Raw genomic sequence first — 56685 nt, 5'->3', positions numbered from 1 at the left:
AAGCCGGGGTGGACGCGGTCATCACCGACAAGGTCACCGCGCACGAGGGCTTCAGGAACGGCGGTGGCCCGCCCGAGCCGGACGACGACGCGTGGATCATCTTCACGTCCGGATCCACCGGCAAGCCGAAGGGCGTCGCGGTGACGCACCGGTCGGCGGCGGCGTTCGTCGACGCGGAGGCGGGGCTGTTCCTTCGGGAGCGTCCGCTGGGCCCCGGCGACCGGGTGCTGGCCGGGCTCTCCGTGGCCTTCGACGCCTCCTGCGAGGAGATGTGGCTGGCCTGGCGGCATGGAGCCTGCCTGGTGCCCGCGCCCAGGGCCCTGGTGCGTACGGGCATGGACCTCGGCCCCTGGCTGGCGGACAGGGGCATCACGGTCGTCTCGACCGTTCCGACGCTGGCCGCGCTCTGGCCGGTCGAGCACCTCGCCGGGATCCGGCTGCTGATCTTCGGCGGGGAGGCGTGCCCGCCCGAGCTGGCCGAGCGGCTGGCCGTGCCGGAGCGGGAGGTGTGGAACACCTACGGGCCCACCGAGGCGACGGTGGTGGCGTCGGCGGCGCCGCTCACCGGCGAGCAGCCCGTACGCATCGGGCTGCCCCTCGACGGGTGGGACCTGGCCGTGGTCGGCGACTCGGGCGAGCCGGTGGCCATGGGGGAGACCGGCGAGCTGGTCATCGGCGGCGTCGGCCTGGCCCGTTACCTCGACCCGGAGAAGGACGCCGAGAAGTACGCGCCGCTGCCGTCGCTGGGCTGGGCACGCGCCTACCGCAGCGGTGACCTGGTCCGGGCCGACCCCGAGGGCCTGGTGTTCGTCGGCCGGGCCGACGACCAGGTGAAGCTGGGCGGGCGCCGGATCGAGCTGGGCGAGGTGGACGCCGCGTTACAGGCGCTGCCCGGCGTCACCGGCGCGGCCGCCGCCGTACGCACCGCCGGCGGCGGGCATCAGATTCTCGTCGGGTACGTCGTCACCGGCCCCGGCTTCGACGCCGGCGAAGCGCGCGAGCTGCTCGCCGACTCGCTGCCCGCCGCCCTGGTGCCGCGCCTGGCGCCGGTCGCCTCGCTCCCGACCAGGACCTCAGGCAAGATCGACCGCGACGCGCTGCCCTGGCCGCTGGCCGGGCAGACGCCGTCCACCGAGCTGACCCCCGCCGAGGCGCTGCTGGCCGGGCAGTGGACCGCCATCCTGGGGGTGGCGCCGGAAGGGCCCGACGACGACTTCTTCGCCAACGGAGGCACGAGCCTCGCGGCGGCCAGGCTGGTGTCCGTGCTGCGCCCCGACTACCCGGACGTGGCGGTGGGCGACGTGTACGCGCAGCCCACGCTGTCCGGGCTGGCCGGGCTCCTGGCCACCAGGGGCGAGCCCGAGCCCGCCCGGCCACCCGTGACGCCCATGCCGCGCCAGGCCTCGGTGATCCAGACGCTGCTCATGGTGCCGCTGCTCACCGCCGGCGCCATGCGCTGGGTCGTGCCGCTGGCCGCGCTCGGCAACGTGCTGGCGCCGCCGTGGGCCCCGGCGCTGTCCTGGTGGTGGGTGACGCTGGGCGCGCTGGCGTTCCTGACCCCCATGGGACGGATCGGCCTGTCGGCGGCGCTCGCCCGGCTGCTGCTGCGCGGCGTACGGCCGGGCAGCCACCCGCGCGGTGGCGCCGTCCATCTCAAGCTGTGGTTCGCCGAGCAGTTCGCGGCCAGGCTCGGCGTCCCCGACCTGGCCAGCGCGCCCTGGATGACCTGGTACGCCCGGCTGCTCGGCGCCCAGGTGGGCGCCGACGCCGATCTGCACTCGCCCCCGCCCGTCACGGGGCTGCTCAAGGTGGGCAGGGGCGCGTCGGTCGAGCAGGAGGTGGACCTCAGCGGCCACTGGTACGACGGTGACGTCCTGCACCTCGGCGAGATCCGGATCGGCGCCGGCGCCACCGTCGGCTCCCGCTCGACGCTGCTGCCGGGCGCGAAGATCGGGAAGAACGCGCAGGTGGCGCCCGGCTCGGCGGTCGCCGGCACGGTGCCGTCGGGCGAGCTCTGGGCCGGCGTGCCCGCGTTCCGGCAGGGCAAGTCACGCAAGCCGGGGGAGAGGGCCGTCCGCTCCGCCTGGTGGACGGCGCTGTACGGCGTGACAGCCTTCGCGCTCAGCCTGCTCCCGGTGGTCGCGGCCGGGGCCGCCCTCGCCGTCCTGGCCTGGTTCGCCGGCGGGACGCGCACGCTCGGCCAGGCGCTCACCGCCGCCCTGGCCGGCGTGCCGCTCGCGACGGTCGCCGGCATGGCCGTCTTCGCCCTGCTCACGCTGGTCAGCGTGCGGCTGCTCGGCCTGGGCCTGCACGCCGGGCAACATCCGGTGCACAGCCGCCAGGCCTGGCAGGCCTGGGCCACCGGGCGGCTGATGGCCTCGGCCCGCGTCTGGCTGTTCCCGCTGTACGCGAGCGTTCTGACCCCGGCGTGGCTGCGGGCGCTCGGCATGAAGGTGGGCCGGGGCGTCGAGCTGTCCACGGTGCTCGCGCTGCCCACGATGACGTCGGTCGGCGACGGCGCCTTCCTGGCCGACGACACGATGGTCGCCCCGTACGAGCTCGACGGCGGCTGGATGCGCATCGCGACGGCGCGGATCGGCAAGCGCGCCTTCCTCGGCAACTCGGGGATGACCGCCCCCGGGCGCAAGGTGCCCAAGGACGGTCTGGTCGGGGTGCTGTCGGCGACGCCGAAGAAGGCCAAGTCCGGCTCGTCGTACGTCGGCATGCCGCCCATGAAGCTGCGCCGCACCGCGGAGGAGGGCGACAGGAACCGCACCTACGACCCGCCCGCGCGGTACAAGGTGGCGCGGGCCGCCGTCGAGGCGTTCCGCGTGGTGCCCGCCATGTGCGCCCTCGCGCTCGCCGTCCTGGCCGCCGCCGCGTTCGCCGCCCTCGCCTCCCGGTACGGCCACGCCGCGGCGACCGCGCTGAGCGGCGTGGTCATGATGGCCGCGGGCGTGGTCGCGGCGGCGGTCGCGACGGCCGCCAAGTGGCTGCTGGTCGGCCGGATCAGGGCCGGCAGCCGGCCGTTGTGGAGCTCGTTCGTGTGGCGCAACGAGCTGGCGGACAACTTCGTCGAGGTGCTGGCGGCGCCCTGGTTCGCGCGGCCGTGGCTGGGAACCGCGCCGCTCAACGTGTGGCTGCGCTCGCTCGGGGCACGCATCGGACATGGGGTCACGTGTGACACGTACTGGCTGCCCGAGGCGGACCTGGTGACCCTGGGCGACGGCGCGTGCGTCAACCGGGGCTGCGTCCTGCAGACACATCTCTTCCACGACCGGGTCATGAGCATGGACACGGTGACGCTCGAGGCCGGCGCGACGCTGGGCCCGCACGGCGTGGTGCTGCCGGCCGCGCTCGTGGGCACCGACACCACGGTCGGCCCGGCCTCCCTGGTCATGCGGGGCGAGAACGTGCCCGGCCGTACCCGCTGGTTCGGCAACCCGATCTCGGCGTGGCGATGACACCGTACTTCCCCGGGCACGGCGACCACCGCTACGGCGTCTCGCACTACGACCTGAGGCTGGCCTACCGGATCCAGGCCAACCGGCTCGACGGCACCGCCCGGCTGACGGTGTCGGCCGCCGAGCCCCTCAGCGCGCTGGACCTGGACTTCGGCAGGCTCCGGGTCGCGGGCGTCACGGTCGGCGGCGTGACCGCCCGGTACGCGCACGGCGGGGGCAAGCTGCGCGTGACGCCGCCCACGCCGCTGCCGGCGGGGGAGCAGGCCGTCGTGGAGGTACGTTACTCGGGCAAGCCCGCACCGGTGCCGAGCCCCTGGGGCGGGCTGGGCTGGGAGGAGCTGAGCGACGGCGCGCTCGTCGCCGGCCAGCCGATCGGCGCGCCGTCCTGGTTCCCCTGCAACGACCGGCCGGGGGACAAGGCGTCGTACCGCATCTCCGTGACGACGGCGTCGCCGTACCAGGTGATCGCGAACGGCGTGCTCGTGGACAGGCGGCGCGGCGCCGGGAACACGACGTGGGTCTACGAGCAGGCCGAACCCATGGCGAGCTACCTGGCGAGCGTGCAGATCGGGCGCTACCAGGTCTTCGAGTACGGCGGCTCCCGGCTGGCCTGCCCGCCGCGGCTGGCCGCCCGCGTACGCCACGACTTCGCCCGGCAGGACCAGATGACGGCGCTGTTCGGCGACCTGTTCGGGCCCTATCCGTTCACCGGCTACACCGTCGTGGTGGCCGACGACGACCTGGAGATCCCGGTGGAGGCCCAGGGCATGTCGATCTTCGGCAGGAACCACGTCGACGGCGTGCGCGGCTGCGAGCGGCTGGTCGCGCACGAGCTGGCGCACCAGTGGTTCGGCAACAGCCTCACCGTGGCCTGCTGGAGCGACATCTGGCTGCAGGAGGGCTTCGCGGCCTACGCCGAGTGGCTCTGGTCCGAGGCGTCGGGCGGCCCACCCGCCGGCGACCACGCCCGCCGGTGGTGGCATCGTCTCAGCCTGCTCCCGCAGGACTTCGTCCTGGCCGACCCCGGCGAGCGGACGCTGTTCGACGACCGCGTCTACAAGCGTGGCGCGCTGACCCTGCACGCGTTGCGCGCGGCCATGGGCGACGAGGCGTTCTTCGCCGCCCTGCGCGCCTGGACCGCCGGGCACCGGCACGGGACCGTCACCACCCGGGAGTTCGCCGGGCACGTCCAGCGGTACACCTCGCGACCGGTCGGGCCGCTGCTGTCCGCCTGGCTGCACGACAAACCGCTGCCCGGCCTGGCCTGACCGCCTGCTTGGTGTGCCCCGGGCCGGCGGCAGGCGTTGTTCCTCCCCGGACGGTCATGCGTGCCCATCCGGTGCCGCTCGGCGGCTCCGGCCGCGCCCCGGCGCCCGGGCCCCGCTCGCGTCCGGTCCGGAGAGCTTCGTGACGTCGCCGGACCTGGAGGTGTCGTAGCCGCCCAGCGAGGAGATCCTGTCACGCAGGGCAGGCGTGCGTAGTGCGGCGATGAGATGGGCGGCCGAGTCGAGGGCGTGCCCGGCCAGCCCGATGTCGAAGTCCTCCCAGGCCAGGGGGATGAACTCGAGGTCCAGGTCGGCCGCGGCCGAGCGGACCGCGAGGCCGGCGTGGACGGTGCCGGTGGCCACGGCCAGGGCGACCTCGAGATGGGAGCCCACCTGCGGTCCGCGCAGGCCGTCCGGGTCGTGACCGGCGGCCAGGAGCAGCCGGTCCAGGAGGATCCGGGTTCCGGTGCCGGGGCGCCGGGTGGCGACGCGCCGCGCCGCGAGGTCGGCGATGCCGGTGATGCGGTCGGGGTTGCCCGGCGGCACGATCAGGCCCTGCTCGCGCCGCCAGAGGTGGATCAGGTGCGGTTCCAGGCCGCGGAGCATGCCGAGCACGAAGGGCGCGTTGTAGGCGCCGGTGTGGTGCAGCAGGTGGATCGCGGCGCCGTCGGCGTGGCCCTGGCGCACCGCGCTGAGCCCGGCGATGCTGCCCTCGCGCGTGACGATGCTCAGCCTTCCGTCCAGCGCGCCGGTGAGGAGGTCGAGGGCGGGATCGTCGCTGCCGGCGAGGGTGAGGACCGAGTCCACGTGCAGGAACCGCCGGGCGGCGAGCGCGGCGCCGGGGGTCACGCGGGCCCGGCGGCGGTCGGCCAGCTCCAGCACTCCGGCGTCGGCCAGCCGGCGCTGTGCCCGGCTGACGGTGGAGGCCGTGGTGTGCCACTGCCGGGCGAGATCGCGGATGCCCGGCAGCTCGTCCCCGGGGTGGAGGGTCCCCGCGATGATCCGGTGAGCGAGGTCGGTGCAGATTTCCCGGTATCGGGTCACGTTCCGGTAATTTACCGGCTGGTCTGCCGAGCCGCCGCGCCGCGATCCCCCAGCCCGGTCAGTCGTCGGTGTAGCCGTACGGGGGCGTGATCGGCCTGCCCTCGGCGAAGCGGCCGGGGGAGAAGGCGGAGACGTCCACCGTCTGCGGCTCGCCCAGGGCCAGCTCGGACAGCGCGCGGCCGACCGCCGGGCAGATCTTGAAGCCCATCCCGGAGAAGCCCGCCGCGACGATCAGGCCCTCGATCCCGGCCACCGGGCCCAGCATCGGCCGGGCATCGGGCGACATGTCGTAGATGCCGGTCACGCCGCGGGTGATGCCGGACTCGGCGAGGGCGGGGACGCGGCGCGCGGCTCGCCCGACCATCTCCACCACGTTCGCCTCACCGGGCACCTGGGGAAAGTCGTCGGGGTCGATCCCGGCACGCGGGCCGACGAAGTCGCCGAGCAGCAGGTTCCCGCCCGGCTCCGGGCGGAAGTACGTACGGGTGCCCGAGTCGATGCACGCCACCCGGGAAGCCGGCCCGTCCGGGCCGTCCCGCAGGACCGCCACCTCGTGGTACTCGGCCTCGATGGGCAGGTCCGCACCCACCGTCCCGAGCAGCGGACGGGTCCAGGCCCCGGTGGCGAGGATGACGAGATCGGCCGTGAGGTCGCCCTCGGCGGTGCGCACCCCGCGGACCCGGCCGCCGCCGTCGGCGAGGAGCGAGCGCACGGGGGTGTTGGGACGGTAGGCGACGCCCAGCTCCCGCGCCCGGGACAGGAAGTCGCCCGCCACGACGGCGCCGTCGCCGTAGCCGGCCCGGGGCTCGTACGCGGCGGCGACCACGTCGTCGAGCTGCCAGCGCGGCTCCAGCTCCAGCAGGTCGCCGGCCGTGATCACCTCTGCCTCGGCGCCGCACGCCTGCTGCATCTCGACGTTCTTGCGCAGCAGGTCGGCCTCGCCGGGCGAGACGATGCGGACGAACCCGCACTCGCGGAACACCGGTGGCCGGCCGACCCGTTCCGGCCACTCGCGGAAGAAGGCGAGGCTGTCCACCGCCAGGCGTACTTCCGGCTCGAACGTGTAGTGCATCCGGACGAGGGCCGACGAGCGGCTGCTCATGCCCTCGCCCGCGTGTCGCGCGTCGACGACGGTGACGGAACGCACCCCGCGTTCGGCAAGGTGGAACGCGGTAGACGCCCCCATGACGCCGGCACCGACGACGATGACCTCGGGCACTGCTCAAAACCTCCAGAGAGAGACGGATTATGCGAGGACCTTGGACAGGAACGCCTTCGTGCGCTCCTCCTTCGGGGCCACCAGGCATTCCCCCGGCGGGCCGGACTCGATGATGACGCCCCCGCCGAGCATGGCGACGGTGTCGGCGACCTCCTTGGCGAACCCGATCTCGTGCGTGGCCACGATCATGGTCATGCCCTGCCGGGCGAGGTCCTTCATGACGTCGAGCACCTCGCCGACCAGCTCGGGATCGAGCGCCGAGGTCGGCTCGTCGAACAGCATGACGTGCGGCTTCATCGCCAGGGCGCGCGCGATGGCCACCCGCTGCTGCTGCCCGCCCGAGAGCTGCGCCGGGTAGGCGTCGAGCTTGTCGCGCAGGCCGACCCGGGTCAGCAGCCGCTCGGCCTCCGCCTCGGCTCGCTCGCGCGACAGGCCGAGCACCCGCCTGGGGCCCAGCATCACGTTCTCCAGCGCGGTCATGTGCGGGAACAGGTTGAAGCGCTGGAACACCATGCCGATGCGGGCCCGCTGCCGGCACAGCTCCGCCTCCGTCATCTCGTGCAGCCGGCCGCCGGCCTCGCGCAGCCCGACCCGCCGGCCCTCCACCTCCAGCAGCCCCGAGTCCACCCGCTCCAGCGCGTTGACGCAGCGCAGCAGGGTGGACTTGCCGCTGCCTGAAGGGCCGAGCAGGACGAGCGTCTGCCGCGGGTGAACCGTGAGGTCGACGCCCCGCAGCACGTCGGCGGAGCCGAACCACTTCCACACCTGCTCCGCGCGGACCATCGGCTCGCCGTCCACGTGATCGGGCGCCGTCCCGTAGCCCGCCGGGGCCGTGGCCCGGGCCTTGGCCCGCGCGGCCGCGCGGCGGCGCGCCCGGCGTTCGTGCGCGGCGGACGGCTTGACGCCGAACCCGCGGCCGAAGTACCGCTCCACGTAGTGCTGGCCGATGCTCAGGATCGAGGTCAGCAGCAGGTACCACAGCGACGCCACGACCAACAGCGGCATGATCTTGAAGTTCTGCTGGTAGATCTGCTGGACGCTGGTCATCAGGTCCCGCCCGGAGATGACCGAGACCAGCGCGGTCATCTTGAGCATCGAGATGGCCTCGTTGCCGAGCGTCGGGATCAGCACCCGCATGGCCTGCGGCAGGATCACGAACCGCATTCTGCGGGCCGAGGACATGCCGAGCGACATGGCCGCCTCCCGCTGCCCGCCGTCGACCGAGATGATCGCCGCACGGACGAGCTCGGCGCAGTAGGCCGCCTCGTTCGTGGCCAGCGCCAGCACCGCCGCGGTGGCAGCGCCGATGAGCGAGCTCGTGGGCACCGAGCCGAAGACGACGCCGGTGAGCGGGATCCCGAGGAAGAGGTTCGGGTAGAGCGCGCCCAGGAATCCCCAGAAGATGATCTGGACCAGCAGGGGCGTGCCCCGGAAGAACCAGATGTAGCCCCAGGCGACGGCGGAGAGCACGCGATTGTCCGACAGGCGCATCACGGCGAGCAGCACGCCACCGGCGATGCCGATGCCCATGGCCACGAGGGTCAGCTCGACGGTGACCGCGAGCCCGTGCAGGATCGAGGGCGCGAACAGGTACTGCCTGATCGAGGCGACGTCGAGGTTGGGGTTGTGCCACAACGACCAGCCGAGGGCGAACAGGAGGTACGCGACGAGCGCCGCCGCGGCCCAGCGGCCGTACCGGCGGACCGGCACCACGGCAACGGGAGGCGGCCGCTTCCCGGTGGGGGCGGGGACTGTGTCAGCGGGTGCCAAGGAGGTCACAACACTTTCTCTTTCTCGCGGGACGGGCGCCCTAGTCGGTCCCCTGGTTGATCTCCGCCTTGGTCAGCGCGATGTTCTCCACACCGTACTTGGAGAGGATCTTCAGGTAGGTCCCGTCGTCCATCAGCGCCTGCAGCGCCTTCTGCAGCGCCGTCAGGAGCGCGGTGTCCGACTTGGGGACACCGATGCCTTCGATGCCGCCGCCGAACTCCTCGGTGATCGAGGGGGCGTCGACCAGCTCGAACGCGTTCCCGTTCTCGAAGGTCTTGACGGCGTACGCGGCGGCGGAGGTGGCCTGCACGCGGGCCACCGCCTTGCCGCTCTTGATGGCCAGGAAGGCCTCGCTGTCACCGGGGAACGCCAGGACCGTGACGCCGGCCTTGCCCTGCGACTCGAACCGCTTGCTCAGCTTGCCGATCGCGGCCTGCTCCGAGGTGGAGCTCTGCACCGCGACGGTCTTGCCGGACAGGTCGGTGACGTCCTTCATGCCCTGCGGGTTGCCCTTGGCGACCAGCAGGGAGTAGCCGTCCTTGGCGTAGTCGACGAAGCTCAGCGACTCGCGCCGCTTGGGGGTGTCGAAGATGCCCGCCATGACGATGTCGGCCTTGCCTGCCAGGACGGCGGGGATCATGCTGTCGAAGGCCGTCTGGTCGAAGGAGGCCTTGACGCCGAGCTTGGCGGCCAGCGCCTGGGAGAGGTCGTAGTCGATGCCCGTCGGCTGCCGGCCGCCGGCCGTCGTGTACATCTCCCAGGGCGGATAGGGGATGTTGCTGGCCACCCGGATGACGCCGGCCGACTTGATCCGTTCGGGCAGCAGGTCGTGCAGGGCGGAGTCGGCCGCCGGCGTCGCGGCGGCCGGGGCGGTGCTCCCCTGGCCGCCCGCCTCGGGGGCGGGCGGGTCGGCGGCCAGGGCGCATCCGCCCAGCGTGACGACCATCGCCACCACGCTCAGGAACGTCTTGCGTCGTGCTCTCATCAGTGTGCTCCAACCGGTATCAGGGACGACGCCAGGTCCCGCATGAGGACGGAGCTGTCGTCGGCGGACTCCACGTCCGCCAGGGCTGCCAGCAGCCGGGGGATCGACGCGGGCTCCAGCCGGCCGGCGGCCAGCCAGGAGAACTTGTCCCGCATCTCGTCAAGGGTCCAGCCGGGCTCGGGGTAGAGGACGTGGTCGACCCGGCCCGACGACAGCACGGTGCCGTCGGTCAGCGTGACGGTGACCACGGCGGAGTCGCTGCCCTCCGGGTCGTTGACCTCCGAGAGGTAGTAGCGGCGGGTGAGGTCGTCCGTCACCACCACGTCGATGCGCCGGCACAGCTCGGTGATCTCCGGCGAGCCCAGGCGCGCGTCCGCCACCTGCTCAGGCCCGACCCGGCCGTCCACCAGCATGGCCGCCACCGGCCAGGCCAGGTTGAACTGGGCTTCCTCGGTGGTCCTCGGCAGCCGCGTGCCCAGCCGCGCGGCGTCGGGGTAGGTCTCGATGACGACGCGGGCGACCGACTCGGCCGGCAGCGGGTGCTCCGTCCGCAGCTTCTCGACCGCGAGCAGCGCGGGGTGGGTCCAGGCGCAGCTGGAGTACCGCTTCCAGGTGATGCCGCGGGGCAGGTAGTAGTCGCTGCCCAGGTCCGCCACGTACGGGTCGAAGCGCTCCTGGTCGAGGCTGGGCTCGATCCCGGTGAAGCCGCGCCGGGCGAGATCCGCTGCCAGCAGGCCGGTGAGCGCGCCGAAGCCGACGCCGTGCTTGACCATGCCGGGGGTGTCGATGGCGCGCATCATCGGCAGGTCGGGGGAGTCGTACTCGGCGATGCCCAGCGCGTGGCGCGTGATGTCCTCGTCGAGCCCGTGAACGTGGCACGCGATCGCGGCGCAGGCCACCGCGCCCCACGACCCGCAGGCCCGGTAGGTGCGCTCCGCCGAGTGGACCGCGCTCTGGTCGTGGTTGACGCAGCGGCCGGCGCGGAAGGCGATCTCGTACCCGACGACGATCGCGGTGATCAGCTCGCGCCCGCTGAGTCGCAGCTCCTCGGCCAGGGCGAGCGCGGTGGGGACGACCTGGGCGCCGGGGTGGCCCCAGGTGTAGATGCCGCAGTCGTCGATGTCCACGGCGTTGGCCGCGACCGCGTTGGCGAAGGCGGCGCCGCCCGTGGCCAGCGGGCTCCCGCTGACGATCGACGTGGCGGTTCCGGCGGGCCACCAGGCACGCGCGAGGTCGTCGGCGACGCGCGCTGACGTGGACGCCCGGCCGGCGAGCATGGCCGCGAGCGTGTCGATCAGGCACATCACGGCCCGGTCGATCACCTCGCGGGGCAACTGTTCCCACGTGAGCTCGGTGATGAAGTCCGCCGCCGGGGAATCGCCGCGCATCCAGGCCGGGCCCGCGCTCCGGAGATCATCACGAAACGGCGCCGACATTTGTTACTCCAATGTTTCTGAAGGTATATCTTTGATGCGGGAAACAATTTCATTCGCCACAATGGCTTGTCAAGAAACGTCCTACCTTGTATTTGCGGAGAGCCGGAAGAGTGAAAATGCCTGTAGAAGCAAGTACCACCGCCCCGCCGGCTCCGGACGCCGCGAAGGAGGCGGCGAAGGAGGAGGCGGCGCTGGCTCTGCTCTGGAGCGCCGTCCACGCCCCCGGCGGCCAGGCGCCGTTCTGCCGCCGGTGCGGGGCGCACCGCTCGTTCCACCGGGTCTCGCGACGGCGCGCGTACGCGTGCGACAGTTGCGGCGCGCACGTCTACCCCGCCTCCACCACGCCGTTCGCCGGCTCTCCCGTGCCGCTCGCGGCCTGGCTCGACGCCGTCGTGATCATGCTGGACTCCCCGGGCAAGGCCCGCCCGAACCGGGTGGCGGGGGCGCTGGGCGTCGACTACCGGCGGGCCTGGCGGATGACGCGGCGCATCGACGAGGTGCTCCAGGCGGGCGGCGACGGCGCCGCCCTGCTGCGCAGGCTGGCAGGCCTGTGGAAGGAGCAGGGCCACACCCGGCCCGGCCGGGCCCCCGACCCGGGCAGCCCGGAGGACCGCATCAGGATCGCGGCGTGCCGGCTCATGGCCCAGCGCGGCATCGAGGCGACCCGCATCGCCGACATCGCCCGCGAGGCCGGGGTGTCGAACGCCAGCATCCACTATTACTTCAGGAGCAAGGACGAGGCGCTGCTGGCGGCCTTCCGCTGGGCGGGCGACCAGTTGCACGTGACCCTGCAGCGCCTGCTCGACGAGAACGTGAGCACCGTCGGCCAGCTTCGCCACCTGCTGGAGCTCAGTATCCCCGGCGACCAGGGCACCTTCGAGGAGTACCTGCTGTGGCTGGAGGTGTGGGCGCGGGTCAGGCGCCATTCGGCCTTCCTCGACGAGTGCGTCCGGATGTCGCGCAGGTGGGCGGACGCGGTGCTGAAGGTGTTCGCCGCGGGCGTGCGGGACGGGACGTTCACGCCGGTCGCGCCGCTCACCGAGGTGTGCGAGCGCTACGTCGCCATCGCCGAGAGCCTGGCCGTGCGCAACACCCTCGGCTACAGCGACATGTCGGCGGAGACGGCACGGCGGCTGCTCGCCCGGTTCACGGCCGAGCAACTCGGCGTGCCGGCCGGGCTGCTCGAACCCGGCCCGCGCTGAATCGACGTACTTGGCCCGACCGTCATTTTCTCGCCGGGAAATACCACTTCGCGCGCGGCGCATTACTTTCCTTGACACCGCCGCGCCGCCGTGCCGACAATCCTGCAATTGCCCGGAGGAGACGGAACGGAACTCGCATGCCTGATTCACGCCGCGGCGCGGCGGACGTCGTCGTGCTCGACGCCTCGGTGCTCACCATGGACCCGGCGCTGCCGCACGCGGCGGCGCTGGCGATCACCGGCGGCAGGATCAGCCACGTCGGAGGCCGGAACGAGGTGGCCGAGCTGATCGGCCCTGACACCGACGTGATCGAGGCGGGCGGGCGCGTCGCGTGCCCCGGATTCGTCGACATTCACACGCACACCGATCTCGACCTTTTCCGGGACCCGGCACACCTGCTTTTCAAGAATTACCTCATGCAGGGGATAACCACGGTTCTCGCCGGCAACTGCGGAATGGCGGAGATGGCGCCCGGAGAGCTCCTCGCCCGGCTGGACGCGCGGCCTCCCGCGGTCAATTTCGGCACGCTCGCCGGGCACGGGTACGTACGCGACGCCTGCGGGATCCCGGCCGGCCTCGAAGAGCTCTCCGACGAGCAGATCCAGGCCATGCGGGGCGTGCTCGGCAAGGCGATGGCGGACGGCGCGTTCGGCATGTCGACCGGGCTCGAGTACATCCCCGGCCTGTCCTCCCGCACGGCGGAGCTGATCGCCTGCGCCACGGTCGTGGCCGAGCACGGCGGCTGCTACGCCAGCCACATGCGCAGCGAGGGCGACCACCTGCTCGCCGCCGTCGAGGAGGCCATCAGGATCGGCCGCGACTCGGGCGCCCGCGTCCAGCTCTCCCACCTCAAGACGGACGGCGCGTGCAACTGGTGGAAGACCGAGGCGGTGATCGCCGCCATCGAGGCGGCCCGCGCGGACGGCATCGACGTGGCGGGGGACCAGTACCCGTACCAGTTCTTCGGCTGGAACCCCTCCATCTTCATCCCCGGCGAGCACCTGGCGGCAGGCAGGCCGACCCTGGTCGGCACCTACCTGCGCGACCCCGGCCGCCGCCGGCTGATCAAGGACGGCATCGTCGACCGCATCACCCGCTACCACGGCGGGGACGGCGAGCTGGTCGTGGTCTTCGACTGGACCGACGGGGCCGGACAGCGGTGGCAGGGGGTGACGCTGGCGGCGATCCTGACCGCGCGCGGCCGCACCCCGTCACCGGAGGCGCTCGCGGAGCTCATCCTGGAGATGCTGCCCGACGAGCGTGCCGACGCCGTCATGGGGAGCGACCTGAGCACGAGTGATGACGCCGTCCGCCGCTACCTCTCCCTGCCGTACCTGGCCGTCTGCACCGACGGGTTCAACCAGCCGTGGCTGGCTCCGTGCCATCCGCGCAGCTACGGCGCCTTTCCGAAGGTGCTGGGCGAGTACGTGCGCGACAAGCGGGCGCTGCCGCTGGAGAGCGCGCTCATGAAGATGACCTCCCTGCCCGCCTCGCTGATGGGGCTGGCGGACCGGGGAGTCCTGCGGGCCGGTCTGCGGGCCGACGTCGTGGTGTTCGACGAGGCGACCGTGGGGGAGAGGGCGACGTTCGGCGCGCCCGCCGCGCCGGCCGGCATCGATTTCGTGCTCGTCAACGGGGTGGTCGTGGTCGACCGCCGGGCGGGCGGCGACGGGTTCCGCCTGGAGGACGGCTCGCCGGGCGGCGGCCCCGGGATGGTGCTGCGCCGTCCGGTGCCGGACGGGCGCGGCTGACGCGGCTCGAACGTGCGGGTCGCGCTGGATGGGCGCGGCCGGCGCGGCTCGAACGTGCGGGTCGCGCTGGATGGGCGCGGCCGGCGCGGCTCGAACGTGCGGGTCGCGCTGGATGGACGTGGCCGGCGCGGCTCGAACGTGCGGGCCATGCCGGACGGGCGTGGCCGGCGCGGCTCGAACGTGCGGGCCATGCCGGACGGGCGTGGCCGGCGCGGCTTGCGCCTGCTCGCGGTGGCGATCGCCGGGACCGGCGGCCTCGACCGCTGCACCGCTACCCGTTGTGGCCGGCGAGATCCGACAGCAGCCGCATCCCCGGCCCGTCGACCGAGCGCGCGTCGGCGCTGAGGGCGACGACGGCGGCCCGCCGCTCGGGGATCACGGCCAGCAGCGAGCGGTAGCCGCCGGTGCCGCCGTTGTGGAACAGCACCCGCGGGCCTTCCTTGTCCTGCGCTCTGTCCATCGACAGCCACCCCGGATGAGCGGTCGAGATCTTGCTGAGGGGATGCCCGGTGGCCCTGGTCAGCGCGACGGCCTCGGCGATCTCCGCCGGGCCGTCCCCGAACGAGGCCCTGGCCAGCCGCAGCAGGTCGGGCACGGTGGAGTGCAGCCCGCCCGCCCCCGCCAGGGCCGCCAGCCGCCAGCCCGGACGGGGCCGGCCGAAGCGGGAGTGCCCGGGGGTGAGCCGCCCGGCGCGCTCGCCGTCGAGCGTCACCCGCGTGTCCGCCAGGCCGAGCGGGCGGCAGATCTCGCGCTGGACCAGCTCGTCGTAGTCCAGCCCCGCGTGCCGTGCCAGCGCCAGGCCGAGGAGCCCCGCGCCGAGGTTGGAGTAGCGGAACCGGCTTCCCGGAACGGACCTCAGCCGCGTCCGTTCCAGCCCGTTCAGCAGCATCTCCTCGGTGCAGCCGGCGTAGGGGTCGGAGGAGAACATGCCCTGCGGCATCAGCCCCTTCGGCAGCCTGGGCAGGCCGGAGGTGTGGCAGGCCAGGTGCCCGAGCTCGATCTGCCTGCCGTCCCGCAGCGGCACGGCGGCGCCGTCCGGCAGCAGCTCGCTTACGGGCTGGTCGAGGGCGACCTCGCCGCGCCCGGCCAGCCTGGCCAGCGTCAGCGCGGTGAACGTCTTGCTGATCGAGCCGATCTCGAACAGGGTGCGCGGGCCGGCCCCGTGCGTGGCGGTCTCCTCGCCGCGGATCGCGCCGACCGCGACGGCGCCCCGCCGCCGGGCGGCCAGCTGCTCGACCGTGCGGCGGACGAGGACGTCCAGGGGCGCGCCGGTGGCGCCGGTGTGATCGGTCACGGCGTCAATGTTGGTTGACATCGGCTCGGCCTGTCAATCTCGGTCCCGCACGTTTTTTGGACTTGCGGGTCCATTTTTGCCGCCGCATGATGAGTGGACCATGGAGTCCAGAACCGGTACAGGGGTGATCGATCATGGATGCCGTCGAGCGGCTGAGCACTACTGAGGATCTGCGTCGGCTGATGGCGCGCTACGTCCGCTACGCGGATCATCAGCGCTGGCAGGACCTGGCGAACCTGTTCACGCCGGACGGCACGTTCACCCCCCGCAAGCCGGACGGATCGGTCTGGATGCGGATGGAGGGCAGGGAGGGGATCGCCGCCACGGTGGGAGCCGGCGGCGGCCCCGGTGTGACCCTGGTCCACCACCTGTTCTCCGACGAGATCGACGTCGACTCCGCGACCGCCGCCCACGGCGTGTGGGCGATGGAGGACATCATCACCCGGCCCGAGGACGCCGACGTGTCCGAGGACATCCCCTTCCGAGGCATGCACGGCTTCGGCCACTACCACGCGCGGTTCGTCAGGACGAACGGCTCCTGGTACATCGCCGAGCTCACGCAGACCCGGATCCGCCTGGACTTCACTGTCTGAACCCCGCTGCGACGAACGAGAAGAGCCTTGACATGAGCAACGACGACAAGCCCCGCGCGCTGGAACCGTACAAGATCGATGTCTCCCAGGAGGCCCTGGACGACCTCAGGGACCGGCTGAAGAGGACCCGCTTCTTCGACGACCTGGACAACGAGGAGGAGTACTACGGGATCAGCACCGCCTACCTCAAGCCGCTCGCGGAGTACTGGGCGGACGGCTTCGACTGGCGTGCGCAGGAGCAGCGGCTGAACACCTACGACCAGTACAAGGTCGAGATCGACGGCACGCCCGTGCACTTCTACCACGTACGCGGCAAGGGCCCGGACCCGGTCCCGCTCACCATCCACTCCGGCTGGCCGTGGTCCAGCGGGTTCAGCCTCCCGCTCGTCGGCCCGCTGACGGACCCGGCCGCCCACGGCGGCGACCCGGCCGACTCCTTCGACGTCGTCATCCCCGACCTGCCAGGATTCGCCTGGTCCACCCCCGTCGGCAGGGGCGACCTGAACTACTGGAAGATCGCCGACATCATGCACAAGCTGATGACCGAGGTGCTCGGTTACGACAAGTACGCCGCCGCGGGTTCCGACTACGGCGCCCTGGTCACCAGCGCGCTCGGCCACAAGTACGCCGACAGCATCATCGGCCTGCACTACGGCCAGGACCTGCCGCCCGGCATGTTCGCCAACGAGCGGTTCTGGGACCTGACCGACGGCGCCAAGATCCCCGAGGACGCCACGCTGCGCGCGGGCCTGGAGAACTTCGTCAACACCTACGCCTCCCACGTCGCAGTCCACATGCTCGACGCCTCCACCCTCACCCACGGCCTGAACGACTCCCCCATCGGCATGCTCGCCTGGCTGCTGCGGCGCTGGAAGAAGTGGAGCGACAAGAGGGGCGACTTCGCGGCGAACTTCCCCCGCGACTTCATCCTCGCCGAGGCCACCGCCTTCTGGGTGAACCAGGCCATCGGCTCCTCCATCCGCATGTACCGCAACGCGGTGCGCTACCCGTGGGCGCCCTCCCACGACCGCCGGCCTGTCGTCGAGTCCCCGGCCGGCTTCACCTTCCTGCTCGGCGACGCCTACCCGCCCGGCGTCAACACCGTCGAGGAGCGCATCGCCGCCTTCGAGAACGGCCCCACGCGCGACGCCTTCAACGTGATCAACGTCAACGCCCACCTGAAGGGCGGCCACTTCGTCCACTACGAGAACCCCGAGGCCTTCGTCGGCGACATCCGGGTGACCTTCAGGAAACTGCGCTGAAGGGGCGGGCCCTCCGGGCCGGTGCGGACCGCTCGGACGGGTCCGGGCGGGCGGTCAGCGGGCGGCGAAGTCCTGCGTCCAGTAGATCTGCCCCCTGGCGTCCTTGACCGCGCCCACCCCGATGTGGGTGTAGGAGCAGTTCATGATGTTCTGCCGGTGGCCGTCGCTGTTCATCCAGGCGCGGACCACCTCGGCCGCGGACCGCTGACCCTTCGCGATGTTCTCCGCCCACGCCGAGCCGGAGAAGCCGGTCGCGCGGATGCGGTCGGTCATGTCGCGGCCGTCCTGGGAGTCGTGGTCGAAGTAGTTCTTCCTCGCCATGTCGGCCGAGTGCCCGGACGCCGCCCTGCGCAGCCTGGCGTCGTGGCTGAGCGGGTCGCAGCCGCCCTTGGCCCGTTCGGCGTTGGTCAGCCGGACGACCTGGTTCTCCAGTGCCGTGCCGACGGACGTCACCGGCTCCTTCGCCTTCCGCGTCGAGGGAGCGGGGGTGGGCGTGCGGGTCGGGGTGGGAGCGGGGGTGGCGCAGGTCAGCCGGACGGCCTTGGAGGTGGCGGTGCCGTTCCGGTAGTCGGTGGCGACCGCGTAGTAGGTGCCCGGCACGCAGGCCATCTTCAGGGTGATGCGGTCCTTCCTGGCCGAGCCGCTCTTGACCACCGGGTCTTCGCCGCGTACGGCGCGCTTGATCCGGATGCGCAGCAGCGCCGGCTGCACGCAGTCGCGGCGGGCGGCCGAGGCCTGGATGGTCAGCGCGGTGATGGCCGGGCTGACCACGCTGACGCGGCACTCGTCCGATTCGGGGGACGATTCGGGGGACGGTTCGGGGGACGACTCGGGCGCCGGCTCGCGGGTCGGCGCCGGCGTCGTTCCGCCTGACGGCGCGGTCACCTCGGGCGACGCCGCGGAGGGGCCACCCAGCGCGCCGCCGGTGGACGGGGCGCAGGCGGCGAGGCCGATCACGGCGGCGAGTAGCCCGAGGGGTTTACGCATGGGGGAGTCCTCCAGAACAGAACACGCTGGACCTCCCGCATCTTGCCATGAAGATGGACATTTCGCCCATATGGCGACAAGTGGGGGCGTGGCTGGGCCGGTGCCGAGGACGGGCCGGACCTGGCGTACCGGAGGCCGGTCAGTGCGGCGACGTCTCGGCGTAGGCGGTGGCGGAGGCAGTGAGGTGACGGAGCAGCTGTTGCAGGTCGGCCACGCCTTTGTCGTCGAGACCCGTCGCCTGGGTGATCGCGGCGGGGATGTGCCGGGTCTGCTCCCGCAGGACGCGGCCCTCGTCGGTGAGCGTGATCTCCACCGTGCGCTCGTCGTCGGGGCGGCGTCGCCGGCTGATCAGGCCGCGTGCCTCCAGGCGCTTCAGCAGCGGGGACACGGTGTTGTAGTCGAGCCGGAGCGCCTCGCCCAGCTCGCGGACCGTGCCGCGCCCGTGCTGCCACAGCAGCACCAGCACGAGGTACTGCGGGTAGGTCAGCCCGAGAGGGTCCAGCAGGGTGCGGTAGACGGCGGTGATGCTGCGCGAGGCTGCGTAGAGGTCGAAGCAGAGAAGGGGGGACAACGGGTCGGCGTTGCCCGAGCTCGCGGCGGGAGTCGCGGTTGCTGCCATGATGTCAGCCTATCGTCCGTGCTCTGTCTGCGATTTGGTCGCGCGCGAGGTGTGGGGGCGGCGGTGGCCCCCGACGATCACCGCCGCCCCCGGTCGCTCAGTCCTTCAGGAAGGCCAGCAGCGCCTGGTTGACCTCGGCGGCATGGGTCCACAGCAGGCCGTGCGGGGCGCCGTCGATCTCGACGTAGGTGGCGCCGGGCAGCCGGCGGTGGAAGGGGCGCGCGGTGGCGTCGATGGGCAGGATGCGGTCGGCCGTGCCGTGCACGATGAGCGCGGGCAGGTTCGAGTCCGCGATGGCGGTCACGTCGGCGCGGAAGTCGGTGGTCCAGGTCGGCACCGCGGCCGTCGAGGCGTACGCGGAGGCGCCCGCCGCCACGTTCCAGCTGGAGCGCAGCGCCGCCTCGCTGATGCGGGTGCCCAGGTTCTCGTCGGTGTTGTAGAAGTCTGCGTAGAAGGCGTCGAAGTAGGCGTACCGGTCGGCGGTCGCCGCGGCCAGGATGCCGTCGAAGACGGACTGGTCCACGCCGGTGGGGTTGTCGTCGGTCTTGAGCAGGAACGGCTGCAGCGCCCCGAGGAAGGCCGCCTTGGCCACGCGGGCCGTGCCGTAGGTGCCGATGTAGCGGGCGACCTCGCCGCTGCCCATCGAGAACCCGGCGAGCGTGACGTCACGCAGGTCGAGGGTGTGCAGCAGGATGTCCAGGTCGGCGGCGAAGGTGTCGTAGTCGTAGCCCTTGGTCGGCCGGCTGGACTGGCCGAAACCGCGGCGGTCGTAGGTGATGACCCGGTATCCCGCCTCCAGCAGGGCCGCGGTCTGCTTCTCCCAGGAGTGGCCGCTGAGCGGGTAGCCGTGGATCAGGACGACCGGCCGGCCGCTGCCGTGGTCCTCGTAGTAGAGCTCGATCGGGGTGGTGTTCTCGGTTCCGACCGTGATGTAGGCCATGGGGTTCCTCCGGGGAGTGGTGCGGATCGACATGCGTAACGTACACGATTACCTCGCGCACGATGTAGTCGTATGCGATGTGACCCTGCGCACACGGGAGGGGCCGACCGGGGCGGAGTGGCTCGCCGATTGAAGGTTCATGGCGAGGAAACGACGGAAATGGCGGGAAAGTCTACACCGAGGGTTCAACGATAGCGTTGAAGGTATGGACATCAAGGACACAGCCCGGCCGCTCGACGGCGCGGGCGTCTCGGCGTTCCTGCGCTCGCTTCCCGCCCGGCCCCTGCTGCTCGGCCTGGGCGAGGCCAGGCACTTCGTGGACGAGCTGGGGGAGTCGCGCAACGAGATCTTCCGGCACCTGGTCGAGCACGAGGGCTTCCGGTCGTTCGCCATCGAGAGCGACTGCCTCATGGGCCTCGTGGTGGACGACTACCTCACGACGGGCGCCGGCACGCTCGACGACGTCATGGAACGCGGCTTCAGCCACGGCTTCGGCGCCTTCGCGCCCAACCGCGAGCTCGTACGCTGGATGCGGGCCTACAACGAGGAGCACGACGAGAAGCTCCGGTTCTTCGGCTTCGACGGCCCGCTGGAGTACTGGGCGGCGAGCCCGCGCCAGGCGCTCATGGGCCTCCACGACCTCCTCGACGGCCCGCTCCCCGGCGCCGTCGTCACCAGGGAAGCCCTCGACACGCTGCTCGGCCCGGACGAGCGGTGGGCGAACGAGGCCACGGCCATGGACCCGGCCCAGTCGATCGGCCGGTCCGCCGAGGCCCAGCGGCTGCGACTGATCGCCGACGACCTGGCGGCGCTGCTCGACACGCAGGCGCCGCAACTGGGCGCGCGGGACGGGGAGCGGGCGGCACTGTACGCGCGCACCGCCACCGGCCTGCTCCGCTACCACTACTGGATGGCCGACGCGTCCCCGGCGCGGTGGACCCGGCTGTCGGCCCTGCGGGACGCGATGATGGCCGCCAACCTGCGTGCCGCCGCCGAGCACGGTCCCGCCCTGGTCTTCGCCAGCAACCTCCACCTGCAGCGGAACAAGACCTTCATGCAATTCGGCGACCAGCGGCTGGAGTGGTGGAGCGCGGGCGCGATCGCCGGGGCGCACCTGGGCGACCGGTACGCCTTCCTGGCCTCCGCCTTCGGCACGGTCGGCGACGACACCCCGCCCCCGGACACCGTCGAGGGCGTCCTGTCCACGCTCCCGTGGGACCGCTCCCTCATCGACGCCCGCCGCCTGGCCGAGGCCGTCACGGAGCCCGTCCCGCGGGTCTCGCGCGACTTCGCCTATTTCCCGCTGGACCCGGCCCAGCTCGGCCTGGTCGACGGCGTCGTCTTCCTCGACCGGGCCGTCAGGCTGAAGAAGCTGGGCTGACGCACGCGCGGGGTCCCTCGCCGGCGGGCCGGGCCACCGGCGCGCGAGGGGCGGGCTAGTGGCGCGCGACGGGCGGGCTAGCGGAGTCATGAAATATCCGGACTGTGGATCTCCTGCTCGTCGCATCCCAGGTCCTGATCGGGGCCGTGTTCGCCGTTGCCGCGTTCACCAAGCTGCGCAGCCGCGCGGACCTGCGCTCGTTCGCGTCCAGCCTGGTGATGGTGCCGGAACGGCTGCGCCGTACGGTGGCCGGCGCGGTCGCGATCGGCGAGGCGGCGACGGCGGCGCTCATGGTGATCCCGGAGATCGGGCTGGTCCTCGGCGGGATCATGCTCGGCGCGTTCAGCCTGGTGATCGCCGTCACCGTCCGGCGGGGCGTGCGGGTGTCGTGCCGCTGTTTCGGCCCGTCCGCGGTCCCGCTCGGCCGGCTGCACCTGGTGCGCAACGCCCTGCTGTTGCTGGTGGTGGCGCTGGGAGGGACGGCGCTGGCCTTCCCGGGCGGCCCGCCCGACGCGGCGGCGCTGGCGGTGGCGATACCGGCCGGGCTGGCGGGGGCGGTCGTCTTCGTCGCCTTCGACGACATCGCCGGCTTGTTCATGGACAGAACGGGGAGGGTGTGATGGCGTACCTGGTCGCCGCGGTCCTGCTGGCCGGGCTGCTGTGCATGGTGAACCTGCTGCTGACCGTCGGTCTGATCCGCCGGCTGCGCAGGCAGAGCCCGCCGCCGTCGATGATGGCGGAAGGGCTCGCGCCGGGCGCGAGGGTCCCGCGGTTCGCCGCCATGACCACGAGCGGCGAGCCGGTCTCCGACGAGCTCCTGGGCGCGCCCGCGCTGGTCGGCTTCTTCTCCCCGGGCTGCCAGCCCTGCAAGGAGCTGCTCCCGCTCTTCGCGGAGCGGGCACGCGGCACGTCGGACAGCGTGCTCGCCGTGGTCGCCGCCACCCCCGGCGAGGACGCCGGCGCCTACATCGATCGGCTCGCGCAGGTGGCCCGGGTCGTCACGGAGGTGCCCCAGGGCCCGGTTCAGACGGCGTTCAAGGTCAGCGCGTTCCCGACGGTCATCACGATCGACGCCGGGGGGACGGTCGCCGGCAGCGGCCACACCATGCCTGTCGAGGTCGAGGTCGAGGTCGAGGTCGAGGCGCGGTGAGCCGGATGCTTCTCGCGGCGGCGTGCGGGCTCGCCGCTCTGGCCCTGCTGGTCGTACGGCTGCGCGCGGCCTACGTGGTGATCCGCGTTCGCGGCAACAGCATGGCTCCGGCGCTGGCCCACGGGGACCGGCTCCTGTCCCGGCGCACGCACCTGGCGGCGCTGCGCAACGGGCAGATCGCCGTCGTCCTGAGCCCCCGCCCGAACGGCAGCAAGTTCCTGATCAAACGCGTCGCCGCCCTGCCGGGCGATCCGGTCCCGGAGGAGGTGCGGGAGGCCGTCGCCGACGACGTCGTCCCGGCCGGCAGGTTCGTGCTGATCGGCGACAACGCCGAGGCCAGCTTCGACTCCCGCGAGCACGGCTTCTTCCACGCCGACGACCTCCACGCCGTCACCATCAGGAAGCTGGGGCCGCAGCATGACCGTTGACGGGGCGCGCCTGTCCGCCTCCGCGCGCGAGGCGGCGGCGATCGGCTGGAGCAGCGCCGCCATTCCCGTGATCGGGTACGCGCTCACCCTGCTGGGCACGGCCACGGCGCCCATCGCGGCGGCCTGGCTGACCAAGCTGGTCATCGACGGCCTCACCGGGACGGCGTCCCTGGCCGAGCTGCTGGGCCTCGCGGCGGGGCTGGCCGGCACCGGTGTCGCCGCCGCGATCCTGCCGCACTGCTCGCGCTACCTCGGCAGCCAGATCGGCCGCGCCATGGTGGCCGTCACGACGGACCGGCTCTTCGCGGCCACGGCCCGATTCCCCGGGCTCCGGCCCTTCGAGGATCCGCCTTTCCTGGACCGGCTGCGCCTGGCCCAGGAGGGGACGTCCAGGGCCGACGGCATCGTCACCGAGGCGTTCGGCCTGGTCCGCTCCGCCGTCAGCGTGATCGGCTTCGTCGGGTCCGTGCTGGTGATCAGCCCGGCCATGGCGCTGATCGTGCTGTGCGCCGCCGTACCGGCGCTCGTCGCGCAGCTGAAGCTGTCCCGCCAGCGCACGACCATGATGTGGGAGATCGGCCCCGCGGAGCGTCGGCAGTTCTTCTACGGCACGCTGCTCAGCACGATCGAGGCGGCCAAGGAGATCAGGCTCTTCAACCTGGGCGGATTCCTGCGCCGCCGCCTCATGGCCGAGCTGTCGACGGCTCATGCGAGCAAGCGGCGGATGGACCGCAGGGAGCTGTCGGCGGAGGGGGCGCTCGCCCTGCTGTCCGCCGTGGTGACCGGGGGCGGGCTCGTCTGGGCCATCGCCGCGGCCCGGACCGGCACGCTCACCGTCGGGGACGTGTCGATGTTCACCGTCGCCGTCGTCGCGGTCCAGGGCGCGCTCGACACCCTGGTCAACGGCATTGCGATGACCCAGCACAACCTGCGGCTCTTCGGCCACTACGTGGCGGTGGTCAGGGCCGAGCCCGACCTCGCCCTGCCTGCCGACCCCGCGCCGCTGCCGCCGCTGCGCCGGGGGATCGAACTGCGCGACGTGTGGTTCCGCTACAGCGACGACCACCCCTGGATCCTGCGCGGCGTCGACCTGTTCATCCCGTACGGCGCCGCCGTGGCGCTGGTCGGGCTCAACGGCGCGGGCAAGAGCACGCTCGTCAAGCTGCTCTGCCGGTTCTACGACCCGAGCCGGGGGTCGATCCTCTGGGACGGAGCCGACCTGCGCGACGTCCGGCCGGAGGCGCTGCGCGAGCGGATCAGCGGCGTCTTCCAGGACCACATGGCCTACGACTTCTCCGCCCGCGACAACATCGGCGTGGGAGACGTCGGCGCCCGCGACGACCTGAGCCGGATCCGCGCCGCCGCGCGGCGGGCAGGCGTGGACGAGTTGCTGACGTCCCTGCCACGCGGCTACGACACGCTGCTCACCCGCATGTTCGCCAGCGAGCAGGACCGCGAGGACCCCTCGACCGGCGTCGTGCTCTCCGGCGGCCAGTGGCAGCGGACCGCCCTGGCCAGAGCCTTCCTGCGCGACGGGCGGGACCTGATGATCCTCGACGAGCCGAGCTCCGGCCTCGACCCCGAAGCCGAGGCCGACGTGCACGCCCGGATGCGCGACCACCGGGCGGGCCAGACCAGCCTGCTCATCTCCCACCGGCTGAACACGGTGCGGGACGCCGACCTGATCGTCGTCCTGAAGGACGGGGTCGTCGCCGAACGGGGCGGCCACGACGACCTCATGGCGGTGGACGGCGCCTACGCCCGCCTCTTCCGCCTCCAAGCCCGCGGCTATCACGGGACGCCCTCCCGTGAGAGCGCGCCAGGTGAACCCGAGGAGAGAAAGGAGGTGAAGACAGAATGCTGGACAAGCTCATCGACCGGTTGATCCCCACGGTCAAGGCTGACGCGGCGTGCACCCCGAGGTGCACGGTCGTCGGCCAGCCGTCCCCGGGGTGCTACAGGATGCGGTGCGTCAACGGCGACTGCTCCGTTCACACGGTCGTGGTGTGCGACTGATCCGACGGAGATCCGACGGAGAGAGGTGGGACAGGTGAAGACCATCACCGCACTGGCGGACCGGTTCGTCGCCTTCGTCGTACCGGCCGGCGACGCGCAGGCCGCGTGCACCGCACGTTGCATCCTCGATCACACGACCTGTACCGGCAGCATCTGTTGCGCGTACTTCAAGTGCTGGAGGAGCGACTGCACCGTCTACTGGCGGAAGCAGTGCGCCTAGGTAGGTAGAGGGAGCTTCCCCTGGCCAGGCGCCGGCCAGGGGATACCCCGCCGAGCGGCGTCAGAACGACGCGCCGCGGAGGATGTCCTGATGCCTGCGGCGCAGGTGGTCGGCGGGTTCGACGCCGAGTTCCGCGCTCAGGATGTCCCGCATGCGCCGGTAGGCGGCCAGCGCCTCCGCGCGGCGGCCGCGCGCGGCCAGGGCCCGCAGCAACATCTCCCACAGGGACTCGCGCAGAGGGTGCGCCTCGACGAGGCGCTCCAGCTCCGGGATGACGCCGTCATGCAGGCCGAGCTGCAGCCCGGCCGCCGCCCAGAGCTCGGACGCGGTGAGGTGCACCAGGTCCAGGCGGCGGCGCTCGCGGCGGACGGTTTCGACGTCGATCTCCGGCGCCAGCGGGCCGCGCCACAGGTCCAGCGCCTCCCGCAGCAGCCGGGCCGCCTCCGCCGGGCTGCCCGCGGTCAGCGCCTGCGATCCCCGGGTGAAGCGCTGCTCGAACGTCCTGATGTCCACCGCTCGATCCGGCACGACCAGGGTGTAACCGTTCCCCAGGGTGATCAGGTCGACACCGTGCGCGGCGAGCGGTGCCAGGGTGCGCCGCAGGCGGTAAACGTACGTCTGCAGGCTCGCTCTGGCCGTGGCGGGCAGCTCGTCCGGCCAGAGCTCCGTCATCAGCCGATCCACGCTGACCACTGCGCCCGGGCGCAGCATGAGCACGGCGAGGATCGCCTGCTGCTTCGCGGCCCGGACGTTGATCGCGCGGCCCCCGCCGTCGACCACCGTCATGTGCCCCAACAGTTGGAACATCGTTCACCTCCGATCGGCATTCTGATCGGGGCGAGTATGCCGCGGGTATGGCGGGCGGGCTCGGCGCGCGGCGGCATGGGATGCTCTGCGCACGGCGGCATGGGATGCTCTGCGCCATGCAGATTAGAACGGGCGTTTTCGACGACCTTGTCCCTGTTGTTGCCCTGCACGTGGACAGCTGGCGCTCGGCGTATGCGGGGATCATGCCCGGCAGCTTTCTGAACGGCCCCTTGGCCGAGGACCGGCTGACGCTGTGGCGCGAACGGCTGGCCTCGCCTGTGCCGGGATCAGAGCTGCTCGTCGCCCACGACGGCGATGGCGGGCTGCTCGGCTTCGCCTACCTGCTTCCGGCTCCCGGCGGGCGGATCCTGCTCGACAACCTCCACGTGCGGCCGGGGAGCACCGGATCGGGCGTCGGAACGCGACTGCTGCGGCGAGGGCTGGAGTGGGCGGCGGACGAGCACCCCGGCAGGGAGGTCTACCTGGAGGTGCTCAGCGCGAACACGCGCGCCGTCGCCTTCTACGAACGACACGGCGCGCGCCGCACGGACGAGCGCGTGTGCCGTTTCCCGCAGGGTTTCGAGCTGCCCGAGTTCGAGTACGCCTGGCCGATGAACTGATCGGCGCCGACTTGATCGCCTCCGGTCCCGCGAGGCCGAAGGCGGGGGTGCACATGACCGGGCCTTGAAGATCGCGCCGCTACGGTGGCAGCCATGTCTGAGACATCCCGACGCCGCAGCGTCCAATGGCAGGACGACACCGAGCACCTCAAGAACAGGCGCGACGCGGTACACCGGATCGCCAGCGAGGCACCCCGGCCGTCCGAGCCGGAGACGCCGCAGCAGGGCCACGCGAGCGACCCGAACGAAGGGTCCTGACCGGCCGGCCGTATCGCCGAAACTCCCCTTCCCCTCCGTGTCCGGCCGTCGCCCCCGACATGGGCCGCATCGTTGCGACGACCGGCCGATCCTGGCCCGAGGTCGCGCGGGAGCGGCACCATCGCACTCCCGTTCCGGAAGTCTCACCCGTCTGGAGACCGGCTCCGGCCCCACCTGCCCGCGCGAGGCGGGCGGTGCGGGCGCCTCACATTTCCGCGGGCTGCGCCGTCGAAGGACCGAGACCACAAGCGGCGCGGCCGGGTGAGCCGGTCGCGCCCAGATCCTTAACGGAGGATGCGATGACTTCCAGCGATTCCGAGGTCAGGGCGCTCCTGGACAGCCGGGTTCAGGCGGCCCAGGACAAGGACATCGACCGGCTCATGTCGCTCTACTCTCCCGACATCGTCTACTACGATGTCGTCCCCCCTCTGCAGTTCGTGGGGACCGAGGAGGTCCGCCGCAACTTCGTGCGGTGGTTCGACGAGTACGACGGCCCCATCAGCCTTGAGACCCACGACCTCACCATCGCGACGGACGCGGACGTGGCGTTCGTGAACATGCTCCACCTGGACAGCGGCACCCGCAAGAACGGGCTCCCGATCTCGATCTGGGTGCGATCGACCGTCTGCTGCCGGCGGTCGGGCGGCACGTGGACGATCACGCACGAGCACATCTCGGTGCCGATCAACCCGGAGAACATGCAGGCCTGGTTCCCGCCGGAGGCGTGAGCCGGGCTTCCGGCTAGGGGGCATCGCGGGCGTCGTCGAGGACGCGGGCCGCCTCCCGCTCGTACGAGCCGCGGGAGGTCAGCACCACCAGGCCGCCGAGCACCATGGGCACGATCAGCGCGTACATGGCGACGAGGAGGGACCCGGTGGCGTCGGAGGTCAGGCCGACGATGAGAGGGCCGAAGGCGGCGCCGACCGTCAGCAGGAACTGCAGGACGGCGAAGCCGACGCCCCTCGACCTGGCCCCCACGACGTCGGCGATGCAGGCCGTGCACGTGGGGATCGCGGTGGCGGAGACCGTGACGGCGAGCAGCAGCAGGGTCACCATCGCCACGGGGGAGCTCATCAGCAGGGCGACGCCGAGCAGGGACGAGCCGGCGGTGATGCCGGCGCCGCCGACGAGCAGCCGGCCGCCCCTGACCCGGCCGTGCAGCCGCTTGCCGAGGTGGGAGCCGAGCACGGTGCCGGTGAGCACGCCCACGATGGTGACGCCGCCGCTGATGCTGCTGGCGACGCCGGTCTCCATGCCGAAGCCGCGGACCATGAGGGACGGCAGCCAGAAGTAGACGCCGCCCAGGCCCAGGGTGAGGATCATCACGCCGAGGGCGACGCGGACCAGGGTCCGGGTGGCCAGGACCTGGCGGACCTGGGGCCAGAAGGGTGGCTTCGCGGTGCCGCCGTGAGCGGGGCCGGTCGCCGGCGGCGCCTCCATGGTGCCGGGCGGGGGCGCCTGCCGGGGTACGGCGGCGGCCATGATCTTGTCGAGCTGGCCGCGCTGCGGCTCGCGCAGCCGCCAGACGAGGACGGCGGTCAGCGCCCCGGGGATCGCCATCAGCAGGAAGGCGGCCCGCCAGCCGAAGGCCTGGCCGATGACGCCGCCCAGCAGGGTGCCCACGCCGCCGAGGTAGGTGGTCATCCGGGTCCAGCCGTACACCTGCATGCGGGTGGCGGCGGGGTAGAAGTCGGCGAGCAGGCTGCCTGTGGCGGGGTTGTCGATGTTCTCCGCGGCGGCGAGCAGGACCCGGAAGAGGTAGAAGACGGCGAACCCGGCCGCCAGGCCCGAGCCGAGCGTGGCCAGGGCCCAGCAGAGGACCACGATCGCGATGATCCTGGTACGGCTGTAGCGGTCGGCGAGGTAGCCGGCGGGCAGCGCCACGGCGGCGGCGGCCAGCGCCGCGGCGGTCGGGATGGATCCGGCCGCCGTGTCGCTGAAGCCCCATTCGGCCTGCACCAGGGGCAGGACGCCGGACATCAGGTTGGCTTCGATGCGATCGACCATGCCCACGATGAACAGCACGACGAACGGCCCCCACCCGAACGGGTTGGGATCGGTCGCGGTGATGCCGGCTTGCGGTGGTGATCCGAGTTTGCGGCGTTCGCGGGTGACGGCCTTCACCATGGACTTACTCCTCCGCGGGTCGGTGCTCCCGGTGGTGCAGCGGACGTGGGAACCCCCCAGAACTCCGTTCTAAAACGAAGTTCTAGGAAGAGTGTCGTACATCACACTGCGTTTCACCAGTGCCGGGCCGGGCCTTGTGAAACTTCCGCCGCAGAGGCCGTCGTACGTCACCATGGCTGGAGGGTGGTGGCGGCCTGCCCCGTGATCTCATGGTTGACATCGCTTCGCGTATCCCATGAAACTCTCCCGAAACAATACACGCGCGTACAGTAAACGTTTACAGGAGTGCCGATGCCCTTACCCCGATGGACCGCCGCCGGCGCCCTGGCCGTCCTGGCCGCGCTCATCCTGACGGCCCTGCCTGGTCAGACGGACGTACGGGCGGGCGGGACGCTCGCGGCCGGCTCGGCACCGTCGCCGGCCCTGGGCGAGGACATCGCCTACAACGTCTACCTCCCCGCCCGATACGACCGGGACAAGGCCCGCCATCCCGTGCTGTACCTCCTGCACGGCCGCGGCGACACCATGCAGGCGTGGACCCGCGTGAAGACGACCCTGGACGACATGATCCGCACCAGGCGGATCCCGCCGGTCATCGCCGTCATGCCGGACGCCCCCTGGAGCGAGCGCGGCAACTGGTACGTGGACTCGCGGCACACCGGCGGCGACCTCCCCGGCCGCCCGGTGGAGACGGCGCTGACCCGGGACCTGATCGCGCACGTGGACGCCACGTACCGGACGGCGCCGATCAGGCAGGCACGCCTCGTCGGCGGCTACTCGATGGGCGGCGCGGGAGCGCTGCGGTTCGCGCTCGCGCACCAGGACCTGTTCGGCGCCGCCGCCGTGCTCAGCCCCGCCGTCTACACGCCGCTGCCCCCGGCCGACTCCTCCGCCCGCGACTACGGCGCGTTCGGCAAGGACGGCGCGAAGTTCTCGGACGAGGTGTACCGGGAGCTCAACTATCCCGCCCTGCTCCCCGAACTGGACCCGGACCTGCCCGTCCGGCTGTTCGTGGCGGTCGGCGACGACGAGTACGCCAACCCCGACCCCGCCGACGCCCGCCACGACCTCGACTTCGAGTCCGCCGCCCTGTACAACGCCGTCAGGCGCTCTCCGGCGGTCTCCGCCCAGCTCCGCGTCCTGGACGGCGGCCACGACTGGACGGTCTGGTCGCCCGCCTTCGAGCAGGCCATGGCGGAGCTCGGCCCGGGCCTGAGCACCACGCCGCCGACGGGCCTGCCCGCCCCGCTGCACGGCACGCCCGCCACCGACTGGGCCGGCGGCGTCGCCGCCCACGCCGACGGCTCCCTGACCGTCGGGTACGCCGCGTCCGGCCCGGTGAACGGGCAGCCGCACGCCGGTCGCCTCGACGCGGTGGTGGCCCGTACCGGGACATGGACCAGGCAGCTCGGGACGGCGGCGGACGAGCGCCTGTACGGCCTCGCGCCCCTGCCCGACGGGGGCGTGCTCGCGGCCGGCTACACCAAGGGCGACCTGGACGGCCGGCACGCCGGGAACGCCACGGACGACGCGTTCGTGGCCAGGCTCGACGCCAACGGCGAGGTGCGCTGGCTCACCCAGTTCGGCGCGCCGGGCGCGGCCGACCGCCTGTACGGCCTGGCCGCCGCCCCCGACGGCGGCGCCTACGTCGCCGGCTACACCAAGGGCGCGCTCGACGGCCCCAACGCCGGGGACAAGGACGCCATCGCCGCCCGCCTCACGCCCGGCGGCGAGGTGGCGTGGATCCGGCAGTACGGCGGCCCCGGCGAGGACAAGGCCTCCGGCATCGCCGCCGGCGCCACCACCGTCTACCTGACCGGCAGCGCCACCGCCGCCCTGCCCGGCACGACCGTCCTCGGCGGCCTGGACGGCTGGATCGCCGCCTACTCCACGGACGGCGCCAGGACCTGGGCCGCCACCACGGGAGGGGCCGGCGACGACCGGCTGAACGCCGTCACGGTCACCACGGCGGGCCTGGCCGTCGCCACGGGCGTCTCGGCGGGGGACGCACTCACGGTCGCCTACACCGCCTCGGGCAGGCGGCGCTGGGAGCACACGCTCGCCACGCCGTCGGCCGACGAGGGTGCCGCCGTCACCCCGCTGCCCGGCGGCGAGGTCGCGGTCGCCGGCTACACGCGGGGCCGGGTCGGGGTGCAGGCGGGCGGCGCCGACGTGCTGACCCTGCGACTGGACGCCCGGGGCGAGCAGCGCGCCGCCACCCAGCTCGGGACGGCCCGCGACGACGCCGTCGATCCGTTCGCCGAGCCCAACCTGTACGCGGCCACGACGGCTTCGGGCCAGGTGGCGGTCTCGGGCCTGACGTACGGGGCGCCGGAGGGCGGCGACGCCCCCGGCAACGGCGACGTCTTCCTCGCCACCGTGCCGGGGTGACCCACTGATGCGGCGGGGGACGGAACAGGCCGGTCTCGGGCCGTGAGGCGCCGGCGGCGGGGCCGAGCGGGCAGGTCTCGGGCCGTGATGCGCTGATGCGGCGCGGGACCGGCGGCCGGCCGGGCGTCCTCAGCCCGCTTGCCGCCGGTTGGCGATGATGGCGTCCAGGTTGGCGCGGGTCGCCGCCAGCTCGTCGATGGCCGCGCCGATCCGCTCCCGCTGCTTCTCCAGCTCGCCGACCAGCTCGGGACAGTCGGGCACCAGCAGGCCGTCGTCGTCGACGATGCACGGCAGCACCTCGACGATCTGCATGGTGCTCAGCCCGGCCGCGAGCAGGATCCTGATCCGCCGCACCGCCGCCACGTCGGCGTCGCCGTAGACGCGGTAGCCGCTCTGCCGCCGTCGCGGGCGCAGCAGGCCCTGCTCCTCGTAGTACCGCAGCGCGCGCTCGCTGACGCCTGTCCGCCGCGCGAGTTCCCCGATCCGCATCCCGGCCCCAGAGTTGACTCTGACATCAACGTGAAGGTTTAGCTTAACCGGCATGACACCCGTTACCGTCCTGGGCCTCGGCCCCATGGGGCGCGCGCTGGCCGCCGCCTTCGCCGCCGCCGGCCACCCCACCACCGTGTGGAACCGCACGCCCGGCAAGGCCGGCGGCCTCGACGCCACCGTCGCCGAGACCGCCGCCCAGGCGATCGCCGCCGGCCCGCTCACCGTCGTGTCCGTCCTCGACTACCGGGCCGTACGGGCGGTGCTCGACGCCGGCGCCCTGAGGGGCCGCACCGTGGTCAACCTGACCGGCGGCTCGCCCCAGCAGGCTCGCGAGACGGCCACGTGGGCCGCCGGCCACGGCATCGGCTACCTCGACGGCCTGATCATGGGCGCGCCCGCGGCCGTCGGCGGCCCCGAGGCGACCCTGCTGTTCAGCGGGCCCGAAGACGTCTACCGGGCGCACCGGCCCACGCTCGCCGCGCTGGGCGAGAACGCGACGTACCTCGGCGCGGACCCGGGCCGGGCGGCCGGGTTCGACGCGGCCATGCTGGACGCGTTCTGGACGTCGCTGAGCGGGGTCGTGCACGCCTTCCGGCTCGCCGCCGCCGAGAACATCGCCCCTGCCGACGTCGCCGGCTACGTGAAGGTGGCGACCGGGCTGCTCCCGGACCTGATCGACGTGGTCGCCGAGCACGTCACCGCCGGCCACTACCCGGGCGAGGAGTCCACGATGCTCTCGGCGGCGGCGAGCATGGACCACGTCCTGCACGCCGTCCGCGCGAACGACCTCGACAACGGTGTGCTCAGCTCCGCGCGGGCCGCCGTGCAACGGGCGATCGACGCCGGTCACGGCGAGTCGGCCTTCACCCGCCTCGCCGCGCTCTAGGGTCCCTGGCGAGTCCCTCCCCGCGTTCCAGGAACCCCTGGCAGGTCCTCCCCGCGCCCGGTCGCGCGTCCGCGGCGGCCGGCGAGGTCACACGCCCGCCGCCTACTCCTTCCGGTGCAGGGATACGGCGAACGGTGCAAGCTCAGATGACGGTCGATGGATGACGCGCTCCCCGGGCGGCCGGGCCTAGCGTTTCCCGGCGAGCCGACTGACGAGCAATCGGGAGAGATCACCATGATCAAGAAAGTCGTCACCGCGATCGCCGGGCTGACCCTGACCGCCGGTCTGGTCGGGTCGGTCAGCGTGCCGGCCGGCGCCCAGGCGGGCGCCGCCACCGGAACCGCCACCGGCGACGCGGTGCAGGTGGCCGCGCCGAAGCCGCCGAAGGGCGCCAGGGCGGTGGTGCAGGTCAGCCCCAACCCCACCGCCAAGCGCGGCCAGGAGGTGACGATCACCGGCCACTGCGGGGGCGGCACGGGGCTCAAGGCCGTGATCGCGGGGATCGACAGGGAGCGCCCGGTGCTGGAGAACGTCCGCATCATCAGGGACGACCCGAAGGGCTTCCTGGCGAAGGGGACGCTCTCGTCCAGGATCGGGAACGGCGTCGGCCCCGTCTTCGTGGACTGCGGCGGCGAGGCCGGCGTGACCCTCCTGGTCACGCACGTCTGATAGTGATCCGAACGGCCACCGGGCCGGTGCGCCTCACCGGCCCGGTGGTACCCCCACCCCCTGGAAGAAAGGGCGTCCGCGCATGGCCGAAGCGCCGCCACGACGCGAACCCGCACCTGTCCGGCACCTGGCCAGGATCACCGACGTCGCGCTGGCCGTCGTCACCCTCGTCTTCTTCGTCGCGGTCGCCCTCGCCACCGGCATCCACAGCCGCTCGCAGGGGCTGTCGAACCTGACTCCCTGGCACGGGCCGATCCAGCTCGGCCTGTTCCTGGGGGTGCTCCTGCTGTTCAGGCGCCGCTGGCCGATGGCCGTGCTGCTGCTGTCGGTCTGCGGGATGTTCGCCTACCACCTCGTCGCGGGCATCTTCTCTCCTGCCGGCTGGATCTGGCCGGTCGCGGTCGCCTACTTCACCGCCGCCACCACGCCCCGCGTGCGCTGGGTGGCCGTCATCGGCGTGGCCCAGCTCGTCTACTCCGCGATCGACGCCCGCATCATCCTGGACAAGAACCTGACCCGCTACGTGATCCACGTCGCGGGGGAGGGCCTGCTCCTGGCGGCCCTGATCGCCGCGGGCCTCACGTACGCCGCCGCGATGCGCCGCCGCGAGCGGATGCGCGAGACCGACGGCCGGGCGCGCGCCGCCGAGGAACGCCTGCGCGTCTCGCACGAGGTCCACGACGCCATCGCCCACACGCTGGCCGTCGTCGGCGTCCAGCTCAACGTCGCCGCCGACGCCCTCGACGAGGGGGACCCGGCCGCGGCGGCCGCCGCGCTGAGCCTGGCCAAGGACGTGCGGAACCGGGCGATGGCCGACCTCCGCTCCCTCATCGCCACCCTGCGCGACGACTCCGGCTACACGGCGCCGCAGCCCGACCTGGCCCGCCTGGGCACGCTCGTCGCGGACGCCCGCGCAGCCGGGCTGGAGGTGACGCTGGACGAGCGCGGCGACCCCGCCGCCGTCCCCGCCATGCCCGCCATCGCCATCTACCGCGTCGTCCAGGAGTCGCTGGCCAACACGCTCAAGCACGCGGGCGCGAGCAGGGCCGAGGTGACGATCGACTACCGGCCGGGCTCGGTCGTCGTCGAGGTCACCGACAACGGCCGTGGCGCTCCGGCGGCAGGCGAGGGCCACGGGCTGGCCGGCATGCGCGAGCGGGTGAGCGCACTCGGGGGCGTGCTCACCGCGGGGCCGGTCCCCGGCGGCTTCGCCGTGCGGGCCGACATCCCTGTGGCAGGCTCGGCAGCATGACGATCAAGGTGCTCCTCGCCGACGACCAGGCACTCGTACGGGCCGGCTTCCGCAGCCTGCTGGCCCGGTCCAGGGACATCACGGTCGTCGGCGAGGCCCAGGACGGCGACGAAGCCGTACGGATGGCCGCGAGCACCCACCCCGACGTCATCCTCATGGACATCCGCATGCCGGGCACCGACGGGATCACCGCCACCCGCCGCATCGTCGCCGGCCAGGCCGTTCCCGGCTGCCGGGTCATCATCCTGACCACGTTCGACAGCGACGAGCACGTCTTCGCCGCCCTGCGCGCCGGCGCCAGCGGCTTCCTCACCAAGGAGGTCGAGCCGGCCGAGCTGCGCCGGGCGGTCGCCGCCGTCGCCGCCGGGGACGCGCTGCTGTCACCGGGCGTGACCCGCCGCGTCGTCGAGCAGTTCGCCCACCGGCAGGACCTCTCGCCCGGCGCGGGGCAGCGGCTGGCCGCGCTGACCTCCCGGGAGCTGGAGGCGGTCAAGCTCGTGGCGCTCGGCCTGTCCAACAACGAGATCGCCGAGCGCCTGGTCATCAGCCCGCTCACCGCCAAGACCCACATCACCAGGGCCATCGCCAAGCTGGACGTGCGCGACAGGGTGCAGCTCGTCATCCTGGCCTACGAGAGCGGCCTGGTCCGCCCCGGCGGATGAACCCCTTGACTTCATGTTGACATTAACTTGCAGACTTGCCTCCACGTCCAGCGATCACCGCTCATGGAGGCACACATGTACGACGCCGTCATCACCGGCGGCGGCCCGGCCGGGATGGCCGCCGCCCTGACCCTGGGACGGGTCCACCGCACGGTGCTGCTGATCGACGCCGGGGAGGGCCGCAACGCCCGCGCCGGCAACGTGCACAACTTCCTGACCCGCGACGGCACCCCGCCCGCCGAGCTGCGCCGGCTCGCCCGCCAGGAACTGGCCGCCTACCCGGCGGCACAGATCACGACGGGTACGGTCACGGGCGCCCGCGCCCTTCCGGAAGGCGGCTTCCGCCTGGAGCTGTCCGGCGGCGGCACCGCGGACGCGCGCCGACTGCTGCTGGCCACCGGGCTGGCCGACGAGCTCCCCGGCCCGCGCGGCGTGGAGGCGCTGTGGGGCCGCTCGGCCTTCCACTGCCCTTACTGCCACGGCTACGAGTGCACCGGCAAGCGGGTCGCGGTGCTCGGCGCGGAGCCGGCCCGCGTACGGCTGGCCCTGCAGCTGAGCCGCTTCGCCGCCGATGTCGTGCTCTGCACGGACGGCCAGGTGCTCGACCCCGCCCTCCACACGACTCTGACGTCGAACGGCGTGGGCGTGCGCTGCGAGACCGTCGCCCGCCTGGAAGGCACGGACGGCAGGCTGGAGCGGATCGTGTTCGAAGGCGCCCCGCCGGCGGAACGGGACGCGGTGTTCGTCGTGAACGTGCCGCGCCAGCGCTCCGGACTGGCCGAGCGGCTCGGCTGCGCGCGCTTCGCCGACGGCTGCGTGGAGGTGGACGAGTTCTGCCGGACCAGCGTCCCGGGCGTGTACGCGGCCGGCGACATGGCACGACGGGCCACCGTCCCGATGCCGATGGCCGCGGTCGTCGGCGCGGCGGCGGCCGGCACGCTCGCCGCGGGAGCCGTCGACCAGGACCTGCTGAGCGCCGACTTCGGCCTGCCCGCCCCGTTCGCGAAGGGCTGAGCACGATGTCCACGACCCTCCCGCAGGCCCCCGCGAAGGCCGCCAACGTGCCGCTCGCCACGGCCGGCCTGCTGATCGGCATGCTGCTGTCCGTCCTTGACCAGACCGTGGTGGCCATCGCGCTGCCCGACATCGCCGCCGACCTGGGCGGCATGGACACCATCGGCTGGATCGTCACCTCCTACATGCTGGCCTCCACCGCGACCGGCGCCCTGTACGGCCGCATCAGCGACCGGTTCGGCCGGCGCCCGGTGTTCCTCGTGGCGGTGGCCGGCTTCGTCGCCGGCTCCGCGCTGTGCGGCCTGGCCCAGACGGCGCCCCAGCTCATCGCCGCCAGGACCCTGCAGGGCATCGGCGCGGGCGCGCTGTTCGTGCTGCCGACCATCGCCCTGTCGGAGCTGTACCCGCAGCACCTGCGCGGCAGGGTGCAGGGCTTCACCGGCGGCGTGTTCGCCCTGGCCAGCCTGGGCGGCCCGCTCGCCGGCGGCGCGATCACCGACGCCTGGGGCTGGCGCTGGATCTTCTACGTCAACCTGCCGCTGGGCCTGCTCGCCCTGGCCCTGGCCGCGTTCGCGCTGCGGCTGCCCAGGCCGGGCGGGGACGGCAAGGTGGATCTGGCCGGCGCCGGGCTGATCGCGGGGGCGACGGTGAGCCTGCTGCTGGTGGCCGAATGGGGCGGTCGCGCGTACGCGTGGGACTCCGGCGTGATCCTCGGGCTGGCCGGGGCGCTGGTGGTGCTGGCGGGCCTGTTCGTGTGGCGGGAACGGCGGGCGAGCAACCCGCTGCTGCCGCCGCGGCTGTTCGCCGACCGTACGCTGCGGGTGGTGCTGCCCGCCGCCGCGCTGCTCGGGGCGCTGCTCGGCGGCTCGATCGTCTACCTGCCGACGTTCCTGCAGGGCGCGTACGGCATGGGCGCCACCCAGGCGGGCCTGGCGCTCAACCCGTACGTGCTGACGTTCATGGCGGTCTCCTCGCTGGCCGGCGCCCGCATCGGCGCGAGCGGCCGGTTCAGGCCCTACCTGATCGCCGGGGCGGCGGTCGCGGTGCTGGGGTTCGCCCTGCTCGGCCGGTTCACCCCCGACACGCCCTACGCCCTGTTCGCCGCCGGGATCGCGGTGCTGGGCGTCGGCTTCGGGCTGCTGATGCAGAACCTGGTGGTGGTCGCGCAGAACGCGGCAGCCCCCGCGGACCTGGCCGCCACCACCTCCGCCGTGGTGTCCGCCCGCGGCCTCGGCCTCTCGCTCGGGGTGGCGCTCTTCGGCAGCCTGCTCGCCCGCGAGCTCCAGGGCCGCGCCCCCGGCCCGCGGGCGGCCGCCGCGGCGATCCCCGACGTGCTGTTCTGGGGCGCCCCGGCCGCTGCCGTCCTGGTGGTGCTGCTGGCGCTGCTGCCCGGGACGGGCCGTCGCCCCTGAGCCCCGTCACCACCGGCCGTCACCACCGGCCGTCACCGCTGGCCGTCACCGCCGGCCGGCGCGCCGCCGCCGGGCGGGCAGCGGCTCGATCAGGTCCTCCATGGTGCAGCCCAGGATGTCCAGCAGCGCCATCAGCGTACGGAGGCTGAGCCGCTCCGGCTTCTCCGCCACCAGCCGGTACACCTGGCTCGCCGACAGGTCGACGCCGCGCTCGGCCAGCAGCGGGCGCAGGTCGGTGGTGGCGAACATGCCGCGGGCGGCCATGACCTCCCGCAGCCGCCACCGGTAGTCCAGCGCGCCGGTCACGACAACCGCCCGAGCTGGCGGCGGGAGGCGATGCCCAGCTTGGCGAAGACCTTGCCGAGGTGGTACTCGACGGTCTTCGGGCTGACGAACAGGCGGCCGGCGATCTCCTTGTTCGTCAGGCCCTCGCGGACCAGCCGCACGATCTGCGTCTCGTGCGGGGTGAGCCGGCCGGCGGGCTCGGCCGTGGTCCTGCGTGACGGCTCGCCGGCGGCCAGCAGCTCGCGTTCCGCCCGGCCGGCGAACCCTGCCATGCCCATCGCCGTGAACAGCTCGCAGGCGGTGTGCAACGGCTGCCGCGCGTCGGCCGCGCGGCCCTCGCGGCGCAGCCACGCGCCGTGGAGCAGATGGGCGCGGGCCAGGTCGGCGCGCATGCGGGTGCGGCCGAGCCGGTCGATCGCCTCGCGGAAGAGGCTGTCGGCCTCGGCGCCCTCGCTGAGCAGCGCCCGTGATCGGGCCTCGATCCCGAGGGCCCAGTCGGTGCCGCTCGCCTGCGTGGTGGCGACGAGCCGGTCGAGTGCCCGGGCGGCGAGGTCGCGCTCGCCGCTGTGCACGGCGGCCTCGACGAGCTCGGCCGGCGCCCAGTGCGCGGCCGCGCCCGGCGCGGGGTGGTGGGCGCAGGCGCGCGCGGCGGCCGTCCGGGCCTGCTCGTACTGGCCGAGGCCGTTGTGGAGCACGGCTCTCAGCCACTGGGCGAGCGCCACGGTGGCGCCCTCGTCGTGCGCCGCCGCCTCGCTCGCCAGGGTGCCGGCCAGGTGTTCCGCCTCGGCCTGCCGCCCCTGCCAGGCGGCCAGGACGAGCGCGCCGCCCGCCGGCCCGGGCAGGCCGGGACGGACGCCGGTCGCGGTGGTGAGGGCGTGGATCTCCTCGTGCACGGACGCCGCCTCGTCCAGCCTGCCCTCGAAGGTGAGCAGGAGGAGCCGGGTGTGCAACGCCAGGGGCAGCAGGGCGAGCGCGCCGGTCTCGCGGACGAGCCGGACGTTGCGGTCCGCCAGCTCGTGGCCCGACCTGTCGTCCCACAGAGTCACGGCGACCGTGTGGGCGGCCCAGGACCACCGCAGCCGCTCCGCGTCGGGGAGGTCCTCGCTCAGGAAGGCGGCCAGGGCCCGGCGCATCGCCGGTGCCGCGCTGCGGGCGTCCTGGGTGAGGTGGCGGGTCAGGGCGTCGAGCAGGAGGTCCGCGGCTCGGGGGACGGCGGGTGGAGGCGGGGCCGTGCGGGTGGCCGCCGCGACGGCCGGCAGGCCGCGGCCCTCGTCCGGGAGGGTGCGGATCTCCGCGGACAGGGCGTGCAGGTAGGCGTCGCGGGCCAGCGCGGCATCCAGCGGCTCCAACCGCTTGGCGGCGGAGAGCAGCATCGGCGCGGTGGAACTGCCGGGGGCCGAGGTGATCGCGATCTCGGCGCGCAGGAGTTCGGCTCGGGCGAGCCGCAGCTCGTCCGGCGGTCCGGCGTCGGCCGAGGCCAGGAGCGTCAGGGCCGGTTCTGAGGCGCCGGCCAGGTGGTGGGCGCGGGCGGCGGCCAGGGCGCGTCCGGCCCGGCGGCGGAGGTCGGGGGTGAGGGCGGCCGCCCGGTCCAGGAAGGCGGCGACGGCTGCCAGCCCGCCACGTGCCTGCGCGCGGGCGGCCGTGCGTTCGAGCTCCGCGGCGACCTGCTCGTCCGGTTGCCTGGTGGCGTGCGCGCGGTGCCAGGCGCGCCGGTCCGGGGCGGCGTCGGCGTCGGTCGCCTCGGCCAGCGCCTGGTGCGCCTGGCGTCGTTCCTCCGGCAGGGCCGCCTGGTAGATCGCCGAGCGCAGCAGCGGGTGCCGGAAGCGTACCCGCACCCCGAGGGCGATCAGGTCGCCGGCCTCCCCGAGCGCCGCCATGCCCAGGCCGAGCCGGGCGGCCGCCCGCCACAGCAGCGCCGGATCGCCGAGCGGTTCGGCGGCCGCCAGCAGCAGCAGCCGCCGGGTGGGCCTGGGCAGGCGGCCGAGCTGCCGCCGCAAGCCGTCCTCGATCCGGCCCGGCAACATCCGCGCGGCGGGCAGCTCGTACCCGCCGGCCAGCGTCGGCGTTGCCGGGAGCCCGTATATCCCGGCAAGCGTCCGTGTTGCCGGGAGCCCGTATCCGCCGGCCGGCGTCCGTGTTGCCAGGAGCCCGTATCCGCCGGCCTGCTCGGGGCGGGTGAACGCGTGCACCAGCTCCAGCAGCGCCAGCGGGTTGCCCCGGGCCTCGGCGATCAGCCGGTCCGTGACCTGCTCGTCCAGCGGGCCGGGCACCATCGAGCGCAGCAGCGCATGGGCGTCGTCGGCGGGCAGGCCCACCACGTCCATCACCGGCAGCCCGGACAGCAGGCCCGCCGGCCCGGACAGCCTGTCCGGCAGCCCGGACAGCAGGCCCGCCGACCCCGACGGCCTGTCCGTCAGCCCGGACGGTCTGTCCGCCGGCCCCGGCAGTTCGTCCGCCTCGTCGGTGTCGCGGAGCGCGAACACGCAGGCCACCGATTCGGCGAGCAGCCGGCGCGCGACGAAGGCGAGCACCTGCGCCGAGGCGTGATCCAGCCACTGGGCGTCGTCGATCACGCACACCAGCGGGCGTTCCTCGGCCGCCGCCGCGAGCAGGCTCAGAACGGCCAGGCTGAGGACCAGCCGATCCGGCGCCGGCCCCTCCTGCCATCCGAACGCCGTGCCGAGCGCGGCGCGCTGCGGCTCCGGCAGGGCGTCGAGCAGGTCGAGCAGCGGCACGCAGAGCGAGTACAGCGCCGCGAACGCCACCTCCGCCTCCGACTGCACCCCCGCGGCGCGCACCACGCGGCAGCCGGATGCCCTCGCGGTCAGGTGCTCCAGCAGCGCCGACTTGCCCACGCCCGCCTCGCCGCGCACCACCAGCGCCCGGCTCCGGCCGGCGCGCACGTCGGTCAGCAGCCGGTCGAGCGCCTCGCACTCGACCCGGCGGCCCAGCAGCCCGGCCCTGGCACCCAGCAGTCCCGCCTCGAAACCGCGCAGTCCAGCCCTGAGGTCGAGCAGTCCGGCGCCGAGGCCGAACGCTCCAGCCTTGCGGCCGAGCGGCCCGGCCTCGGGGACGATCGGCCTGGCCCCAACGCCGGGCAGCCCGGACTCAGAGCCCAGCGGCCTGGCCTCCGAGCCGAGCAGTCTGGCCTCGGAGGCGAGGGGCCCGGCCTCAGAGCCGAGGGGCCCGGCCTCAGAGCCGAGGGACCCGGCCTCAGAGCCGAGGAGTGCGGCGTCGTGGCCCAGCAGCCCGGCGGCCTTCGTGCCAGGGCGGTGGAAGCCGCCGGGCAGGCCGTCGACGCCGCCCAGGACCTGGGGCTCCCCGGAGCGCCCGCTCACGTTCTCCAGCAGATCGAGGCTCGCCTTGCCCAGCACCCGCCATCGCCTCCCACCGCGTTTCCAACCCCCCTGATGGTTGAAAACCGTATGAGTGGTGGCGGCAGGTCAGCGTACGTAGGAGTACGTAATGCTGCCGCCCGGCGGGTCAGAACGGCCGTTCGGCCATCATCGCGGCGAGCTCGCCGCGCGACTTGACCCCCACCTTCGGATAGATCCGGTAGAGATGGGTGGTGACCGTGCGCGGCGACAGGAACAGCCGCTCGGCGATCTCGCGGTTGCTCAGCCCGTCGGCCGCCAGCCGCGCGATCTGCTGCTCCTGCGGCGTCAGCGCGTCGATGGCGTCGATAGGCTTGCGGCGGGACTCGCCGGTGGCGCGCAGCTCGGTCCTGGCCCGTTCGGCCCACGGGGCCGCTCCGAGCGCGTCGAACGCGGCGGCCGCGGCGCGCAGCAGCGGCCGTGCCTGCGCCGCCTGGCGCCGCCTGCGCAGCCAGCCGCCGTACGTGAGCTGCAGCCGGGCCCGCTCGAACGGCCAGTCACGCAGGTCCGCGGCGAGCGCGGCCTCGTACGCCGCCGCGTCGTCGGCCGGGACGGCCCCGGCGTGACGCAGCCCCGTGAGGAGGACGGGTGAGCGGCTCCGCTCCGCGATCGGGGTCAGCTCGGCCACCACGGCGCGGAGCTCGTCGAGCGCGCCGCAGTGCGCCGCCGCCTCGGCCAGGTGCCCGACGAGGGTGAAGCGCACGTACGGGTGGTAGGCGACGTCGCCCGGGTCGAACACCCGGTACAGGTGCCAGAACGCCTCTTCGAACCGGCCTGCGGCCAGCGCGTTGACACCGCGGATGCGCTGCGTCAGCGCCAGCATCGGATGCATGCCCGCCGAGAAGATGATCTTCTCGGCGGCGTCCGCGATCTCGTCGGCGGCCTCGTTGTTGCCGCGCAGCGCCTCCGCCTGGCCGAGCTGCAGCCGGGCCTGCAGCTCCCACGTCGGATGGCGGGTCTCCGTGGCCAGCGCCATGGCCTCGGTGGCGGTGGCCACGGTCGCCCGGGTGTCGCCGGCCGCGGCCGCGTTGTAGGCGAGGCTCACCAGGGCCTGCGTCAGCATGCCGACCCTGCCGTGCGTCCGCGCCTCGGTGACGCCCGGCGTCAGGAACGCGTTCGACAGCTCGTACGCCCCGAGCGCCGACGCCGCCAGGCCGAGCTGGTAGCGCTGGCCAGGGGTGAGGTCCACGTCGTAGCGCAGCGCCGCCAGCCTCTCCAGGCAGGCCGCTCCGCGCTCGACCGGCGCGACCTGGGCCAGCGCGCACATCACCAGGACGTCGTCCTGCGGCGCGTCGATCAGCTCCGCGACGCGCACGAACTCCATCCGGGTGTCGTCGTCGGGGTTGGACCAGTAGAACCGCAGGCTGATGTTGGTCAGCGACTCCAGGGTGAGCTGGACGTCGCCGGCGGTCCGCATGGTGTCGATGAGCTCGTTGTAGACGCGCAGCCGCGTGTTGCCGCTCCAGCCGGTGCCGAGATACACCTCGCGGAACCAGGCCAGCCTCGCCCGCTCCGCCGGGCGCAGCCGGGACTCGTCCACCAGCCCCAGCAGGCGGCGGACCGACTCGGTGTCGCCCTGCTCGTCGGCCATCGCGGCGGCCCACAACAGCCGGCTGCCGCGCTTCTGCGGGTCCTCGCTGAGCTGCGCGGCCCGCTCCATGGCGGCCAGCGCGGCCGCGGCGGCCCGCAGGTGGCGGTCGCGGGTGGCCATGGCCGCCAGGTCCGCGGCCAGCGCCTCGTCCGGGCCGGACGCGGCGGCGGCGCGATGCCACACCCGCCGGTCGTCGCCGGCCACGACGGCCGCCAGGCAGGCGTGTGCCCGCCTGCGCCGTGCCGGGCTCGCCGACTGCCGCAGGGCCGAGCGCAGCAGCGGGTGCCGGAAGCGCAACCGGTACTGCTCGTCCACGCCGACCAGCCGGCTGACCACGGCCGGCTCCAGGTCGTCGGCCGTGACAGGCCGCTCTTCGAGCCGGGACGCCGCCGCGAGCACCTCGTCGAGGTCGTCGCCGTCGTCCAGCGCGGCCACGAGCAGCAGGGCGCGCGTGGCCGCGGGCAGCTCGCCGACCAGCCCGGCGAACGTGCGCTCCACCCGGGTGCTCAGCGGCAGGCGTGAGGTCAGCAGCGCGGCGCCGCCGGAGCGGGCGGCCAGCCCGCCGAGCTCGACCAGCCCGAGAGGGTTGCCCGCCGACACGGCGAGCACCCGATCGCGCAGGGCGGGCGCGAGCCCGGGCGCGACCTGGTCGAGCAGGGCGCCGGCGGACGCCGCGTCGAGCGGCTCCAGCGGCAGCTCCGGCAGCGAGGCGGCGGCGAGGAGCCGGTCGACGTCCTCGCCGTCGCGGGCCGTCAGCACGAGCGCGACGGGGTCGGACTCCAGCCGCCGGGCGACGAAGGTGAGCACCTCCCAGCTCGCCCGGTCCAGCCAGTGGGCGTCCTCCACGGCCAGCAGGACCGGCTCGTCCAGGCGGGAGAGCAGGTCGAGCACCTCGACCCCGACCCGGAACGGCGACTCGCCCTCCACCGCGCCCAGCTTCCGGCCGGATTCCCTGCCAAGCTCCGTGCCGGGCCCTGCGCCGATCTCCTTGCCAGGCTCCGTGCCGGGCGCCGAGCCGATCTCCGTGCCGGGCGCAGAGCCGATCTCCGTGCCAGGCCCCGGGCTGATCTCCATGCCGAGCTCCGGCAGCCGGCGGAACAGGTGGCCGATCCCGGCGTACGGCAGCTCCACCTCGGCCTGCACGCCCGTGGTGGTCAGCACCCGCATGCCGCGCTCCCCGGCCAGCGCGCAGGCCTCGCCCCACAGCGCGGACTTGCCGATCCCGGCCTCGCCCCGCACCACCAGGGCGCCGCCGCGGTGCCGCGTGGCCTCGTCCAGCAGGTCGGCCAGCACCTGGAGCTGCGCCGCCCGCCCGACGAGCATCGGGCTCCCTGCGCGTGCCGGCGGGTGCCCCGCATCTCCGGCCACGCGCCCCCCTTCCGTCTGACGCGGGAATCGCTCATCAGATGCAAGGAACCGTACAACACGGGCAGGTCACCTGCCGTGCCCGCGGATCACCAGGCAGGCGGGCGATCGGTGCGGGTGCCTCGCCACCATAAAATCAGAGGTGGGTCGCCCTTTCTTCGGCGTCCTCGATCGAACAGGTGGAGAGCAGAGCCCATGGTGAGCACGGATGCCAAGTCGCAGCTGCGTGGCCGGCGGATCGAGTGCGAGACGCTGGACCGGCTGGTGGCGACCGTGCAGGACGGCCGCAGCTCGGTGCTGGTCCTGCGGGGCGAGGCCGGCATCGGCAAGACGGCGCTGCTGGAGTACGCGCGCGGCAGCGCGGCCGGCTGCCGGATCGCCAGGGCGGCGGGCGTGGAGTCGGAGATGGAGCTGGCCTACGGCGGGCTGCACCAGCTCTGCGCCCCGTTCCTGGACCGGCTCGACCGGCTGCCCGAGCCGCAGCGCGACGCGCTGGGCACCGCGTTCGGCCTGAGCGCGGGCACGCCGCCGGACCGTTTCCTGGTGGGGCTGGCGGTGCTCAGCCTGCTCGCCGACGCCTCCGAGAGGGAGCCGCTGATCTGCCTGGTCGATGACGCGCAGTGGCTCGACCACGTCTCCGCGCAGGCCCTCGCCTTCGTGGCGCGGCGCCTGCTCGCCGAGCGGGTCGGGCTGGTGCTGGCGGTACGCGAGCCGTTCCTGGAGACCGAGCTGGCCGGGCTGCCGCAGCTCGAGGTGGCACGGCTCGGCGACAGCGACGCCCGGGCCCTGCTGGACTCCGTGACCCCCGGGCGCATGGACGACCGGGTCAGGGACCGCATCGTGGCCGAGGCGCAGGGCAACCCGCTGGCGCTGCTGGAGCTGCCGCAGGGGCTGACGCCCGCGGAGCTGGCGGGCGGGTTCGGCCGGCCCGACGCGGGGCCGCTGGCCGGCCAGATAGAGGAGAGCTTCCTGCGGCGCTTCCGGCCGCTGCCGCCCGAGACGCAGCAGCTGCTGCTCGTCGCGGCTGCCGAGCCGGTGGGCGACGTGACCCTGCTGATGCGGGCGATGGAGCTGCTGGGCATCGAGGGCGCCGCCGCGGCGCCGGCCGAGGCGGCGGGGCTGGTCACCATCGGGACGCGGGTGCGGTTCCGCCATCCACTCGTGCGTTCGATGACGTACCGGGTGTCGACCCTGGAGGCCCGGCAGCGCGCGCACCGCGCGCTGGCCGACGCGACCGACCCGGAGGCCGATCCCGACCGCCGGGCCTGGCACCTGGCCAACGCGACGGCCTGCGCCGACGAGGAGGTGGCCGCCGAGCTGGAGCGCTCGGCCGAGCGGGCGCACGCGCGCGGCGGCGTGGCGGCGGCGGCCGCGTTCCTGGAGCGGGCGGCCGAGCTGACGCCCGATCCCGCCCGCCGCGGGGTCAGGGGGCTGGCGGCGGCGCGGGCCAAGTACCGGGCCGGCGGGTACGACGCCGCCCGCGGCCTCCTGGACGCGGCGGAGCTCAGCCCCCTGGACGAACGTGACCGCGCCCAGGCCGACCTGCTGCGCGGCCAGATCACGTTCGCCTCCACCAGCGCGGGCGCCGCCCTGCCGCTGCTGCTCAAGGCCGCCAGGCGGCTGGAGCCGCTGGACGCCGGGCTGGCCCGCGAGACCTACCGCGACGCGCTGAACGCGGCCATGGCCGCCGGCCGCCTGCCGAGCGGCGCCCAGGCGGTGGACATCGCCGAGGCGACGCTCGCCGCGCCGCCCGGCCCGCCGCCGAAGCGCAACGACCTGCTGCTGAACGGCGTGGCCCTGGCGGCGACGGAGGGGTACGCGGCGGGCGTGCCGCTGGTGCGCCAGGCCCTCGACGCCTTCCGCGCCGACGGCGTGTCCAGGGAGGAGGGCCTCGGCTGGCTGCCGTTCGCGTGCCGCATGGCCCACAACGTCTGGGACTTCGAGACCTGGTCGGTGCTCTCGGCGAGGCTGGCCGGCCTGGCCCGCGAGACGGGCGCGCTGTCCGTGCTGGCATCGGCCCTGCACATGCTCGTGGCGAACCGGGTCCTGGCCGGCGAGCTGGAGCTGGCCGACGTGCTGGTCGCCGAGGCGGCGACGATCGGCGAGGTGACGGGCAGCCGCTCCCTGGCCCAGTACTCGGCCCTGGTGCTGGAGGCCTGGCGAGGCCGGGAGCCCGCGACGGGCCAGGCGCGCGAGGCGGTCCTGCGCGACCCGGCCATCCAGGGCGAGGGCAAGGTGGGCACCGCCACCCAGTGGGCCACCGCGGTGCTCTGCAACGGTCTCGGCCGTTACGAGGACGCCTACGCCGCGGCCGAGCGCTCCGCCGAGCACCCCGAGGCGCTCGGCGGGACGTACATGAGGTCGATGATCGAGCTGGTCGAGGCCGCCGCGCGGACCGGGCGGCCGGCCCGGGCCGCCGAGGCCGCCCGGCGGATCGAGGAGATGGCGCAGGCCGCCGGCACCGAGTGGGCCGTCGGCACCTCGGCGCTGGTGCGCGCCCAGGTGAGCGACGGGCCGGAGGCCGAGCCCCTGTACCGGGAGGCGATCGAGCGGCTCGGCCGCACCGAGGTCCGCACGTCGCTGGCCCGGGCCCGGCTGCTCTACGGCGAGTGGCTGCGCAGGGAGAGCCGCCGCGTCGACGCCCGCGAGCAGCTGAGCCTCGCCTACGAGTCGCTCAGCCAGATGGGGGCGGAGGCGTTCGCGGAGCGCGCCAGGCGGGAGCTGCAGGCCACCGGCGAGACGGTACGCAAGCGCACCGTGGACGAGCGCGCCACGCTCACCGCCCAGGAGGCGCAGATCGCCCGCCTGGCCGGCGACGGGCTGACCAACCCCGAGATCGGCGCCCAGCTCTTCATCAGCCCGCACACCGTCGAGTGGCACCTGCGCAAGGTCTTCACCAAGCTCGGCATCGTCTCCCGCAAGCAGATCAGCGCCAAGCTGCTGCAGTCGGCTCAGCCGCCGCTGTCGTACTCGCGCTCGGCGTAGCGGCCGGGCGTGCAGCCGTACTCCCTGGTGAAGGCCGTGATGAACGCCGACGGGCTGGAGTAGCCGACCCGGTGCGCCACCTCGGCCACCGGGCGGGTCTCCAGCAGCACCCGCGACGTGCTGAGCCGCAGCTTGGTGCGCACCTTGGAGTACGGCATGCCGAACTCCCGCTCGAAGTCGCGCTGCAGCGTCTTGACGCTGACGTGCAGCCGCTCGGCCCACTCCGCCAGCCCGGCCTCCTCGGCGGGGTCGTGGGAGAGTGCCCGCGCCACGGTGAGCGCGAACCCGGTCCCGTTCGCGTGGTGGCCGACGAAGTCGGCGGTGGTCGGGCCGAGCCCGGCCATGATGCGCGCCCGGGCGGCGAGGGCCTCCGCCTCGTCACAGGACGGCCGGGCGATGGCCTCGATGAGCCGGGCCGCCTCCGGGCCCATCGACACCGCGCCGGCCCGCAGCCCGGCGAGCGCCGGGGGCGTCTCGCGCAGGCAGATCCGGTAGACGGTCTGCCGGTCGGCGGCCCGCACCTCGTGGGTGACGGCCCGGTGCGCCCAGAACGCCTCCCGGTGCCCCACGAACTGTGTGCGCGCCCCGTACCTGGCCGAGAGCATCCCGTCGGGGGACCAGTAGAGCTGGTGCAGGAAGTCCTGGCGGCTCTCGCCGAACTCCAGCACGGCCGCGGAGCGGTACTTGAGCACGAGGATGCCCTCGATCCGGCCGAGGCCGTAGCCGTACTCCTCGCACCAGAGCGGGTCCGTGCCGACGGGCTCGGTGACCGTCACGGAGTGGCGTCTCGGCGACATCGGTTGGCCTCCCAGCGACATCAGCGGCAACTTTGGTAAGGGTAACCTAAGTTCGTTCTCAAGGCTGTCGAAGGAAGCCCCTCCATGCACTCTGTTCAGCTCCGGCGCACCGCCGGGGCCACCGTTCTCACGCTCGCCATGGTGGCCGGCTGCGGTTCGGCGGGCTCCGCGGAGCAGCCGGCGGCCGCCGCCGCGACCCGCGTCTTCACCGCGGACAACGGCCGGATCACCATCCCGGCCGACCCCAAACGGGTCGTCGCCACGGGGTACGCGGTGCCCGCGCTCATCGAGGCCGACGCCGCGCTGGTCGGCATCTCGAGCTGGCAGCGCGGCCTGCCACTGATGTCGGACGAGGACCGGGCGACGTACGACCGCATCGAGAAGGTCGCGGGCGAGGCCGCGGCCGAGACGAACTACGAGGCCATCGCCAAGGTCAAGCCGGACCTCATCGTCATCGGAGTCCCGCAGCCGGTGCTGGCCGACGTGGACGTGGAGCGGCTGAAGTCCATCGCGCCCGTCGTCGCGATCGGCCCCACCATCCCGTCCGCGTGGCGCGAGCTCTCCCAGCGCCAGTCCGACGCCGCCGGACGCGCCGCGAACTTCGGGCAGGCCAAGGCCGCCTACGAGAAGAAGGCCGCCGAGCTGGCCGCCAAGCACAAGGACGCGCTGGCGGGGCTGAAGTTCGGCCACGTGGGCTCGTACGGGGAGGTCGCCAAGGGCACCTTCCAGCGCGAGTTCGCCGGCTCGTGGGGCACCAACATCGCCCAGGACGTCGGCGTCACCTACTACGGCCAGGTCAAGGTGAAGGGCGGCGGCAGCAAGGACGTCTCGGAGTACCCCTCGATCGAGGAGCTGACCGAGAGCCTCGGCGAGGCCGACGCGATCACGTACTCGGTGCAGCCCGACGGCACGCCCAACGAGGCCGTCAAGTACGTGCTCGACTCCGAGCTGTGGAAGAACCTGCCCGCGGTCAAGGCGGGCCGGACGTTCGCCATCCGCTACACGGAGGCGGCCACGTACGCGGCCGCGATGAAGACCCTGGACGCCGTCGACCAGGCGCTCGCGCCGCTGGGAGAGTCATGAGCATCGACCGGAGCGACCCGGGCCCCAGGGTCGCGGCCCATCACGCCACCGGGACCGGCGTGACCCGCATCCCGTACCCGATCGGGATCCGCACGGTCACGGTCGGCAGGCGGGAGCTCGTGACCCCGCGCATGCTCCGCCTCACCCTGACGGGCCCCGGCCTCGACGGCTTCCACAGCTACGTGTGCGACGACCACATCAGGATCGTCTTCCCTGATCCCGACGGCACGCGCAGGCTCCCGGTGCCCAACGACCAGCAGATGCTGGACTGGCCCAAGCCGTTCCCGACGACGCGCAAGTACACCGTGCGCCGCTACGACGCGGCCGCGCGCGAGCTGGACCTGGACGTCGTGCTGCACGCGGGTGGCGTCGCGGCGACCTGGGCGGCCGGCGTCGAGGCCGGCGAGGAGGTGGCCGTCGCCGGGCCCCCGGGGACCAAGACGTTCCCGCCGTCGTACGGGCATTACGTGTTCGCCGTCGACTCCACCGCGCTGCCCGCCGCGGCCCGGTGGCTGGAGGAGTCGCCGTCCGGGATCTCCGCGCACCTGGTGATCGACACCGACGACCCGGCCGAGCACGCGTACCCGCTGGACAAGCGCGACGGCGTGGAGGTGATCTGGCTCGTCCGCGACGGCGAGCGGTCGTCGCTGGCCGAGACCGTGCAGGGCCTGCGGCTGCCGGACGAGCCCACGTTCCTGTTCGCGGCGGGAGAGGCGAACGACATCAAGCCGCTGCGCTCGTGGAGCGCCGGCCGGATGGAGTCGCTGTTCACCGGCTACTGGAAGCGCGGAGTCGCCGATCTTGACGACGACTGACCGTCCCGGACGGCCGGGGACGGACGACCGCGCCGGGCCGCGCGCCACGCGGGCCCACCGGCCGGTCGTGCTCGCCGCCTGCGTGCTGCTGCTGCTCGTCGCGGTGGTCGCGAGCCTCTGCGTGGGGGCGCAGACCATCGCGCCCGCCGAGATCTGGCGGGCGCTCACCGGCGCGGCGGGCGGCGAGGCGTACCTGATCGTGCATGACGTGCGGGGGCCGCGCACGCTCCTCGGCATCTGCGTCGGCGCGGCGCTCGGCACGGCCGGCACGCTGGTCCAGACGCTGACGCGCAACCCGCTCGCGGAGCCCGGGATCCTGGGCGTGACCGCGGGCGCCGGCTTCGCGATCAACATCGGCGGCGTGCTCGGGCTGGCGGGCGGCCAGGTGGCGCAGCTCCTGCTGGCCTCGCTCGGGGCCGCGCTGGCGGCCGTCCTGGTCCACGCGCTCGGCTCGGCCGCGCCGCTGCGCCTGGTGCTGACCGGCGTCGCGCTCAGCTCCGTGCTCGCCGGGATCTCACTCGGCCTGCGCCTGATGCTGCCGGACGTGTTCGACCGCTACCGGTTCTGGTCGGTCGGCTCGCTGGCCGGGCACGAGCAGGTGCCGCTCACCCTGCCCGCCGTGACGATCGTGGTCGCGCTGGTGTGCGCGGCCCTGGTCACCAGGCCGCTCGGCGCGCTCGTGCTGGGGGAGGAGGTCGCGCAGTCGCTCGGCGGGCACGTGCTGCGGACCAGGGTGATCGTGCTGGTGCTGGTCACCCTGCTCGCCGGGGCCGCCACCGCCGTCGCGGGGCCGATCGCCTTCCTGGGGCTCATGGTGCCGCACCTGGCCAGGCGCCCGGCGGGCGCGTCGATCCCGTGGCTGATGGCGTACACGATGGTGCTGGGCCCGGTGCTGCTGCTGGCCTCGGACGTCGGCGCGCGGGTGCTGCTGCCGACGGGCGAGGTGCCGGTGGCGGTGGTGACGGCGTTCGTGGGCGCGCCCGTGCTCATCTGGGCGGTACGGCGGCGCGGGCGGGTGCCGTCGTGAGCGCGCACCCGGGCTTCCCCGCAGGCCGGCATGTGGTGGTGCGCGTCGGCGCGTACTCGATCAGGGCCGGTCGCAGGACGCTGGCGGTGTCCGGCACGCTGCTGGCCGCGGCTCTGGGCCTGGCCCTGCTGGGACTCTGCCTCGGCGGGTCGTGGACGGCGCCCGGCGACGTGCTGGCCGCGCTGGCCGGTCACGGCGACTCGGTCGTCGTGGTGCGGGAGTGGCGCCTGCCCAGGGTGCTGGCGGCGCTGGTGTTCGGCGCGGCGCTGGGCCTGGCGGGCGCGGTCTTCCAGAGCCTGACCCGCAATCCGCTCGGCAGCCCCGACGTCGTCGGTCTGGACGCGGGCGCCTACACGGGCGCGCTGTTCGCGATCACCGTGCTGGGCGGCGGCCCCGCCTATCTGGCGGCCGGCTCCATCGCGGGCGGCCTGCTGGCGGCGGCGGCCGTCTACGCCCTGTCGCTCGGCTCGGGGCTGGGCGGCCTGCGCCTGGTCGTGGTCGGCATCGCCGTGAACGCCATGCTGACGGCGCTCAACTCGTGGATCGTGCTGCGTGCCGACATGGAGGTGGCGCTGGCCGCCACCGGCTGGAGCGCGGGCTCGCTGAACGGCCTGGACTGGCACGAGGTCGTCCTCCCGTTCGCGGTCATCGCCGCCCTCGCCCTGCTGCTGGCCGCGCTCGCGCCCGCCATGCACCAGACGGCGCTCGGCGACGACCAGGCGCTCGCGTCGGGCGTGCGCCTGAGCCGGCTGCGGCTGCTGCTGGTGCTGGCGGGCGTCGGCTGCACGGCGACGGTGACTGCGGTGGCCGGGCCCATCGTGTTCATCGCGCTGGCCGCGCCGCAGATCGGCCGGCTGCTGACGCGCGCGCCGGGCGTGGCGCTGGTCCCGGCGGCGCTGTCGGGCGCGGTGCTGCTGCTGGCCGCCGACCTGGCCGCGCAGCTCCTGCTGGCCCCGGTCGCCTTGCCTGTGGGGGTGGTGACCACCGTGATCGGCGGCTGCTACCTCGCCGCCCTGCTCGCCAGGAGGACGACCCGCCACGCCAGGTAGGGCAGCCTCCTCCTGCGGAGGCGACGCCACGGCGGACGCCGCCGCCCGGGAGGACGTCCGGCCTGGTGGTGGCTACGACGCTGACGCGGCCGCCGCCCGGAGTGCGGTCCGGGCGTCCATGACGGGGTCGCCGTGACCCACGCAGGCGACCTCCATGTCGAGCTCCGCGAGCCGGCGGAACGAGCGGAGCATCTCGTCGCGGTCCATGTTGAACACCCCCGGCATGACCTGCCCGTTGACGTGCGCCACGGTGTCGCCGGTGAACAGCACCCCCGCCCCCGTCACGTGGACGGCGATGCTGCCGGCGGTGTGCCCGGGGGTGGCGATCACGCGGGCTCCGCCGCCGAAGCCGATCAGGTCGCCGTCCTCCAGCTCCCGGTCCACGCGGCACGGCGGGGCCGGGGGCAGCAGGTGGGCGCCGAGGCTGCGGTGCAGCGCCCGCTCCTCGTCGGTGAAGTCCGGTGGCGGCGCGGGCACCTCGCCCCTGATCACCGGCGCCTCCACCCTGTGCGCCAGCACGGTCACGTCACCCCACGCCGCGATCGCCGCCGCGCCGCCGCAGTGGTCCTCGTGGTAGTGGGTGAGCACGACCTGGCGTACGGCGTCCGTACGCAGGCCGAGCCGGCCGATCGCCTCGGCGATCTCGTCCCCGCTGGTGGCGATGCCCGTGTCGATCAGCGTGAGAGCGCCCGCGTCGTTCCACAGGTACGCCTGCCCGAACGCCGGCCGCAGCAGGTGCAGCTCCCGGCGAATCTCCACGATCTCCACTGTTCCGCCTTCCCTTGTCGCGACGACCAGGTAACCCGGTCGCCGCCGCCCCTGTCCAACAGCGATCGGCGCCGGATTGACAACCGATCGTTGTCAGTCCACGCTCCTGGGCGTGGATGCGGACATATCAGGCATGCGGGCTTTCGTGGTGACCGCGGAAGAGCTGCACTTCGGCAGGGCCGGAGCGCGGCTGTTCATCACCCAGCAGGCGCTGTCGAAACGCATCCGCAGGCTGGAGGAGGCCCTCGGCATCGCGCTGTTCGAGCGGACCACCCGGTCCATCGAGCTGACGGCGGCCGGGCGGCGCTTCCTGCCCGGGGCGGTGGCGGCGGTGGCGGCGTTCGACCGGGCCGTCGAGGCGGTCCGCGCGGACGGTGACCCGATCCGGGTGGACGTCTACGACGAGCGGTTCACGCCGCTGCGCCTGGTACGCGAGGCCAGCGAGCGCGACCCGCGGCTGCGGGTGGAGCTGAGCATGCGGCAGGGGCTGGCGGTCGCGCTGCCGGCGCTGCGCCGGCAGGAGATCGACGCCGCCTTCGGGCGGGCGCACGACCTGCCAGGGCCGTGGCCGGAGGAGCTGGCGCATCGGCTCGTCCATCTGGAGCCGCTGGCCGCCTTCGTGCCGGAGGATCACGTGCTCGCCGGCAAGAGCGAGCTGCGGCCGGCGGACCTGCGGGCCGGTGGCATCGCGATGCCCGACCCTGCAGGCGCCACCGAGTGGCGGGGCTACCTGGAACGCCTCGCCGCCCGGCTCGGCGTCCCGCTGCGGTTCAACGCGCCCGCGATCGGCGTGCGGCATCTGGTGGAGCAGTTCCTGCGGGAGAAGAGCGCCGTGGGGCTGGGCGAGATGAGCATCGACGCCGCGGGCAGCGGCCTGCGCCGGATCCCGATCGTCGAACCGGTACCGCTGCTGCCGTGGTCGGTGGTCTGGCACCGGCGCAACCCGCGCCCGCTCCTGTGCGCGCTGCTCGCCCAGCTGCGACCCGCGCGCCCGCCCGATCCGGCCGACCCGCGGTACTGGCTTCCCGGAGCCGACCTGCCCGGTCACGGCACGGGAAACGTTCGGCGTCCGCGATGACGTGGTCGCCGGCGGCGTCGCCGAGCTCGACCGCGCCGCCGCGGGGAGGAAGCCCCGCGCCCGGGCGTCGCGTGGCGGGGCGCGTGCGCCGCGTGACGCGCGGAGGTGGCGCCCGTCCACTTCGGCCCGGTGGCGGTCAGGCCGGGGAGGAGGTCCCCGGCGCCCTGCCGGTGGCGGTCAGGTCGGCGAGGAGCCGCAGCGCGGCCTCCGACGGCGAGCCCGGCTCGGCGTTGTAGACGGCCACGCGCTGCCCCTCGTCGTTCGGGAGGACCATGAACTCGGTGAGGAGCGCCATGGTGCCCACCACCGGGTGGTGGTAGGCGCGTGGGTCGGTGCCGCAGTCGCCGACGGCGTGCGCCGCCCACAGCTTCGCGAACTCCGGGCTGCGCACCGTCAGCTCGCCCACCAGCGCGGCCAGGCCGGGGGCGCCGGGATGGCGGTCCGCGATGAGCCGCAGGTCGGCGACGGTGGAGCGGGCCTTGCGCGGCCAGTCGCCGTACAGCTCGCGCAGGTGCGGGTCCAGGAACACCATCCGGGCGATGTTGGGCCGGTCGCCGGGCCGGTCCGGCGCGCCGAGGTCGAGGTGCCCGGCCAGCAGCGCGTGCGCCATCGGATTCCACGCCAGGACGTCGAGGAAGCAGCCCATGACCAGCGCGGGCACGTCGCCGAACGAGTCGATCATGAGCCGTACGCCGGGGCGTACCCGCTCGGGCCTGGCCACGCGGCGGCGGGGCCGCGCCTTCGGCCGCGCCAGCGCGTACAGGTGGACCCGCTCGGCCTCGTCCAGGCGCAGGACGCGGGCGACGGCGTCGAGCACCGCGTCGGAGGCGTTCGGGCTCTGGCCCTGCTCGAGACGGGTGTAGTAGCCGGCGCTCACGCCGGCGAGCTGGGCCAGCTCCTCCCGCCGCAGGCCGGGCACCCGGCGCCGCCCGCCGAACGCGGGCAGCCCGGCGTCCTCGGGCCGCAGCCGCGCCCGCCTCGACCGCAGGAACTCGCCCAGCTCGCCGTGTACGTCCATGCAGGCCAGTATCGCGGCTGCGCGGCACGCCCAACCTGCACCTGTCAGGTGTAGTCACGGCGGATGGCTGGCTGAGGCCCGCCGCCGACCGCAGGCTGTCTTCCGGACCTTCTCCGACGAGGAACGGAAGACCAGCGTGAAAGTCATCGTGATCGGTGCGACGGGGACCATCGGCAGCGCGGTCGCGCAGGCGCTGGCGGCACGCCACGACGTCGTGGGCGTGTCACGCCGCGGCCCGGTGCGCGTGGACCTGGACGACGCCGCCTCCATCGACGCCCTGTTCGCCGGGCTCGGCCAGGTGGACGCGGTGGTGTGCTGCGCGGCGAGCGGCGCCCTGACCCCGCTGGACACGCGGCGGGACGAGGACTACTGGCGCGGGCTCCAGGGCAAGCTCGTCGGGCAGGTGAACCTGGCCCGCAGGGCGCTCGCCCACGTCCGCGGCGGCGGCTCCGTCACGATCACCAGCGGGCGCTTCGCCGAGCCGATCCGGGGGAGCTCCCTCGGGCACCTGGTCAACGCGGGCCTGGAGGCGTTCGTACGGGCCGCCGCGATCGAGATGCCCCGAGACATCCGGCTGAACACCGTCAGCCCCGGCTGGGTCCGCGAGACCCTCCTCGCTCTCGGCATGGACCCCGCCGGCGGCACCCCCGTGGCCGACGTCGCCCGCGTCTACGTGGAGGCCGTGGAGGGCCGCGCGCACGGCGCCACCCTCCTCGTCTGAGCCGCCGGGACACGCCCGCAGGCCGGGGAGCGCGTCACTCGAACAGGTGGCGGTGGGCGAGGCTCCAGGCCAGCCTGCCTCGAAGGTCGTCGAGGTGGCCCTCGGCGACCCAGTGGGCCTGGGGCTGCCGCCCGGCGGCCGCCAGGGAGCGGACCTGCTCGATGCCGTGCCGCTGCACCTCGATGACGGCGTCCACCAGGCCCGCCGCCGACGGCAGGCCGTAGGCGCCGGCGAACAGCTCCAGGCGGCGACGCCGGTCGGGAGGCGCGGGGTGACGCAGCCAGCGCAGGCATTCCGCGTCGTCGCGGAAGGGCGCCACGTACTCCAGCGCGTAGGCGACGTCGTGCAGCCGGGGCCTGGGCAGGGCGTAGTCCCAGTCGAGGATCCCGGCGGGGCGGTCGCCGCGCCAGACGACGTTCCACGGGCCGAAGTCGCCGTGGCAGATCACCTCGCCGTCGCGCGGCCCGGCCTCGCCGGTGAACCAGCTCAGCCCGGCAGGCGGGCGGAAGCCGGCGACCGCGTCGTGGTAGTCGCGCAGCAGGCGGGCGAAGGACGCCAGCCCCGCGTCGCCGACCACCTTGGCCCAGCCCTGCGGGCCGGACTCGCCCTCCAGGTAGGTGAGGACCTCCCGGCCCTGCCCGTCGATGCCCAGGACGCGCGGCGAGTACGGGAAGCCGGCCTCCTCCAGGTGCCGCAGCAGCGCGTGGACGGCCGGCGTCCACGGGTGGACGGGCCTGCGGACGGTATCGCCGACGCGCACGATCCTGCGATGCCCGCCATCCTGCAGGATCTCCTCACGGGTCACGGCCGTGACTCTAGCCGCCGATGCGGCGGCGCACGTACGCCGACCTGCATTCCGGCACCGACGCCGGCACCCGCATCGTGGCCGGGGTGCTCACGGGCAGCCAGGATGCCGCCACCCCCACCTCCTGCCGGGCGTGGCGAGCCTGCCGGCCTGCTCAGCCGTTGATCAGGTGGAGCCGCCGGTCGTCGACGGCCGAGCCGGAGGCCGGGTCGGCCCGTGGTAGTGCGGCAGGTCGAGCGGCGGCACAGGGAAGCCACCGGCCGTCGGCTCCTCGGACAGTTGCGCGAACTCGGCGTCCACCTGTGCCT

Annotated in this window: 49 protein-coding genes and 1 pseudogene (1 of these 50 only partly in view); 30 read left to right on the top strand and 20 right to left on the bottom strand. The window is 73.7% G+C overall.

Annotated elements, in window-relative coordinates; genetic code table 11:
• Window positions 1-3464, top strand: the 3' portion of a protein-coding gene (locus AB0I79_RS54115; protein ID WP_357892081.1) for a Pls/PosA family non-ribosomal peptide synthetase. 367 nt of this gene lie to the left of the window's left edge; the window shows 3464 of its 3831 coding nt (coding positions 368-3831); its start codon lies beyond the left edge, outside the window; its stop codon occupies window positions 3462-3464.
• Entirely contained in the window at window positions 3461-4732 is a 1272-nt protein-coding gene (locus tag AB0I79_RS54110) for a M1 family metallopeptidase (RefSeq protein ID WP_357892162.1), read from the top strand. Before AB0I79_RS54115 ends, AB0I79_RS54110 begins: the two co-directional genes overlap by 4 nt.
• A gap of 54 nt (window positions 4733-4786) precedes the next feature.
• On the opposite strand, the gene AB0I79_RS54105 is transcribed toward AB0I79_RS54110, so the two are convergent.
• The 6 genes and pseudogenes from AB0I79_RS54105 to AB0I79_RS54080 form a co-directional block, all read right to left on the bottom strand.
• Entirely contained in the window at window positions 4787-5773 is a 987-nt protein-coding gene (locus tag AB0I79_RS54105; protein WP_357892078.1) for a substrate-binding domain-containing protein, read from the bottom strand.
• A gap of 58 nt (window positions 5774-5831) precedes the next feature.
• Window positions 5832-6992 (bottom strand): FAD-binding oxidoreductase, encoded by a 1161-nt coding sequence (locus tag AB0I79_RS54100; RefSeq protein WP_357892075.1) that lies wholly within the window; start codon window positions 6990-6992, stop codon window positions 5832-5834.
• Between the two features lie 27 nt (window positions 6993-7019).
• Window positions 7020-7775, bottom strand: a complete 756-nt coding sequence (locus AB0I79_RS54095; protein ID WP_357892159.1) for an amino acid ABC transporter ATP-binding protein — start codon at window positions 7773-7775, stop codon at window positions 7020-7022.
• A 153-nt stretch (window positions 7776-7928) separates the two neighbouring features.
• A pseudogene (locus tag AB0I79_RS54090) lies at window positions 7929-8702 on the bottom strand (amino acid ABC transporter permease); the annotation flags it as partial.
• A gap of 100 nt (window positions 8703-8802) precedes the next feature.
• On the bottom strand, window positions 8803-9747 hold the full coding sequence (locus AB0I79_RS54085) for an ABC transporter substrate-binding protein (RefSeq protein WP_357892072.1): 945 nt from the start codon (window positions 9745-9747) through the stop codon (window positions 8803-8805).
• Entirely contained in the window at window positions 9747-11135 is a 1389-nt protein-coding gene (locus tag AB0I79_RS54080) for an MmgE/PrpD family protein (protein WP_357892069.1), read from the bottom strand. The genes AB0I79_RS54085 and AB0I79_RS54080 overlap by 1 nt, the downstream gene beginning before the upstream one ends.
• Before the next feature lie 164 nt (window positions 11136-11299).
• On the opposite strand from AB0I79_RS54080, the gene AB0I79_RS54075 reads away from it, so the two are divergent.
• Window positions 11300-12385: a TetR/AcrR family transcriptional regulator gene (locus AB0I79_RS54075; RefSeq protein ID WP_357892066.1), complete on the top strand. Its 1086-nt coding sequence runs from the start codon at window positions 11300-11302 to the stop codon at window positions 12383-12385.
• Between the two features lie 137 nt (window positions 12386-12522).
• Entirely contained in the window at window positions 12523-14136 is a 1614-nt protein-coding gene (locus AB0I79_RS54070) for an amidohydrolase family protein (RefSeq protein ID WP_357892063.1), read from the top strand.
• Window positions 14137-14407: 271 nt separating this feature from the next.
• Here AB0I79_RS54070 and AB0I79_RS54065 read toward each other — a convergent pair whose 3' ends face one another.
• Window positions 14408-15430 carry a serine hydrolase domain-containing protein gene (locus AB0I79_RS54065; RefSeq protein ID WP_357892060.1) on the bottom strand — a complete coding sequence of 341 codons (1023 nt, stop codon included), beginning with the start codon at window positions 15428-15430 and terminating at the stop codon, window positions 14408-14410.
• Window positions 15431-15564: 134 nt separating this feature from the next.
• Between AB0I79_RS54065 and AB0I79_RS54060 the strand changes: the two genes are divergently transcribed.
• Both AB0I79_RS54060 and AB0I79_RS54055 read left to right on the top strand, forming a co-directional pair.
• Window positions 15565-16023 carry a nuclear transport factor 2 family protein gene (locus AB0I79_RS54060; protein ID WP_357892057.1) on the top strand — a complete coding sequence of 153 codons (459 nt, stop codon included), beginning with the start codon at window positions 15565-15567 and terminating at the stop codon, window positions 16021-16023.
• Window positions 16024-16055: 32 nt separating this feature from the next.
• Entirely contained in the window at window positions 16056-17285 is a 1230-nt protein-coding gene (locus tag AB0I79_RS54055) for an epoxide hydrolase family protein (protein ID WP_357892054.1), read from the top strand.
• 54 nt (window positions 17286-17339) lie between these two features.
• On the opposite strand, the gene AB0I79_RS54050 is transcribed toward AB0I79_RS54055, so the two are convergent.
• From AB0I79_RS54050 to AB0I79_RS54040, 3 genes are all read right to left on the bottom strand, one after another.
• Complete coding sequence (locus AB0I79_RS54050; protein WP_357892051.1) at window positions 17340-18272, bottom strand: CAP domain-containing protein; 933 nt, start codon at window positions 18270-18272, stop codon at window positions 17340-17342.
• 139 nt (window positions 18273-18411) lie between these two features.
• Window positions 18412-18891: a MarR family transcriptional regulator gene (locus AB0I79_RS54045; protein WP_357892048.1), complete on the bottom strand. Its 480-nt coding sequence runs from the start codon at window positions 18889-18891 to the stop codon at window positions 18412-18414.
• Between the two features lie 97 nt (window positions 18892-18988).
• Window positions 18989-19831 carry an alpha/beta hydrolase gene (locus AB0I79_RS54040; RefSeq protein ID WP_357892045.1) on the bottom strand — a complete coding sequence of 281 codons (843 nt, stop codon included), beginning with the start codon at window positions 19829-19831 and terminating at the stop codon, window positions 18989-18991.
• Between the two features lie 205 nt (window positions 19832-20036).
• Between AB0I79_RS54040 and AB0I79_RS54035 the strand changes: the two genes are divergently transcribed.
• From AB0I79_RS54035 to AB0I79_RS54005, 7 genes are all read left to right on the top strand, one after another.
• Window positions 20037-21212: an erythromycin esterase family protein gene (locus AB0I79_RS54035; RefSeq protein ID WP_357892043.1), complete on the top strand. Its 1176-nt coding sequence runs from the start codon at window positions 20037-20039 to the stop codon at window positions 21210-21212.
• Between the two features lie 104 nt (window positions 21213-21316).
• Entirely contained in the window at window positions 21317-21832 is a 516-nt protein-coding gene (locus tag AB0I79_RS54030; RefSeq protein WP_357892041.1) for a MauE/DoxX family redox-associated membrane protein, read from the top strand.
• A complete protein-coding gene (locus tag AB0I79_RS54025; protein WP_357892039.1) occupies window positions 21832-22362 on the top strand; it encodes a hypothetical protein in 531 nt (176 codons plus the stop codon). The genes AB0I79_RS54030 and AB0I79_RS54025 overlap by 1 nt, the downstream gene beginning before the upstream one ends.
• A 5-nt stretch (window positions 22363-22367) precedes the next feature.
• On the top strand, window positions 22368-22790 hold the full coding sequence (locus tag AB0I79_RS54020) for a S26 family signal peptidase (RefSeq protein WP_357892156.1): 423 nt from the start codon (window positions 22368-22370) through the stop codon (window positions 22788-22790).
• Window positions 22780-24675 carry an ABC transporter ATP-binding protein gene (locus AB0I79_RS54015; RefSeq protein ID WP_357892036.1) on the top strand — a complete coding sequence of 632 codons (1896 nt, stop codon included), beginning with the start codon at window positions 22780-22782 and terminating at the stop codon, window positions 24673-24675. Before AB0I79_RS54020 ends, AB0I79_RS54015 begins: the two co-directional genes overlap by 11 nt.
• The gene (locus AB0I79_RS54010) at window positions 24648-24806 is read left to right on the top strand and encodes a hypothetical protein (protein ID WP_357892033.1); all 159 of its coding nucleotides are present in this window, start codon (window positions 24648-24650) and stop codon (window positions 24804-24806) included. Before AB0I79_RS54015 ends, AB0I79_RS54010 begins: the two co-directional genes overlap by 28 nt.
• A 34-nt stretch (window positions 24807-24840) precedes the next feature.
• The gene (locus tag AB0I79_RS54005; RefSeq protein ID WP_357892030.1) at window positions 24841-25026 is read left to right on the top strand and encodes a hypothetical protein; all 186 of its coding nucleotides are present in this window, start codon (window positions 24841-24843) and stop codon (window positions 25024-25026) included.
• 60 nt (window positions 25027-25086) lie between these two features.
• Here the strand turns inward: AB0I79_RS54005 and AB0I79_RS54000 are convergent, their stop codons facing one another.
• Window positions 25087-25833, bottom strand: a complete 747-nt coding sequence (locus tag AB0I79_RS54000; RefSeq protein ID WP_357892027.1) for a BTAD domain-containing putative transcriptional regulator — start codon at window positions 25831-25833, stop codon at window positions 25087-25089.
• A 203-nt stretch (window positions 25834-26036) separates the two neighbouring features.
• On the opposite strand from AB0I79_RS54000, the gene AB0I79_RS53995 reads away from it, so the two are divergent.
• The 3 genes from AB0I79_RS53995 (at window position 26037) to AB0I79_RS53985 (ending at window position 27439) form a co-directional block, all read left to right on the top strand.
• Window positions 26037-26453 (top strand): GNAT family N-acetyltransferase, encoded by a 417-nt coding sequence (locus tag AB0I79_RS53995; protein WP_357892024.1) that lies wholly within the window; start codon window positions 26037-26039, stop codon window positions 26451-26453.
• Between the two features lie 93 nt (window positions 26454-26546).
• Window positions 26547-26711, top strand: coding sequence for a hypothetical protein (locus AB0I79_RS53990; protein ID WP_357892021.1), 165 nt, complete (start codon window positions 26547-26549; stop codon window positions 26709-26711).
• A gap of 299 nt (window positions 26712-27010) precedes the next feature.
• Window positions 27011-27439, top strand: a complete 429-nt coding sequence (locus AB0I79_RS53985; protein ID WP_357892018.1) for a nuclear transport factor 2 family protein — start codon at window positions 27011-27013, stop codon at window positions 27437-27439.
• Between the two features lie 13 nt (window positions 27440-27452).
• Here AB0I79_RS53985 and AB0I79_RS53980 read toward each other — a convergent pair whose 3' ends face one another.
• Window positions 27453-28838 (bottom strand): MFS transporter, encoded by a 1386-nt coding sequence (locus AB0I79_RS53980; protein WP_357892015.1) that lies wholly within the window; start codon window positions 28836-28838, stop codon window positions 27453-27455.
• 291 nt (window positions 28839-29129) lie between these two features.
• On the opposite strand from AB0I79_RS53980, the gene AB0I79_RS53975 reads away from it, so the two are divergent.
• The gene (locus AB0I79_RS53975; RefSeq protein WP_357892012.1) at window positions 29130-31229 is read left to right on the top strand and encodes an alpha/beta hydrolase-fold protein; all 2100 of its coding nucleotides are present in this window, start codon (window positions 29130-29132) and stop codon (window positions 31227-31229) included.
• A 129-nt stretch (window positions 31230-31358) separates the two neighbouring features.
• Here AB0I79_RS53975 and AB0I79_RS53970 read toward each other — a convergent pair whose 3' ends face one another.
• On the bottom strand, window positions 31359-31718 hold the full coding sequence (locus tag AB0I79_RS53970) for a MerR family transcriptional regulator (RefSeq protein WP_357892009.1): 360 nt from the start codon (window positions 31716-31718) through the stop codon (window positions 31359-31361).
• A 52-nt stretch (window positions 31719-31770) separates the two neighbouring features.
• Here AB0I79_RS53970 and AB0I79_RS53965 point away from each other — a divergent pair, with 52 nt between their 5' ends.
• The 6 genes from AB0I79_RS53965 (at window position 31771) to AB0I79_RS53940 (ending at window position 37616) form a co-directional block, all read left to right on the top strand.
• Complete coding sequence (locus tag AB0I79_RS53965) at window positions 31771-32607, top strand: NAD(P)-binding domain-containing protein (RefSeq protein ID WP_357892006.1); 837 nt, start codon at window positions 31771-31773, stop codon at window positions 32605-32607.
• 234 nt (window positions 32608-32841) lie between these two features.
• Window positions 32842-33276: a hypothetical protein gene (locus AB0I79_RS53960; protein WP_357892003.1), complete on the top strand. Its 435-nt coding sequence runs from the start codon at window positions 32842-32844 to the stop codon at window positions 33274-33276.
• An 82-nt stretch (window positions 33277-33358) separates the two neighbouring features.
• On the top strand, window positions 33359-34528 hold the full coding sequence (locus AB0I79_RS53955; RefSeq protein ID WP_357892000.1) for a histidine kinase: 1170 nt from the start codon (window positions 33359-33361) through the stop codon (window positions 34526-34528).
• Window positions 34525-35190, top strand: a complete 666-nt coding sequence (locus AB0I79_RS53950) for a response regulator transcription factor (protein ID WP_357891997.1) — start codon at window positions 34525-34527, stop codon at window positions 35188-35190. The genes AB0I79_RS53955 and AB0I79_RS53950 overlap by 4 nt, the downstream gene beginning before the upstream one ends.
• A gap of 75 nt (window positions 35191-35265) precedes the next feature.
• Window positions 35266-36204, top strand: coding sequence for an NAD(P)/FAD-dependent oxidoreductase (locus AB0I79_RS53945; RefSeq protein WP_357891994.1), 939 nt, complete (start codon window positions 35266-35268; stop codon window positions 36202-36204).
• Window positions 36205-36209: 5 nt separating this feature from the next.
• The gene (locus AB0I79_RS53940) at window positions 36210-37616 is read left to right on the top strand and encodes a DHA2 family efflux MFS transporter permease subunit (RefSeq protein ID WP_357891991.1); all 1407 of its coding nucleotides are present in this window, start codon (window positions 36210-36212) and stop codon (window positions 37614-37616) included.
• Window positions 37617-37661: 45 nt separating this feature from the next.
• On the opposite strand, the gene AB0I79_RS53935 is transcribed toward AB0I79_RS53940, so the two are convergent.
• From AB0I79_RS53935 to AB0I79_RS53925, 3 genes are all read right to left on the bottom strand, one after another.
• Window positions 37662-37922: a helix-turn-helix transcriptional regulator gene (locus AB0I79_RS53935; protein WP_357891988.1), complete on the bottom strand. Its 261-nt coding sequence runs from the start codon at window positions 37920-37922 to the stop codon at window positions 37662-37664.
• On the bottom strand, window positions 37919-41275 hold the full coding sequence (locus AB0I79_RS53930) for an AAA family ATPase (RefSeq protein ID WP_357891985.1): 3357 nt from the start codon (window positions 41273-41275) through the stop codon (window positions 37919-37921). Before AB0I79_RS53930 ends, AB0I79_RS53935 begins: the two co-directional genes overlap by 4 nt.
• A 109-nt stretch (window positions 41276-41384) precedes the next feature.
• The gene (locus AB0I79_RS53925) at window positions 41385-44189 is read right to left on the bottom strand and encodes a LuxR family transcriptional regulator (protein WP_357891982.1); all 2805 of its coding nucleotides are present in this window, start codon (window positions 44187-44189) and stop codon (window positions 41385-41387) included.
• Between the two features lie 237 nt (window positions 44190-44426).
• On the opposite strand from AB0I79_RS53925, the gene AB0I79_RS53920 reads away from it, so the two are divergent.
• Complete coding sequence (locus AB0I79_RS53920; protein ID WP_357891979.1) at window positions 44427-47216, top strand: AAA family ATPase; 2790 nt, start codon at window positions 44427-44429, stop codon at window positions 47214-47216.
• Here AB0I79_RS53920 and AB0I79_RS53915 read toward each other — a convergent pair.
• Window positions 47183-48013 carry an AraC family transcriptional regulator gene (locus tag AB0I79_RS53915; protein ID WP_357891976.1) on the bottom strand — a complete coding sequence of 277 codons (831 nt, stop codon included), beginning with the start codon at window positions 48011-48013 and terminating at the stop codon, window positions 47183-47185. The genes AB0I79_RS53920 and AB0I79_RS53915 overlap by 34 nt on opposite strands.
• An 84-nt stretch (window positions 48014-48097) precedes the next feature.
• Between AB0I79_RS53915 and AB0I79_RS53910 the strand changes: the two genes are divergently transcribed.
• From AB0I79_RS53910 to AB0I79_RS53895, 4 genes are read left to right on the top strand one after another with little or no spacing between them, the layout of a single operon-like run.
• Complete coding sequence (locus AB0I79_RS53910; protein ID WP_357891973.1) at window positions 48098-49096, top strand: ABC transporter substrate-binding protein; 999 nt, start codon at window positions 48098-48100, stop codon at window positions 49094-49096.
• Complete coding sequence (locus AB0I79_RS53905; protein ID WP_357891970.1) at window positions 49093-49911, top strand: siderophore-interacting protein; 819 nt, start codon at window positions 49093-49095, stop codon at window positions 49909-49911. The genes AB0I79_RS53910 and AB0I79_RS53905 overlap by 4 nt, the downstream gene beginning before the upstream one ends.
• Window positions 49898-50938 carry an iron chelate uptake ABC transporter family permease subunit gene (locus tag AB0I79_RS53900; protein ID WP_357891967.1) on the top strand — a complete coding sequence of 347 codons (1041 nt, stop codon included), beginning with the start codon at window positions 49898-49900 and terminating at the stop codon, window positions 50936-50938. Before AB0I79_RS53905 ends, AB0I79_RS53900 begins: the two co-directional genes overlap by 14 nt.
• Window positions 50935-51987 carry an iron chelate uptake ABC transporter family permease subunit gene (locus tag AB0I79_RS53895; RefSeq protein ID WP_357891964.1) on the top strand — a complete coding sequence of 351 codons (1053 nt, stop codon included), beginning with the start codon at window positions 50935-50937 and terminating at the stop codon, window positions 51985-51987. Before AB0I79_RS53900 ends, AB0I79_RS53895 begins: the two co-directional genes overlap by 4 nt.
• A gap of 72 nt (window positions 51988-52059) precedes the next feature.
• Here AB0I79_RS53895 and AB0I79_RS53890 read toward each other — a convergent pair whose 3' ends face one another.
• Complete coding sequence (locus tag AB0I79_RS53890; RefSeq protein WP_357891961.1) at window positions 52060-52746, bottom strand: MBL fold metallo-hydrolase; 687 nt, start codon at window positions 52744-52746, stop codon at window positions 52060-52062.
• 142 nt (window positions 52747-52888) lie between these two features.
• On the opposite strand from AB0I79_RS53890, the gene AB0I79_RS53885 reads away from it, so the two are divergent.
• Complete coding sequence (locus tag AB0I79_RS53885; protein WP_357891958.1) at window positions 52889-53833, top strand: LysR family transcriptional regulator; 945 nt, start codon at window positions 52889-52891, stop codon at window positions 53831-53833.
• Window positions 53834-53969: 136 nt separating this feature from the next.
• On the opposite strand, the gene AB0I79_RS53880 is transcribed toward AB0I79_RS53885, so the two are convergent.
• A complete protein-coding gene (locus tag AB0I79_RS53880; RefSeq protein ID WP_357891955.1) occupies window positions 53970-54851 on the bottom strand; it encodes a helix-turn-helix transcriptional regulator in 882 nt (293 codons plus the stop codon).
• A 136-nt stretch (window positions 54852-54987) separates the two neighbouring features.
• On the opposite strand from AB0I79_RS53880, the gene AB0I79_RS53875 reads away from it, so the two are divergent.
• The gene (locus AB0I79_RS53875; protein WP_357891952.1) at window positions 54988-55572 is read left to right on the top strand and encodes a short chain dehydrogenase; all 585 of its coding nucleotides are present in this window, start codon (window positions 54988-54990) and stop codon (window positions 55570-55572) included.
• Window positions 55573-55606: 34 nt separating this feature from the next.
• Here AB0I79_RS53875 and AB0I79_RS53870 read toward each other — a convergent pair whose 3' ends face one another.
• The gene (locus tag AB0I79_RS53870; RefSeq protein WP_357891949.1) at window positions 55607-56377 is read right to left on the bottom strand and encodes an aminoglycoside phosphotransferase family protein; all 771 of its coding nucleotides are present in this window, start codon (window positions 56375-56377) and stop codon (window positions 55607-55609) included.
• Window positions 56378-56685 lie beyond the last annotated feature (308 nt).

Source organism: Nonomuraea sp. NPDC050202 (genome assembly GCF_040656115.1).
GTDB lineage: Bacteria > Actinomycetota > Actinomycetes > Streptosporangiales > Streptosporangiaceae > Nonomuraea.
The sequence above is the reverse complement of the archived record's forward strand: the minus strand, read 5'-3'. Positions and strand labels throughout refer to the sequence as shown.

Bases quoted from the DNA above. Each gene is read 5' to 3' on its own strand.
- AB0I79_RS54110 (WP_357892162.1), top strand. From the start codon at position 3,461: ATGACACCGTACTTCCCCGGGCACGGCGACCACCGCTACGGCGTCTCG.
- AB0I79_RS54095 (WP_357892159.1), bottom strand. From the start codon at position 7,775: ATGGTCCGCGCGGAGCAGGTGTGGAAGTGGTTCGGCTCCGCCGACGTG.
- AB0I79_RS54085 (WP_357892072.1), bottom strand. From the start codon at position 9,747: ATGAGAGCACGACGCAAGACGTTCCTGAGCGTGGTGGCGATGGTCGTC.
- AB0I79_RS54080 (WP_357892069.1), bottom strand. From the start codon at position 11,135: ATGCGCGGCGATTCCCCGGCGGCGGACTTCATCACCGAGCTCACGTGG.
- AB0I79_RS54075 (WP_357892066.1), top strand. From the start codon at position 11,300: ATGCCTGTAGAAGCAAGTACCACCGCCCCGCCGGCTCCGGACGCCGCG.
- AB0I79_RS54070 (WP_357892063.1), top strand. From the start codon at position 12,523: ATGCCTGATTCACGCCGCGGCGCGGCGGACGTCGTCGTGCTCGACGCC.
- AB0I79_RS54060 (WP_357892057.1), top strand. From the start codon at position 15,565: ATGGATGCCGTCGAGCGGCTGAGCACTACTGAGGATCTGCGTCGGCTG.
- AB0I79_RS54055 (WP_357892054.1), top strand. From the start codon at position 16,056: ATGAGCAACGACGACAAGCCCCGCGCGCTGGAACCGTACAAGATCGAT.
- AB0I79_RS54050 (WP_357892051.1), bottom strand. From the start codon at position 18,272: ATGCGTAAACCCCTCGGGCTACTCGCCGCCGTGATCGGCCTCGCCGCC.
- AB0I79_RS54045 (WP_357892048.1), bottom strand. From the start codon at position 18,891: ATGGCAGCAACCGCGACTCCCGCCGCGAGCTCGGGCAACGCCGACCCG.
- AB0I79_RS54040 (WP_357892045.1), bottom strand. From the start codon at position 19,831: ATGGCCTACATCACGGTCGGAACCGAGAACACCACCCCGATCGAGCTC.
- AB0I79_RS54035 (WP_357892043.1), top strand. From the start codon at position 20,037: ATGGACATCAAGGACACAGCCCGGCCGCTCGACGGCGCGGGCGTCTCG.
- AB0I79_RS54025 (WP_357892039.1), top strand. From the start codon at position 21,832: ATGGCGTACCTGGTCGCCGCGGTCCTGCTGGCCGGGCTGCTGTGCATG.
- AB0I79_RS54020 (WP_357892156.1), top strand. From the start codon at position 22,368: ATGCTTCTCGCGGCGGCGTGCGGGCTCGCCGCTCTGGCCCTGCTGGTC.
- AB0I79_RS54015 (WP_357892036.1), top strand. From the start codon at position 22,780: ATGACCGTTGACGGGGCGCGCCTGTCCGCCTCCGCGCGCGAGGCGGCG.
- AB0I79_RS54010 (WP_357892033.1), top strand. From the start codon at position 24,648: ATGCTGGACAAGCTCATCGACCGGTTGATCCCCACGGTCAAGGCTGAC.
- AB0I79_RS54000 (WP_357892027.1), bottom strand. From the start codon at position 25,833: ATGTTCCAACTGTTGGGGCACATGACGGTGGTCGACGGCGGGGGCCGC.
- AB0I79_RS53995 (WP_357892024.1), top strand. From the start codon at position 26,037: ATGCCCGGCAGCTTTCTGAACGGCCCCTTGGCCGAGGACCGGCTGACG.
- AB0I79_RS53990 (WP_357892021.1), top strand. From the start codon at position 26,547: ATGTCTGAGACATCCCGACGCCGCAGCGTCCAATGGCAGGACGACACC.
- AB0I79_RS53985 (WP_357892018.1), top strand. From the start codon at position 27,011: ATGACTTCCAGCGATTCCGAGGTCAGGGCGCTCCTGGACAGCCGGGTT.
- AB0I79_RS53980 (WP_357892015.1), bottom strand. From the start codon at position 28,838: ATGGTGAAGGCCGTCACCCGCGAACGCCGCAAACTCGGATCACCACCG.
- AB0I79_RS53975 (WP_357892012.1), top strand. From the start codon at position 29,130: ATGCCCTTACCCCGATGGACCGCCGCCGGCGCCCTGGCCGTCCTGGCC.
- AB0I79_RS53970 (WP_357892009.1), bottom strand. From the start codon at position 31,718: ATGCGGATCGGGGAACTCGCGCGGCGGACAGGCGTCAGCGAGCGCGCG.
- AB0I79_RS53965 (WP_357892006.1), top strand. From the start codon at position 31,771: ATGACACCCGTTACCGTCCTGGGCCTCGGCCCCATGGGGCGCGCGCTG.
- AB0I79_RS53960 (WP_357892003.1), top strand. From the start codon at position 32,842: ATGATCAAGAAAGTCGTCACCGCGATCGCCGGGCTGACCCTGACCGCC.
- AB0I79_RS53955 (WP_357892000.1), top strand. From the start codon at position 33,359: ATGGCCGAAGCGCCGCCACGACGCGAACCCGCACCTGTCCGGCACCTG.
- AB0I79_RS53950 (WP_357891997.1), top strand. From the start codon at position 34,525: ATGACGATCAAGGTGCTCCTCGCCGACGACCAGGCACTCGTACGGGCC.
- AB0I79_RS53945 (WP_357891994.1), top strand. From the start codon at position 35,266: ATGTACGACGCCGTCATCACCGGCGGCGGCCCGGCCGGGATGGCCGCC.
- AB0I79_RS53940 (WP_357891991.1), top strand. From the start codon at position 36,210: ATGTCCACGACCCTCCCGCAGGCCCCCGCGAAGGCCGCCAACGTGCCG.
- AB0I79_RS53925 (WP_357891982.1), bottom strand. From the start codon at position 44,189: ATGCTCGTCGGGCGGGCGGCGCAGCTCCAGGTGCTGGCCGACCTGCTG.
- AB0I79_RS53920 (WP_357891979.1), top strand. From the start codon at position 44,427: ATGGTGAGCACGGATGCCAAGTCGCAGCTGCGTGGCCGGCGGATCGAG.
- AB0I79_RS53915 (WP_357891976.1), bottom strand. From the start codon at position 48,013: ATGTCGCCGAGACGCCACTCCGTGACGGTCACCGAGCCCGTCGGCACG.
- AB0I79_RS53910 (WP_357891973.1), top strand. From the start codon at position 48,098: ATGCACTCTGTTCAGCTCCGGCGCACCGCCGGGGCCACCGTTCTCACG.
- AB0I79_RS53905 (WP_357891970.1), top strand. From the start codon at position 49,093: ATGAGCATCGACCGGAGCGACCCGGGCCCCAGGGTCGCGGCCCATCAC.
- AB0I79_RS53885 (WP_357891958.1), top strand. From the start codon at position 52,889: ATGCGGGCTTTCGTGGTGACCGCGGAAGAGCTGCACTTCGGCAGGGCC.
- AB0I79_RS53880 (WP_357891955.1), bottom strand. From the start codon at position 54,851: ATGGACGTACACGGCGAGCTGGGCGAGTTCCTGCGGTCGAGGCGGGCG.